We start from the raw sequence: 57,671 nt of genomic DNA on the forward strand, positions 1-57,671 counted from the left end.
ACACGACTTTCTTCGGTTATTATTACTATTAGATGTCTAATTGTTTTGCTTCAGGCATAAATACATTATCGTCCATAGGTTCCATACGCCCCATACCCCCCCTCCCCCCCCCATATACCCCCATACCTTGACCCCACACCCCCTGCGATGCTCGCAGCTTAACAGCCCGCGTTAGCGGAATGAATTCTGATGACAAAATGCACACATTTATGTTATCCTCCGCCTAATGAAGATCTACAATTGGAATGCAGAGAAAAACGAGCAACTGATCAGCGAAAGGGGAATATCCTTCGAGGAAGTGGTTTTTTATATTGAAAACGGCGGACTGCTTGATGAAATTGCACATCCCAATAGCCAGGACTACTCTCATCAACGAATTTTTATTGTGGCGATCGAGAATTACGTCTATCTGGTCCCATATGTCGAGAATGAAGAAGAAATATTTCTCAAGACCATTATTCCAAGTAAAAAATTTACAAAGATTTATATCGGAGATAATATATGAAGAATGTAAAACTGAGTAAAGAAGAGAAGCAACTCCTTAAGGCTGTCGAGGCTGGTGAGTTTGAGTCTGTTCTCACGAAGAAGCGTAGAAGCGAACTCGTCAATGCGGCAAAAGACACTGTTCGTAAAGACAAGAGAATAAACATCAGAATTTCTAACCGTGATTTAAAAGCTATTCAGTTAAAAGCAACCGAAGAAGGCATTCCTTGTCAAACTCTGGTATCCAGTATCATCCACAAGTACATATCGGGTTCTTTGAAGGATATATCCGCTAACAAACGCATGCAGCGTACCGGCTAATCGCCAGCCGCTGATGCGAAACGTTATGCGACAAGGTCAGAATGACGGTTATCGACCCAAAGCGGACATTTAAATTTAGGTGTAAATCGGGGAAGGACCAAGCTAACCTGTTCCCAAACTCCTGTTTGCGAACGTAATGGCACAGGAAACTACATTCGCGGGTTCAGCGATCTCGTGGGTATAAGCGCACAGAACGGGTTTGATACTACTACTCATCCGGGAAGTAAAACCACTTGGAACAGTCTTGGCCGTCAGGAAAGAGATGATGTCCAGCGGGAATTTGACCCGGCAAGTGGACGGCATAATCTAAAGTACAGGTTCAGGGCGCCATAAAAATACTGATAATAATGTAGCGGCAGCACAACTAACTCCGGATCACTTTGCCGGGGTTCGACACGGGTACACTCCATGTTTTTTGTAACCCTTTACATCTGCCAGTAACGAAAATGAAAGCAATATACGAAAGAAAATGCAGATACATTGGCTTGCCTGATGATAAAGATGATTTTAATTTTACTGAAAGGTTTATTGCCTTAAAAACAGAACCAGAAAAACAGATTGCGGAGGAAATCACACTTAATGCTTTGATAAAAAACAACTTATCCCAAATAAAACTACCGGAAGGAAAGTAAACTTAAATATTGATAAGTTTACTTTTTCAAGCTAAAGTAAACTAATTTGAAAATAAATTTACTTTCCTAATGTGATAATGAAAAAGACAGAGGTAAGCGGCAAGACCCGCTATCGCCTTTTCCTCTTTGAGCCATATTTGAATTTATTTAAGTATGGGATAAAACTCAGGGGACACCATACTTAATTATTGACACAATCTCAATGCCTTTTTTTTGTCTGGTACGCCCCACCCTTGCTATTTCGGGGATGCCGTACTTAATTATAGACGCAGTAATTAAGTACGGTGTCCCCTGAATTCTGTTCGCGCGCTCTTTTTTTCTCTCTTGTGCAAGATTCAGGTATTAAATTCAACGGGTTTTGCTCCATGATGGATAGTAAGAACCTCAACTTCCTCAGCAACTATACGATAAATAATTCTGTAGTTACCTAATATAATTTCCCTAATATCTTCACGATTTATTTCGGGAACAACTCTGCCTGATTTTGGAAAGAGTTCAAGACGATCTGTTGCCTCAAATGCTCTAATTGCAAACAACTTTGCATATTGAATAGAGTCACGCGCAATAAAGAGACAAATAGAGTCCAAATCATCTAAAGCTTGATCTGTCCATGTTACTTTAACCATTTTTCCATTCTCTTTTTTGCTTCCTCATGAGAAATTTTTTGCCCTGAATCAGCTTGTTTAATGCCTCTATCTACTTTATAAATGAGATACAATTTTTCCATAGCGTCTTCAATAGAAGCATCTTGTGGAAGATCTTGAATTGCTTTAAGTACTTGTTCTTTTGGAATCATAATTGTTCCTCCTAAATTGTTGTTTATAATAGCATATTACATAATGATCAAGTTCAGCCGACCGCTTTCCCAAAATCTCCAGAAATGAAATACGGTCATCATTATCAGTAAGAATATTCCTTAGCTCATTTCCACGTGATAAGATGTGATAGTATGCCCCTTCAAATTTCTATGCGCCATGGTTTTGTCATGACAAACGAGGTAGCAAAATCGCCTTCTCTTGCCGACAATATAATCACTAATCAAGGTGTGACCTGAAACCCAATGTCATTAAGTTAAGCAACCGGCAACAAAAGTCCCCTTTAAAAAATGGGGATAAAGGGAGTTGTTTTTAATCAAATAACCTTAACTTAATGACATTGGTTTGCAACCTGTACCCGCAGAAATTCCTCAAGCTTACGTGACCATAAAGCGCTGTTACCCACTGGTTTTAAAGGTAATAGTCGCTAACCAAGTTTTGTTTTTCCATATCAAATCTTTTCTATTTTAATATCATCCACCTTAATTCAAAATACAGTTCTGGAAATTCATAATCCTCATCTGAATTATTCCAGCATTCCCGGATGTATATAACTGCTTTGTCTGATTCTGAGTATGCCAAAGATACAGTAAAATAATGTGATGCGTTATTATACGTAGATGTAATAGGCAATTGTCTTTCATAACTACCATAATCACCACCAATATCTGCAAATCCCATAACGCCTTTAATTTCAGACTCTATGTTACCAATTATAAATATTTGTGAGTCAAAACTACCTGCACCAATCTCAATAGACTCAAACTCAACATCTACAATACCTTTATCATTAATTTTAACCCTATCGGCAAAAAGAGTTGTTGTGCTAACAAAAAGTACTGTTAAACAAATAAATATTTTATACATTTTTCATTCTCCTTCTTTGGCAATTAAGGTGACATCATATTAAATTTTAATTAAATGAATTAAGCAAGGTACTATCATAGAAATTTAAAAAAATGTTGTTCAACCAATTTTATGCCAACCTCTATTTATAACGTATTAATTTACATTTAATTTTTAAATTCCATGCATAAGAATCTCTGTCTATTACATCATTATTAACAATGGTGCGATAGAAAACAATTTCCCCTTTTTTTGTATTCGCAAATGCCACGTCCCAATATTCAATAATATTATCTGCCTTATCATCGGGTTCTAAATAAACAATTGCAGTGGTAGGAAGATTAAATATCCAGCTTCCAGATTCAACAGTTGCCAATATTTGATGTGGAATTTTGTTTCCAAGTGTTTCAATATCATAACGTTCTGTTATGCCCTCACCAGCCTTAACGAGGACGCTTTCCAATTCTAAATCTTCTGTAATTCTATCAAACACATCAATATCATCTGCAAAAACAATAGTTATAGGAATTGCAACTATTACCATCAATATTAAAAATATCATTATTTTTTTCATATCAATCCCTCCTCTTATTTTTAGGTAATTAGGGGACACTTCCCATATCACTTGCTTGATCTTGTTGGAAAAATAAGGGAAGTGTCCCTATATTCCCAAAGGTATTGGCGTAAAATTTAACCTTTTCATCCATCTGCCCTTCATTGGCAATAAACGGTATTTGGAGTTTTCCGATCTTTTGGTTAACCGTCTTGTTTGATGGTTTACCTGTGCCTTCTTGCGCAAATAACGGAAAAGCAAAACCAAATAACAATGAAAGCACTATCGAAAAGATAAAAATATGGTTACTTTTTTTCATAAGTATTGTCCTTATTAAATATGTAAAGGGTTATAGGGTAAAATAGTGCGTGCATTATAGACAACGCAATTCCATTGTCAATATTTAAAAAAGGCCAACCACGCATGGGGCAGGGAATGTGGGGCCATCCATTACATAAGAGGTATGGGGTCAAATCTTTATCAATTACATATTTGTCAATGGTAAAGATTCGACCCCTTCTGTAGGCCTTTTAGCTTAAATTGTCGTCGTTACCACAACGGCTAAGCTCATCTGCCGCTATGGAGCACCAGCGGAATAGCGGTCGGGTGGTGCAACTTGTTAGATGTTGTCTATTCTCTTTTTCAATAAATCCGGTCTTCTCTTACCGTGAAGCACCGCAAGAACTATTATCTTTTCTTCTTCAACAAAATAGATGATTTTGTACGGAAACCTTTTGATGATGTGCTTTCTTGCCACTTTGTATTCTAGCGGATGAATTTCTGGATTTCTCACGATGAAGTTAAGTCCTGCATTAACTTGCAGGAGGAAGTCGTGTCCTAAACCTACCCTCCTATCCTCATACCAAGAAAAGGCTTCCTTCAAGTCATCTTCAGCTTCGGGTCTGATAATAACCCTGTATTTCATTGCTTACTCACAATTCTTTTATAGACATCCTCCCACGGAGAGCCCAAATCAGGATTTCTATGGTAAGCCTCCAACCGTGCATCTATGATTCTTTTTTCTTCCGCGGTTAATTCTATTTCTTCCGGTTCTTTTGCTATAGTATCCCAGATGTCCTCTACAAGTTGAATTCTTTCAGGTATTGATAATGCAAGGGTATCTGTTGCTGTTATTTGTTTCATAGTTTTTATCTCCTGTTTTATCTTAATTTACATCTAAGTATTTCAGCTTGTGATGATTCCAATATTGAATCTCGAAGAAAAGAACTTGCCTCTAATATTTCTATGCCAATTAATTCACCGCTTTCATTCAACTCAGCCGTAATATTTGGGCTTAACTCAATGCTATCTGCGTCTTTTTTCCTCAGAGATAACTATATGCAGAATATCTTCATCTTTAAAATATGCCATCTTTGTTTTATCCATTACACTCTTGTCTAAATTAAATTTTCAAAAAGCCAGTAACCTTATTGGATGCCAATGATTTAATTATACCGTATAACAATGATTATACAGACTGTATAAACCGGCCTAAAACCTGTCAACGTGACCTCGGACACTGTGACAGCCTTTGTTCAAGACATGGGTGTAGATCACCGTTGTGCTGACGTCTTTGTGGCCAAGAAGTTCATGTATGGTGCGAATATCATAACCGGCCTCAAGCAAGTGCGTAGCAAAGGAGTAACTGAAGAATTGTCTCGTGGGTATGATGCTACCCTTGCCAAGATCTCCGACTTCACGACCTGTCACGTGGCGATATAGGAACAGCAAGGCTGAAAGCGCTTGGTTTTGCGTGGAGGCGTTCACCTTTTCCTTCACGGCGAGATGGGTGAGAAAGGCGTTGATTTCCGGCTCAGCCATTTCCGCAGGATGACAAACCTTATGGAAAAAGATGAACCGCCTGACCCAATGACAATAAGTCTGCTCCGTGCGTCTGCTGTAATGACGAGAGCGAAAAGATTCACGAAGACAGCCCGGTAGTTTCGGCTTATGACCCGACTTCGAGGCGTCTGCTGGATGCTCGTTTGCACTCCCAGAATTTTTTATTATGGAGCGAGCTTGTTGCACAGGATTCTCTCCTCTGCTGACAAAGTCGAAGATTAAATGATAGAAAAAGGGTTTTTCCTTAAGAGTGAGTGGTAGTTAAACAAAAAACGAAGAAAATTGCAATTATTTTTATTATTAAGGTTTAGGTTCCGCTCTAATAAAAATTTGTCAGATACTTCGCGAATTATTTTTACTCTCTGTTCGGGTGTTAACCTCTTTTTTTCATTAGAAATTTAGCACAAAAAAGAATCTGAGTATTTAGAAAAAGGGCCAATATTTAAACCTTTACATGATATTAATTTCTTTATGAAAGCAATAATAGACGGAGGCACCAGATGTTGGCCTAATGGAGCAGACATTACATTGCACCTGAAACAGTGTATGAAAAAGTTTTGCTGACAAATCGCTTAAGCTACCCCCTTAATTATTGGGTGTTCAGTATGAAAAAATAATATCATGGAGAAGCAGTTAAATTTAAGGGGTGAACGTTAGGTTTGTTTAAGTTTAAGCACGTGGATGAAATCTTTGGTGGATGGCTTTAAGGTGTTGTTTGTTCACATGGGTGTATATTTGCGTAGTAGAGATGCTTACATGGCCCAGCATTTCCTGGACAGCCCGTAAGTCTGCCCCGTTTTCCAGCAAATGTGTTGCAAATGAATGCCTCAACTTGTGCGGAGAAATAGCTTCGGTAATTCCCGCTTTTAATGCACAGTTTTTTACAATAAGCCAGATGTTTTCTCTCCGTAATGGCCGTCCCGTCCTCGATAAGAATAAATAATGACTGTTCTGGCTGTCTTTGATTTGCGGCCTTACGGTCGTCAAATATTCCTGGATGGCGATGGACGCCTTTTTTCCAAGAGGTACGATTCGTTCCTTGGAACCTTTGCCCTTGCATTTTATATATCCATATTCCAGGTTTATTCCGTTCAGCGATATTGTGGCTACTTCAGATACCCTTGCACCGGTAGCGTAGAGTAGTTCTAGAATGGCCTTATTCCGGACGCCTAGTTTTGTTTTGACGTCCGCGGAGGAAAGGAGGTCTTCGATTTTGTGTATCGGCAATACATAAGGTAATTTTTTCCATAGTTTTGGACTGTCGAGGGATACAAGGGGATTTTTTTGCAGTTTTCCTTCGAGGATAAGAAATTTATAAAACATGCGAATTGAAACAATTGCACGGTTAACAGAGTTTACCGATTGTCCCCGTTGTTTTTCAGAAATAATGAAGCTTGTTATAACATTCGGACGGATAGTGTTGAAATCATGAATATTTTTACTTAATAAGAATTTTATGAAAAGCTGCAGGTCGCTTTGGTAGCCATGAATGGTGTTCATGGCTGAACCACATTCAACAAGAAGATAGTTTATAAAGGAATCAATAAGTTCATCCAAGGCAGTAAAAATCCTTCTGGAAAATACAGTATTTACAAAATTTACAAACGGCCTGATCTAAGGATGCCTACCGCCAATCCCATTCCCATGATAGCCGCAAATACAAATCCTAGTATACCCAGTGCCGGAAAGCCATACACGAAAGGCCCTTTATTGGCCATGATAATGAGGGAAGAGCCTATAATAAGGGCGGAAATAACTAAACTGAATGAAACCCGGTTGCTTGATTTGTCCATTTCAGCGATAAATCTTGAAAGGCCTTGATGTTCAAATTCTATTTTTAATGTCCCCTTTTTAATCTTCCTTAAGATTTCAAAGGCGTCTTTTGGAATATACTTTAAAATTTCGATCAACTCATTGGAATACATCTCTATATCTTTAAATATGCGCCTTGGGTCATAGCGTTCATGCACAAGTTTTTCTACGAATGGTTTTGTATGAAGTATGGAGTTGAATTCAGGGTCTAATTGTCTGGCAACTCCGTCTATGGTGGCAAATGTTTTAAAGAGAAGATGAAACTGGGGGGGGATTTTTAGTTTGTGCCGTGTCATTAAATCGAGAGCCTGGTGTAACATTGCAGGGACTTCTATTTGTTTTAACGGGATATCGTAATGGCGTTCTAAAAATTCGTTGATATCATTTTTTAGATCGCGGGTGGGATTTTCTTCATCAATTGCCCCTAACAGTTCTAAAGCCTTGATAATGCCGGGTATATTTTTTTTAGATACTGCTATGAGCAGAATAATGATTGCATTGCGGGCATCTTCATCAAGCCTGCCCACAATCCCGAAATCGATAAAGGCGGAAACATTATTGGGGAGAACAAAAATATTGCCAGGATGGGGGTCTGCATGAAAGAAACCGTCAATGAATATTTGCTGAAGCACGGCATTTGCCCCATTTACCGCAACGGCTTTTTTTTCTTCAATAGTGTGCGGCTGAAGCAGGTATTCATTCAGCCGTATCCCCTGTATTTCTTCAGTAGTCATCACCATTGGCTTTGTGTAATCCCAATATACTTTCGGGATATGCACGGTTTTATTGTCCTTAAAATTCTTCCGGAATTTATCCATATTGTGCGCTTCGTATGTAAAATCTATTTCTTTTCTGATAACCTTTGAAAATTCCTCGACAATGGTGATTGGGTTTAGAACCCTTATATCTTGCATATACCGGTCTGCGAGCTGGGCAAACGTGTTAAGGATATCCATATCTGTGGTAATTATTTTGTTGAGGTTTGGCCTTTGTACTTTTATTACCACATTTTCACCTGTGTGAAGCCGCGCTTTATGTGCCTGTCCCAAAGATGCAGCAGCGAATGGCACGGGGTCAAATGAAGAAAATAACTCTTCGGGGAATTTCCCAAAAGAGTCTTTTATCTGTTTTTTGACGTCTTCATAAGGAAATGGCGGTACCCGGTCCTGCAATTTGCTCAGTTCTTCGCAAAGATCCAAGGGGATTAAATCCGGCCTGACACTTAAGATTTGTCCAAATTTTATAAAAGTAGGGCCAAGTTCTTCCAGCACCTTTCTAAGGCGAACAGCGCGGGGTTCCTGTGTTTCCGCAAAATATCTGAAAAAACGGTTTTTGATAACGCCCTTGCCGAAGGCATAGTTTTCCAGATGGAGCCGTTGAATAACAAAGCCGAACCCGTGCTTGCCCAGAATCCTCATGATTTTGTTCAGGCGGTGAATATCTCTGATTTTTTGACGAATTTTTCTGATTGGCATGAAGTTATACTCAAAAGGTTGACAGTTTGTGATTTTTCAAATTGAGACAAAGCAATTATTCCGTAATGGGTGGCACTGAAAAGCCTTGTTTGTCAGTGGTTTTGTAATATTTGCTCAATGCTTTGTAATTGCAAAAACAGGGGCGAAGCATTTGCTACAGATTGTCATAAATGCGTTCATAGCTAAACTGATAAATGCTTCGCCCCTGCCGTCGTTGCATATCCACATTTCAAAATGGATGCTTCATAGACAACGGAGTGAGAGTTCAACACGGACAAACAGGGTTTGTCCGTGCCACCCTAGTCTACAGTCTGCAATTTGCAATTTGCCGACTGCCGATTGTAGACTGCCGACTGCTACTCATAGAATAGAAAATTCCAAGTCCCTTACTTCTTTTCCTTGATTTCTAATTCTTTCAAAATAGTTTCAAGTTTTTTTTGCATTTCCTGCAGTTCTTGCCGTGTCGGTATGTCAAGCTTGTGGAGTATTTTTTCTACCAATTCTTCCGTCCGCGTTTCAATCTCTTCTTTGCTGGGAAGGATTTTCTTCAGTGTTTCTTTTACTTGCGCGAGGGTTTCATCCTTTTGGATTTCGCCTTTTCTCACCATTTCTTCTATGAGTTCGTTTGCATTTTCTTTTGTTACAAGCATTGCGCCAAAACCAAGGTTTACGGCTTTTTTCATAATTTCTGACAGCATAGTAATCTCCCTTCCCTGTAATTTATTCTAACAAAACGAGACCATATATATTCACTTCGTCGGTTTTACTCGTGAGTGTTTCTATTTTAAGATTAAGGTTTCTTACCGTCTGATATACATCAATGCCGCATGCTTCCATTGACGGCCTGGCTTCCTCCGTGCGAATGCATGTTGAAACAGCATCGCATTGTTCGCATAATTGGCATGGGCCTGCTCCTAGTCCAAAAGCTTTGTAAAATCCCAGGGAGAAAGCCTTTTCTTCGATTTTTGTTATCATATATCTCATTTGCCAGCTTAGGTGGCCATGCAAGAGCAATGCATTGCTGTATTCTTTCAGAATCTCTTTCATTTCATCGTAAGCTGGGGAATGCGGGGGGCACGTTAGTTTTTTATTGTATTCGCTGCAGCCGTATTTACATTTTAATTGTACCCATCGTGCAATGCTTATCACTTCGGGGTGTATAAAAAAGGCTTGTTCACAGCCGAGGGACAAGGCTTCTTTTATTAAAACATTGTGCCGTTCGTCACTATGTTGCCGGTGGGCAATGGCGGTAAATGTTGTGTTACTATGCATAGGAACTCCTGAAAAATAGTTCTTGCGAAGCGTGATGGTTGTTGTTATATACAAACAACAAGACTGATTTTACTATAAACCGTCACTGTTTTGTAATCAAATATTTTTTCACTTAAAATACGTAACACTTTAGTTTTTTGAAAAAGTAGGGGCGAAGCATTTGCCCGTTTGGATGTGAACGCATTTAGGACAATGCGATTGTTGGAATTTTTCAAAAAACTAAAGTGTTACTAAAATACATGTCCATTCATTTTTGCCGGCCGGAATAATTGAAAAGTTATCATATACAAAAAAATGCAGGAAAAAAGTAAACGCCCTACAATAAAACAATTGCCTCTCAACGAACGCCCCCGTGAAAGGCTAATCCAGGGCAGTGAAGAACATTTAACCGATGCGGAGCTTTTAGGTATCATCATCCGCGATGGAACGCAGGAATATAGCGCCGTTGATTTAGCGAAGAAACTACTTTCTGATTATGGTGATTTTCGGGCATTAAGTGCTATTTCAATAGGTGAACTATGCAAGGTGAAAGGCATAGGCCCTGCCCGTGCAGCGCAAATCAAGGCTTCGCTTGCCATTGCGAGACGATTTTCTACCATTCCGGTAAAAACGGCGCAACAATTTAAAAAAAGCAGCGATATTTTCCATCATTTTCACGAGAGGTTGAGGGAAAAGAAGCAGGAATATTTTCTTATTACATTATTAGACAATAAAAACCGGATTATAAAAGAATTGACTATTTCCATTGGTAGTTTAACACTCAGTATTGTGCATCCGCGGGAGGTATTTAACCCTGCTATCAGAGAATCTGCCGCATCTGTAGTTTTTGTGCATAACCACCCTTCCGGCGACCCTGAACCAAGCAAGGAAGATATACAAATAACACAGAGGCTTCAGGAAGTGGGCAATATTGTAGGCATAAAAGTCCTGGATCATATTATTGTAGGGAATGGATGTTATGTAAGTTTGAGGGATAAAGGGGTTGTGTCATAAGACTTCTTTAGTCGGCAATCTACAATCTAAAATCGGCAGTCGGCAGTTGACGAGAGACGAATGACGAGGGACGAGAGACGAATGACGAAAGACGAGAGACCAATGACCAATTAGAGATGAGAAAGAAGAGGGAATGATAGATATTGTTTTTTATATAAGCTTATTTATAAATTTTTGTCTGATCTGCGAATACATGCGGTCGTCCTTAATTATCCAGGAATTGCAAAAAGAGCTGGAAAAAGAAAAGGAACTTGGAAAAATGCTTGAAAGAAAACTTGAAAAGGCGAGAGCAAGAGAATGCGAGCGGGAAAAAGAAAAAAAGGATGAAGATAGCATGTCGAAAATAAATATGAGACCTGTGTTTAGAGATTAAGTAACAATTTTTGCCTGCTCGAAATACAGGTAGAATTACAACCCACTTAAAAGTTATTTCCTTGCACTTTCTGTCAAAATATTTAATTGTGAAATATGATAATTGGGTAACATTTTAGTTTTTTGAAAAACTAAACTAATTCGACAATTGTGAAAAATGAATAATTACAGAAAAACAAAAATAGTATGCACCATTGGGCCGGCGAGTAATTCTTCGGCCATGATTGAACAGTTAATATGCGCCGGGATGAATGTGGCGCGTCTTAATTTTTCTCATGGCGAACTGTCACAACACAAAGAGTGTATTGCCCATATTCGCGCCATTTCGGAAAAATTAATGCAACCCGTTGCCGTGCTCCAGGATTTGTCAGGGCCAAAGGTAAGAATTGGAATGCTTTCCGGCGACGCGGTTACCTTGAAGACAAACGATACCTTTACCCTTACCACCAGGAATATCGAAGGGAATGAGCGTGTTGTATCAATCAATTATTCAGATTTACCCATGAATGTATTTATAGGCGATACTCTTCTGTTAAGTGACGGCGAAATAGAAGTAGAAGTCATACAAAAGGATGATAGAAATGTTCATTGCAAGGTAATTGTGGGAGGGGTACTGACCTCCCGAAAGGGAATTAATATTCCTGCACGAAGTTTACCGATATCCCCATTAACGGAAAAGGACAAAAAGGACCTGGAATTTGGAATAGAGCAAGGGGTTGATTACGTAGCGATGTCTTTTGTAAAAACCGCTGAGGATATAATGGAATTGCGGGACCTTATGCAGAAGAAAGGCAAAACGATCCCAATTATCGCGAAAATTGAAAAGCACGAGGCTGTAGATAATATAGAAAAAATTGTGAATACCGCGGATGCAATTATGGTTGCACGGGGAGATCTTGGGGTTGAAATACCACTGGAGAGGGTCCCTTCCGTTCAGAAAATGATTATCCGGCTTGCAAACAGATACGGTAAACCGGTGATTACCGCAACGCAAATGCTGGCTTCAATGGTAAATAACTATCGCCCCACACGGGCAGAGGTTACCGATGTCGCAAATGCGATTCTTGACGGAAGCGATGCGGTAATGCTCTCAGAAGAGTCGGCAATAGGGCGCTATCCTGCCGATGCGGTGCTCATGCTAACGAAGATTGCGAAACAAATTGAGCCTGATTTAACGCAAAGCAATACATTTGAAAAATTTCGCATACCGGAAAACCGTACCACTATTACTGACGCCATAAGCATAGCAACGTGTCAGGTTGCAAATGAATTAAACATGAATACGATTATCACCTGTACCCAATCGGGAAGTACGGCTCGTTTTATTTCAAAGTATCGCCCGCGGCAGAAAATCCTTGCGGTAACTCCTTCGGTATGCACCTACAGAAGGCTTGCATTGGTGTGGGGTGTTATACCGATTCTTACCGAATCAATGGAAAATACCGATGATATGATGAAAAAAGGAATAGAAGCGGCAAAACAAGCAGGATACATCGTCGAAAATGAAACCATTGCGATTACCGGAGGCGTACCGGTAGGGATGCCCGGATCAACGAATTTGTTGAGGGTGTATTAAGATGAAGAAGTCGTTGACCCGTGAAGAAATGAGAGAACTTGACCGGAAAGCTATTGAGGAATATCAGATTCCCGGGATGCTCCTGATGGAAAATGCAGGCAGAAATGTGGCAGAGGAGGCGGTGAAAGAAACCGATGACCCGCAGAAGGAAAAAATAGCTATTGTATGCGGCAAGGGCAACAATGGGGGGGATGGTTTTGTTGCAGCAAGACACCTTTCTAATAAAGGCATTCCGGTTGAAGTATTTATTTTTGCAAAAACAACGGATATTCCAAAGGAAAGCGACGCCGGTATAAACCTGCGCATACTTCTGAATATGAAGATACCGGTAAAAGAATATATTGATCTTCAGGCGGTAAATGATGCCATTGGTAATCTGAAACACTTTACAATGCTCATTGATGCGCTCTTTGGCACAGGATTGTCCGGAGAGGTGCGTGAACCATTTACAACATTGATTAGTGGGATAAATACACTGAAGAAAAAAATCATATCAGTGGATATACCCTCCGGATTAGATTGTGATACCGGCAATGTATTGGGGGCTGCAATAAAGGCGGGAAAAACGGTAACTTTTGCAGCAGGCAAAAAAGGATTTTATCTGGGAGAAGGGCCAAATCATACCGGAGAGGTTGTCGTTACCGATATAAGCATTCCCGGGGAATTGCTTAGGCAAATGTGTAAATCATGAATTAATAAAAAGGAAACCACAGATTTCACAGACTTCGTCGTGAGCTCAGTCGAACGATTACACAGATTAAAAAAATCCCAAATCCCAAAATTCAAATCGTAAATCGTAATTCGTAAATCTCCAACGTATCTGTTTAAACCGGCAGAGTAGCAGTCATATTTTTTTAAAGGATTTATCATGTTGAAGTCAGCATACACGGAAGAACATATAAAATCGCTGGACTGGAAGGAACATATCCGTCTTCGTCCGGGGATGTATATTGGTAAGCTTGGCGATGGGACGTCCATGGATGACGGCATCTATGTGCTGGTGAAGGAAGTGGTTGATAACTCTATTGATGAACATGTGATGGGTTTCGGAAAGACAATAGAGATTAAAATCAGTGAACATCAGGTTACGGTGCGCGATTATGGACGCGGCATCCCGCTGGGTAAAGTATTCGACTGCGTGGCCAAAATTAACACCGGCGGTAAATATGATTCTGAGGCTTTTCAGAAATCAGTAGGGTTGAATGGCATTGGTACGAAAGCGGTGAATGCGTTATCAGGTTATTTCATGGTGCAATCTTTCCGTGACGGCAATGCGAAATCCGTTGAATTTTCCCGGGGCAATATGACGAAAGATTTCCCGGTTGAAAAGACCAGCCATCGAAACGGGACATTGATACAATTTACTCCTGATGAGACTATATTTAAAAATTACCGTTTTATTCCCGATTTTCTTGAGAATCAAATCTGGAATTATGCCTACCTAAATGCCGGGTTGACCATTGACTTTAATGGCAGGAAAATCCATTCCGAAAATGGCCTTTTTGATTTGCTGACCCGTAAAACAGACCCGGAGACCCTGCGGTATCCGATTATCCATTCCCGCGACAGGGATATTGAATTTGCTTTTACCCATGCCGATCAGTACGGCGAAGAGTACTATTCCTTTGTGAACGGACAGCACACAACCCAGGGGGGTACTCACCTTGCCGCTTTCCGTGAAGCAATAGTCAGGACGGTACGCGAGTTTTATAAAAAGGATTTCGACGCCGCTGACATCAGGGCTTCCATTGCCGGCGCTATTAGTGTGCGCATACAGGAGCCGGTGTTTGAGTCGCAGACGAAAACAAAACTAGGCTCGATTAATATCAGCCCGGACGGCATTTCCATTCGTGCATTTGTTAACGATTATGTAAAAAAAGAACTGGACGATTATCTGCACAAGCATAATGATGTTGCAGAAAAGCTCTTGAAGCGCATCCTGCAGTCTGAGCGGGAACGCAAAGAAATCGCCGGCATAAAAAAACTGGCAAATCAGAGGGCAAAGAAGGCAAATCTCCATAATAAAAAATTGCGCGATTGCCGCATACACTACAATAGTGAAAAGAATGAACAACGTTACGAAAGCGCTATCTTTATTACAGAAGGGGACTCGGCGAGCGGTTCAATCACGAAAGCGCGCAATGTGGAGACTCAGGCCATCTTCAGTTTGCGGGGCAAACCGCTTAACTGCTTTGGATTAACCAAAAAAGTGGTCTACGAAAACGAAGAATTTAATCTGCTCCAACACGCTTTGAATATTGAAGACGGCATTGAAAACCTGCGCTACAATAACGTGATTATTGCTACTGATGCAGATGTTGACGGTATGCACATCCGCCTGCTGTTGATGACGTTCTTTCTGCAGTTTTTCCCCGATTTAGTGAAGAACGGGCATGTGCATATACTTGAAACACCGCTGTTCCGTGTTCGCAATAAGAATGAGACAATGTATTGTTATAACGAACAGGAGAAACTGGAGGCGATTAATAAAATAGGTAAAAATCCGGAAATAACGCGTTTTAAAGGTTTAGGGGAAATATCGCCAAATGAATTTGGACAATTTATTGGCGAAAATATTCGTCTGCAGCCTTTAGTGCTTGGGCAAAAAGATTCAATTGTTCAGACGCTGAGCTACTATATGGGGAAAAATACCCCTGACCGGCAAACGTTTATTATCGAAAACCTGTCCGTTGAGAAGAATTTAGCTTAAGAGTATGGTTAAAAATAAAAATAATAATAAAATGCTCAAAAATCCCACTGAAGAAAATAACGTCATCCATGAGGCGCTTCATGTCTCGGAAATGTACAGCAACTGGTTTCTTGAATACGCATCCTATGTAATCCTGGAAAGGGCGGTTCCTGCGTTGCTTGACGGATTAAAGCCCGTTCAGCGCCGTATTTTGCATTCGATGAAACAGATGGACGACGGGCGCTTTAATAAAGCAGCCAATATTATCGGCCACACCATGCAGTATCATCCGCATGGAGACGCCGCGATTGGAGAAGCGCTGGTTAATCTGGGACAAAAAGACCTTCTGATTGAGACGCAGGGTAACTGGGGTGATATTTCGACAGGCGACTCCGCAGCCGCGCCTCGTTATATCGAAGCGCGTCTTTCAAAATTCGCCCTTGAAGTGGCGTTTAACAATCAAACCACCGAATGGCAGCTTTCCTATGACGGCAGAAAGAAAGAGCCGGTGCTTTTGTCAATGAAGTTTCCGTTGCTGCTGGCACAAGGCGCTGAAGGTATTGCCGTAGGTCTTGCTACAAGGATTATGCCCCACAATTTCATCGAATTGCTTGAAGCATCAATAGACACGCTGCGCGGGAAAGAAGTAAATCTCCTGCCGGACTTTCCTACTGGGGGGATGGCGGACTTCAGCAATTATAACGAAGGGTTGCGCGGCGGCAGAATCAACGTTCGGGCAAAAATAGAGATATTGGATAAGAAAGCATTGGTTATCCGCAGCATTCCTTACACGACTACTACGGCGAATGTTATGGATTCCATTGTAAAAGCAAGTGAAAACGGCAAGATAAAAATCAAAAGGGTGGTGGACAATACCGCAAAGGATGTGGAGATTGTTGTCGAACTCCCGCCAAATGTCTCTCCTGACGTCACTATTGACGCACTGTATGCCTTTACTGATTGTGAAATATCCATATCGCCCAACGCATGCGTCATCATAGATGAAAAACCAAGGTTTCTCGGTGTGAATGAAATCCTGAAAATATCTGCAAAACATACCGTAGGCCTTTTGAAACGCGAGCTGGAGATTAAACTTGGCGAATTGCGGGAAGCATGGCATTTTTCTTCGTTGGAGAAAATATTTATTGAGAAGCGCATTTACCGGGACATCGAAGAATGTGAAACATGGGAAGGGGTAATTGCCGCTATTGATAAAGGTTTGAAACCTTATAAAAAACATTTTCAACGCGAAATAAATGAGGAAGATATCGTACGTCTGACTGAAATAAAAATTAAACGCATTTCCCGCTTTGATTCCTTTAAAGCCGACGAGGCTATTAAGGCGCTGGAAGGCGAAATCAAACAGGTTGAATACGACTTAAAGCATCTTACCAATTACGCCATTGCCTGGTTTGAAAATTTGATTAAAAAATACGGAAAAGGCTGGGAAAGAAAAACACAAATCCGTAACTTTGAAACTATTCAGGTTGCACAGGTTGCCCAGGCCAATCAAAAACTGTATATGAACAGGATGGATGGTTTTATAGGCTATGGCCTCAAAAAAGAAGAGTACATTGGCGATTGTTCTGATATTGACGACGTAATTGTTTTCCTGTCGGACTGTACCTTTCTGGTTACACGGGTATCTGAAAAGGCATTTGTAGGGAAAGATATTATACATGCCCAGGTATGGAAAAAAAACGACTCACGCATGATATACCACATGATATATCAGGATGGGAAAGACGGTCCTGCTTATGTGAAACGTTTTGCAGTTACTTCCATTACATACGATAAATCCTACGACCTGTCGCAGGGGAAAAAAGGCTCAAAGGTGCTTTATTTCAGCGCAAACCCAAACAGCGAATCAGAGGAAGTAACGGTTGCCCTCAGCACGAAAAGCGCTGCCCGCAAACTGACATTTGACTATGACTTCGCCGGACTTGCCGTAAAGGGACGTGCTTCTATCGGGAACAGGCTTACAAAATATCCGGTTCGCAAGATACTTCATAAAAAAGCCGGAACTTCTACCCTCGGCGGGATTGATATCTGGTACGACGAGACGGTTGGAAGGCTTAATGGTGAAAACCGGGGGAAATATTTGGGCAAATTTGAAGGGGAAGACAGGATACTGGTGATATACAAGGATGGCGCATTGGAGTTGACGACCTTTGAACTGACAAATCATTATGATAATGAAAAGATCGACATGCTTGAAAAATATAACCCTGAAACCATTATTACAGCGGTGTATTTTGACGGAGAATTGAAAAATTACTACATAAAACGTTTTAAAATAGAATCCGATGTTGTTGGCCGTGTCTTTTCATTCATTGGGGAAAGTGAAGGCAGTTTTCCGGCAGTTGTCACAACTGATGCAGACCCTAAAGCAGAGATACAGTGCTGTTTTGGACGTAAAAAAGAAAAACGAAGTGAAGTTGCGTCTCTGAATAACCTTGTGGATGTCAAAGGATGGAAGGCACGGGGTAACCGGTTGAGCAGTTATGAGGTAATCGGTGTTAAGATAGTAGAGAACGGAAGGCCTGAACCGGATACTGACGCAAAAGAAGACTACCATCAATTGAAGCTGTTTGATGATAGAGAGCAGCGGTAATGGTGAAATCCGGTAATGGTGAAATCCGAAATCCGAAGAAAATTCTAATTACAAAGCATAAAATTCAAAACAAATCCAAAACTTCCTTGTCTGTGTGTGACCACGTACAGGCAGGCAACAATACGAAGCACAAAATATGTAGTGCGACGAGGTTCATCGCACTACATTGTTGGAATCTTCCAAAATACTAAATTGTTACGTTCGTTTAGAATTTCAAGTAATTTTGTCATTAGAAGTTTTTTCGGATTTTGCATTTAGTATTTCGTGCTTGTTTTGTTCTGGTTCAAAGTCTGTCGGCAACATAGCGGCTGGAATTTCTTTGTTTGATTTTAATCCCAGATTTTTGAGTTTTAATGCTTGTCCAACCAAATGGCCGCTTCCACTATTTAGTTGCGCAATTGCTGTGTTATATGATTGCCGGGATTTATTAAGATGTTTTCCGACATCTTCGAGAGTTGAAACAAATGTAACAAATTTTTCATAGAGTAAATCCCCTCTTCTTACTATTTCCATTGCGTTTTTACTTTGCATCTCTCTTTTCCATAAGTCAGCCATTAACTTTAAGCAGGCAATTAAATTTGTTGGACTAATGAGTAGTATCCTTTTTTCATAAGCGTATGCCCAAAGGTCTTGATCCTTTTGAATGGATATTAAATATGCAGGCTCAATAGGAACAAACATCATTGTAAAGTCTAATGACCCCTCAAGGGCATCATATTTTTTTCCGTGCAGGTCGTCTATGTGTCCATAAATTGATTTCAAATGCTCTGCCAAATGAATTGTTTGTTCGTCTGGCGTCTCTGCTGATGAAAACCTGTCATAAGAGACTAATGATACTTTTGAATCTATAATTATTACTCTGTTGTCGGGAAGTTTCACCAAAACATCGGGCCTTAAGCTGTTTCCACATTCGTCTTTTATTGTCTGTTGCAAAAAGTATTCTCTGTCTTTTACCAATCCTGATTTTTGCAAGATACTTTCAAGAATCATTTCTCCCCAGTTACCCTGCTTTTTCGCCTGACCCTTAAGTGCCGTCGCAAGATTATTAGCCTCACTACTTACTTTGTTTGTTTGTTCCACTAATTCTTTGACTTTCTCTTCAAGTGAAAATCTTTGCTTAGACTCCTTGTCATACGTTTCTTCAACTTTCTTTTTGAAGTTGTCGATGTTTTCGCCAAGCGGCTTTAAAAGAGCTTCAATGTTTGTTTTATTTGTTTCGGTAAATTTACCGGTTTTTTCTTCCAGAATTTGATTTGCTATTTTTTCAAATTGCAAATGAGAGGTTTCCTGCATTTTGGTTATCTCTTCTTTCTGAGTCGATAGTTTTTCCGTTAGTGCAGAATTTTTGGCAGTCAGTGTGCTGTTCTCTGCGGTTATTTTCGTTATTTTGTCTGATAGTTGGGCTAATGCGTCTGCTTGTTTTTGATTGAGTTCTTTCTGAGATTTCAAATTTTCTTTCAATGAATTATTAGTTGCATTTCCTTCGGCGATTTTCTGCTTTAATGAATTGATTTCGTTTTGCAGAGATGTGTTTAAGGTCGCTTGCTCTACCATTACCTTTGAAAGTTCAGCAATTTTTAATTCATTGTTTTTAACGGTTGTTTCCAATGAAGAGGATTTGGATTGAAGTCCTGTAAGCTCTATTGCTGCTGATTCATACTTCGTATTCAATTTTGAATATTCCAGTTGTTGCACTAAAAGCCTGTCCTCTGAAACCTTCCATTGTGTATTTGTTTCATGGAATTTCGCATTTAATGTTTCATAGTCTGTTTTAGAAACAGTTTTTGCCTTGTTTAGCAAATAGAAAATGATGTAGGAAACAAAAAGCCCTGCTATTAGTCCGGTTGAAATTGATATTATATCCATATTGTCTGTTTATTTTTGGTGTTTCGTTTAATACAATGACTGTCAAAGTTTCGCGGGCATAGCTTTTCACACTCACTACGGCTTAAGAAGATATGTCCCGAGTGAAAAATATGCGGTCAACGAAATGACGTCGGAAATTGCCAATACAAGCGGGCACGAGGCATGGGTTGGATTAATACCCATTTTCTTAAAGAGTATCGGTAAAATACATCCAAAAAAAGAAGCGGTAACAATGGTAAATAAGATCGTTAGAGACAGGACTATAGAGAATACCTGTTCATGTAGCCATAAAAAAGACACCAGGTACATGATTCCGCCGCACAGAGCGCCTATTTTCAAACCGATGAGTATTTCGTAAAGAACAATACCTTTCATTTTTATAGTTCTTCCAAATGAAGAAAGAGTAACCGCAACTGCCTGAGTGCCCATGCTTTCTGCAAGACCTAAAATTATCGTTATAAAGAATGCGGTAAAAATAAACTTGTCTAAGGTGATACTGAACAGGTTTGTAATCAGTGCACAAGTAATTCCGCTCATAATGTTGAAAAGTAAATAGGGGAATCGTAAAAAGGCGCTTTTGAAAACAGAAGGTTTTCGAAATTCTTCAAGTTTTATACCGATTATATTGAGCAGGTCATCCCGTGCCTGTTCCACATCCTCTTCAATAGCTATTGTGTCTGCTATTAAATCGTTAACCCGTGTAACGCCGATGAGTTTTCCTTGTTCGTCAACAACAGGAAAGGCCAGGAATTTATACATTAAAAAATATTCAAGCGCTGTATCTAAAGAACTTTGCAGGAATAGTTTGATGGGGTTGCGTACCATAATATCGGAAATCTTTGCTCTTTTGGGAGAAGTGATTAGTTTTCTTAAAGGTATTATGCCCGTCAATTTCCCTTCACTATTAGTGGCATAGCAATAAAAAATATTACCAGAGAGCTTACTGTCACGGATAAATTCAAAAGCAGTTTCAATTGTACTATCTTCCGAAACAGCAAGCATTTCAGTACTATATTTAATTTTGGTACTATAGTCAGGGTCGGAATTTCTTAATTTTTTATTGCGAAACAACATGATTGCACTATTCTTTTCTTTAATTAAGAATGACTCCCCCGTGGGGAGGTAAATTTGCTAAAAGACAGTTATGGTTGAGATTTTGGTTAGCTGTATACTAAAAAAATTAGATGGATAATGTCAACATACTACTTGGTTAAGTAGAGACGCACGGCCGTGCGTCTCTACAATTTTGTACAATATGATTAAAACGATTTGACGATTTAACGAATCACCCTTCATAAATTTAACATAGAGGTATTTTCAGATGAAAAAGATACTTGTTACCGGAGCGGCGGGGTTTATTGGTTATTATGTTTCAAAAAAATTATTAGCATCAGGATTTGAAGTAACGGGTATTGACAACATAAATGATTATTACGATACCACATTGAAACATGATAGGGTTAAACAGCTTATAAATGACAAACAATTTTCTTTTCATACGCTGGATATAATTGATAAAGACGCCCTCTTATTAATTTTTAAAAAAGAAAAGTTTGATGGTGTGATCAATCTTGCCGCACAACCTGGGGTAAGATATTCTCTCATTAATCCACACGCATATATTGATAGCAATATAGTCGGATTCATCAATATACTGGAGGGTTGCAGGCAGAATAACGTACAACATCTTGTTTACGCATCTTCCAGCTCTGTTTACGGAAAGAACACAAAAATCCCCTTTTCCGAACATCACAACGTAGACCATCCCGCTTCTTTATATGCGGCAACCAAAAAGGCCAATGAACTTATGGCGCATACCTATTCCGGCATATACAATATCCCCTGCACGGGTCTGCGTTTTTTCACAGTGTACGGACCTTGGGGAAGACCGGATATGGCGTACTTTCTCTTTACAAAGGCAATTATTGAAGGGAAACCGATCAATATATTTAATCATGGAGAAATGAAGCGTGATTTTACCTATATTGATGATATTGTTGAAGGAGTGGTAAAGGTTATGATGAGGATACCTTGTAAAAATCCTGATTGGGACGGAGAGAATCCCGACCCCGCTACCAGCAATGCTCCTTACAGGGTGTACAATATAGGCAATAATAAACCGGTGGAACTCCTGAGGTTTGTTGCGATATTAGAGGAGTATTTGGGGAAAAAAGCGGTGAAAAAAATGCTCCCCATGCAACCGGGAGATGTTCCCGTTACGTACGCAAATGTTGATGAACTGATAAAAGACGTTGGTTTTAAACCCGCAACACCAATTGAAACGGGTTTGAAAAAATTTACCGACTGGTATAAATGGTATTTCAATGTGAGATAAAGTTATTCTTCGGCTTGCATAGCCAGAACCAAAGAAGCAAGAAATAAAAAATACGAAATTCGAAGTACGAAATCCGAAACAAATTCCAAAATCCTCTCCCTTACCTCCTCCAAAGGGGGAGAATGTCCCCCGCTGGCGGGGGTGCAGGGGGTGGATTTCTTCTCGTTACCAAGCCGGAACTTGGGAACTAGAGTTTTTAAGCAAGCACGAAATGCGAGATACAAAAGATGCGCTTGTTATCAATAATTTAATGCGCGGGAAATAAGCGCTTTAGCAATTCAATTTTTTTTGTGATAAATTCATAATTTATTAAGTACCAGTTTAGCAATAACTTAAACCCTGTGAACGGTTACTATTGTTTATACGATAATGGTCTTCCATCTGCCTCTTTTATAGAGAATGAAGATAGCAATGGCGCGGCATATCCAGTCGATTGCCGCTCCCAGCCATACGCCTCCCAATCCCCATCCAAATTTGATTCCAAACAGGTAGGCCAAGGGAAGGTGCAGGCACAGTGTACCGGCAATGGTTATGAGCATCGGGCTTAACGTGTCTCCCGCCCCGCGTAGCCCACCGGAAAAAACCATATAGATTGCCAGCGCTGGCTGTTCAATGGCGGCAATCATGATGCACACGACTGCCAAAGAGAGTACATCGGGAGCGGGGTTAAACATTTTTGCCATTTGTGACGGGAAAACAATGAAAACAATGGCAAAGAAACACATAAAACAAACAGAAAAGAGGCAACTGCGTTTCATGCTTTTCAGAGCGAGAGGCACGTTATTCGTGCCGAGACTCTGTCCCACCAATGTGGCGGTGGATACCGCAAGGGCGAATCCAGGCATAAACGACATTGATTCGATGCGTATGGCTACCTGATGTGCGGCCAGCGGAACGGTGCCGAGTATGGCGACAATTTTCGTGAAGAACAAAAACCCTATTTGTGTGAGAAGGGCGTCAATGGTGGCGGGAAATGAAATGCGCATAATCCTCTTGATAGAGGCAACGTGTAGGTTTTTTATAGTGTCGTATTGAAGGTGCACGACGCATTTTCCACTGAAAAGCCTTGACAACAGCAAACCCGCTCCGATTGCAAATGAAATTGCGGTTGCCCATCCCACGCCTGCCACACCAAGCATGGGAAATGGCCCTATTCCAAAAATAAGCAACCAGTTGAATAAGATATTAAAACAGTTAACGATGAAAGTTACTTTCATTGGCGTTTTGGTGTCCCCCGCGCCACGAAGTATGCCGCTGCTTACAAAAATAATGAGGCGAAAAACTAAAAAACCGGAGACAATTTGAAAATACCTCTCTCCAATATCCGCCACTTTTGGCTCCGCACTCATCAGGATAAAAATCGTCCTTGCGAAATATATCAGAAACGGCGGGATGAGTACTCCCATAAAGAGTGCAATGAGGAGCGCCTGGGATGCCACAAGTTGCGCATGGCCTTTTTCCTTTGCGCCAATGTGTCTTGCCACGATGCTTGAAGCGCCATAGCTCAAAGAGGAGGTGACCAGGGAGATGAAAAAGAATAAGGAGCCAGCCAGACCTGCAGCGGCAATGGCGTCTGTTCCGAGCCTGCCTACCATTATAGTGTCAGAAATAAAAACGCTCATATGGAGCAAGTTTTCAATGGCGACTGGTATGCAGAGTCTTAAGATATTCTTATTCAGGTTTTTTTCTGTTAGTTCAAGCAGTGGCATAGTGATTGATAAGTGTGTGTATAGGAATTTTCAATATATTTATACGGGCTGCAGGGGTCATAATGCTTGCATTTGCAAATAGATAATTAAGGTAATCCCCGTATGTCATTGTGAGGCAGAACTGCTAAGCAGCCTAAATTCATTCATTTCTGGTTCAATTGTGTACGAGTGAAACGAAACGTTTTGTATTGTTCACGGCTTTTGACCGTGTGCAGGATAGGTGAACCAACTGCATAAACATCCGTTTCAATTCTCCGTATCAATAGTGTTATAAAGTACAAATTACAAATTACAAATAACAATTTCCAAATAACAAATAATATCGGGATTCCAGTTGCTGAAATTCCAAGTTTTGTTATTCTTGTTTCACAAGTACTGTTTTCCATTAAAATGGGGAGTGAATATCGCGAAATAGTGTAAAATCTCCATTTTGTCAAGGCTTGTGGAGATTGGGAACGAGATTGAATGCGTGACAATGCGCTGTAACCTGGCCGCAATTGCCCTGCGGTTTATTACCCGCCGATAGTGTGCTGCGTTATGCGTTACCGTTTTTTATCAGCCTAAAAATAAGAGGTAAGCGATAATGGCCTGGATATATCTGATTGTTGCGGGTTTATTTGAGATAGGTTGGCCGCTGGGCTTAAAGCTTTCACAGACAACAGAGCACAAAGTTATGTGTGTTATATTTGCTGTTACGTCTATGGGTTTCAGCGGCGCATTCTTGTGGTTGGCGCAAAAGACAATACCTATGGGTACGGCATATGCTATTTGGACCGGAATTGGCGCTGTTGGCGCATTTATTATTGGCATACTTATGTTCAAAGACCCGACAAATATTTTGAGGATAGTATCGGTACTGCTGATAGTGGCAGGAATAATTGCATTAAAACTGTCTTATTCGTAGTGATTTCCGGGTTGTTCCTTCTCCCTTATCCCTCTTTTCGGAGATTGACTGCATAAACCCGGGGGCAGGCTACAGACCTAAAACCCGCGTGAGAACCATCAGTGGTATGTAATGATGGGTAAATCGGAGTGTAACCATCAGATTAGAACGTATTCCTTCGCTGCTTTTGTTTAGGCGGTCTGTGGGACATTATTTCCCTGATGGGTTTTGTTTGCGGGTGTGATTTCGTTTTCCCGAAGGGGAAAAGTCTTTTTAGCAAATCCGGTTTTTTCAATGCAAAAAGTTTCTTCCTTAACCAATCCTGATTTTCTTTCTTATACCAGAAAAAGAAACGATGTTGTTCCTTTTTTTCACGGATTGACCTGGGTACGTAATATTCTTTAAGCGTATAGGGATGGTAACCGGAGTAGTACATGACGGTTGCAACGGTCATTGGTGTGGGAGTAAAATCCTGCACCTGTTCCAGATGGAATCCGAGTTCCCTGGTTTCTGCGGCGAGGGATGCCATGTCGTCTTCCGTGCATCCCGGGTGGCTGGAGATGAGGTAGGGGACAAGCTGTTGATTGAGTCCGTGTTGTTTATCAATACGGTCAAATATTCTTTTAAATTCCTTAAAATGTTCAAATGACGGTTTTCTCATCAATTTAAGGATTGCCGGGGAAGTATGTTCAGGGGCAACTTTTAACCTCCCGGAAACATGCCGGGTTAAAAGTTGTTCCAAATAGTCGTAAATGGATGTATCGGCTTTTTTATTATAGCTTTTTGTCAATAAATCGTGCCGGATACCGCTGCCTACAAATGCCTTTTTCACCTTTGGATGTGCATCGGCTTTGCGGTAAATTTCGGTTATCTGAGAATGGTTTGTATTGAGATTGTCGCAAACAGCGGGATAAATGCATGAAGGGCGGACGCATTTATCACATATTTCCTGTATTCGGCCTTTCATTTTATACATGTTGGCGGATGGGCCGCCAAGGTCTGAAATATAGCCTTTGAAATCAGGCATGTTGGTTACCTGTTCCACTTCTTTCATAATAGAAGACTGTGAACGGCTGGCAATGAATTTTCCCTGATGCGCAGAGATGGTGCAAAAACTGCATCCGCCAAAACAGCCGCGATGCGTGTTGATTGAAAATTTAATCATTTCATACGCGGGAATAGCGCCGAGCGTCTTATATTTCGGATGGGGGAGTCTTGTGTAAGGGAGTTCGAAAGAAGCGTCAATCTCCTCTTCGGTCATTGTTGGAAATGGCGGATTGATAATCAGCGTTTTTTCTCCAATAGTTTGAATAATACGGTCGGCAAAGACCTTGTTTGATTCCTGTTCTATTTGTTTAAAATTTGCAGCGAATGCCTTTTTATCTTCCAAACATTTCTGGTGGGAATGTATATAAATGTCGTTCCAGTGCTTGTTTTTTGGCGTGCCGTTGCCTTGATTCCGGAGATAAGCCGTTTGTTTCACCATAGTCAGTTGGTGAAGGGGTACCCCTTTTTTTAAAAGTTTAAGGATTTCTCTCACGGGCATTTCTCCCATTCCATACACCAGCAAATCGGCTCCGCTTGTTTCAAGAAGAGAAGGCATCAGTTTGTCCGACCAGTAATCATAGTGCGTCACCCTTCGCAAGGAAGCTTCAATACCGCCAATGATGACGGGGACATCAGGGTAGAGAGATTTCAATATTTTTGTATACGTGACGGCGGCATAGTTGGGGCGCAACCCTGTTTTTCCGCCAGGGCTGTAAGCATCGTCGGAACGGAGCCTTTTGTTGGCAGTGTAATGGTTTACCATAGAATCCATACAACCAGAGGTTACCCCGAAAAAATATACCGGTGCGCCAAGTATTTTGAAATCATGCAGACCGTCACGCCAATTTGGTTGAGGAATAATTGCAACCCTGTATCCTTCTTTCTCGATAATCCTGCCTATCACCGCAGCGCCAAAGGCTGGATGGTCAACGTATGCATCGCCTGATATAAGAATGACGTCCAGTTGACCCCATCCCCGCATTTCCACTTCTTTCCTGGTAACAGGAAGCCATTTTGTTATTTCATTTTGTTTATTCATAACAGCAGGCATGTGAGAAGTTAAACAGTTACGCTCATCGAGGAGCAATTCTTTTCTGTTAATATAACAATATCTATGGTGGTAAAAGTATAATACCTTTTTATAGAAAAATACAGAGCGTTCCCAAACCATGAGCCGCGAATCTACACAAGTTATATTTTGAGATACCACTTGACAATATTTGTTGATTTCTATAGCATTTGAAAGCATATCAGCCTGCAATCTACAATCGGCAATCGGCAATCTACAGTCAGCAAATTGAGGATTGAGGATTGTTTCGTGTTTGTTTGGTTCTGGCTATGTCGACTTAAATATTGAAAAAGTAGGGATGTGAATCCCTTTGGTTTCAAAAATGTATTATTTAGAAGGAGTTATGATGAGGAACGTTTTTTTTGTTGTATTTGCAACCTTTATGTTTTCACTTTTATGGTTGCAAAGTCCGGTAGTTAATAAATTGGATGCTAAGACTTACGAAGAATTGGAGAAGGAGGAACATCAAAAATTATCGCCGGAGGAGAAACGCGCCAGGCAAAAAGCAAAAATTGAAAAGAAAAAGGCAGAAAATAAAGTAAAGGCGAAAGAAAAAAAGATTGAACAGGAAGTCAAAAAAGCAGAGGTAAGAAAGAGACGTGATGAACCTATAGAGGTTGTAGAAGAAAAAAAGGCAAAAATAAAAGAAGATGTTGAAACGAAGAGAGCTGAAGTGAAAGAAGAAATAGAAACAAAAAAGAAGGATATTAAAGAGAAGATAGAAACAAAAAGAGCTGAGGTGAAGGAAAAAGTAGAAGGGAAAATGGACGAAGAAGGCGAAGAAGACGATGATAACGAAGATGTTGACGAAGACGAAGATGAAGATGATGAAGAAGATGATGATGAAGATGAAGATGAAGACGAGGATGAATAATAAATCGGATTATGAAATAGCAGAAAAATAAATTGTTTCTGAGTTTCTTTAAGGCGGATTATAAAGAGGGGGTGACATTATTATTGATTAATGTTGCCCCTTTTTTTTTTGGAAGATACTATAATTAATAAAAAAGAAACCACAATCGTAATGCGATCACCCCTTGGTCTCTCCCAAAAGGGAGGGAAGGATTCGTACATCGTAAATTCCAAATCGTAAAATGTTTTTTAGACAAAATAAGGCGCAAATTATGAAATCAAGGATGCAATGGATTTTATCGGGTAGTGTTTTGTTAATAGCACTCATAGGTGCTGCGTTATTTGCAGGCGTGTCATATAAATCTGTTTTACGCGAATTAAAGCATCAAATAGTGCAGGATAATAAAACCATAGCAAATACGATTATAAAATCTTTTGCCAGGTATATGTTGTCTGAATTGCCCAGGCCAAGGCAGATCCACTTGATACAGAATATTTGCAATGAAGTTATAATCCCGAATAAAGGGTTTGTTTGTGCTGTGGATGGCGAAGGAAGGGTTATCGCAATGCCAGGTCTTGAACTGAAAAGTAATCTCAATGTAAATGAGGGTTATTTTACAAGATTAAATAGTCTTGAAAAATACCGGTACCAGGATTTTGCCGATAATAATATCTTTGAAGGGGTCTTCCATAAAGGAGACGCTGTTACTATTGTTGCAATGTCTCTTGTTGATAATACGGATATTCGTCTTTTTGTTCATCAGCACTTACCTGTGTTAAAAACAAAATTGAAAAGCTTTGTCTATCCTCATGTAATTATTGGCGTTATGGTATCGGTTATATCGGGATTGATAACGTATATGTTGGCAGGTTTCATTATTAGAAGATATGAACGTGATTTGGAAATGGCAAATATCGATTTAGATCAGATTGATAAACATCTATCGAAGGCAAATAATGAACGCAGGCTTTATTTTGAAGGGCTATGTAAGTCAACGCAGGGAATAATAATAACTGATACGGTGGGAAAGATGGTATTTGTTAATCCGGCGATTGAAAAGGTATACGGGTTTTCGCAGGATGAAATGATAGGAAAAAATGTCAATATTATTAATCCTGATCGTTTAGTTTATAGTGATTTGGGTATTTCAGAAAAAGGGTATGAAGTGTTTTTTAAAGAACTATGGGATTCCCTTGCGAATCCCGAAATTGCGTTTTGGGAAGGAGAACTGCCAAACAGATCAAAAGAGGGTTCTCTTGTCTGGGTACATTTAATAATTAATGGTGTTTTTGATATAAAAGGCAACATTATCAACTATATTTGGTTTCCATTCGATGTAACGGACAGAACAAAAGATGAGGTGAATATCCGCATGGATGTTTACCGTGCCATAGCTGACATTGCTGAAATGAGGGACGACGAGTCGGAAAAGCATGTAATACGTGTGGGTATGTATTCACGGAGAATCGCAGAACATCTTGATATGCCGAAAAAATATTGTGAAGATATCGAACTGTTTTCTCCACTGCACGATATTGGGAAAATGGGGATTCCTGACACGATATTGCTCGATAAAAAAAATTTAACGAAAAAAAAGTATGAAATAATGAAAAATCACACACTTTTAGGGTATGAATTGTTAAGGGGAAAACCAATGATGGAAATGGCGGCGGGCATAGTTTATATGCATCATGAAAAATTCGATGGCACTGGATATCCGCAGGGATTAGCCGGAGAGGAGATTCCATTGCACGCAAAGATTGTCGCCCTTGCGGATGCATACGACGCCTTGCGATGCAGGCGTCCCTACAAACGGGCATGGACGCATGAAGAAGCGGTAAAAGAGATTGAAGCGTGTTCCGGCGCTCACTTTGATCCGGTTATCGTGAATGCATTTTTAGAGATTAGGCATATATTTGCTGAAATTGCAGAAGAGTATAAAGATGAGTATAGTTTGTAGTAATTACCCAATATCTTGCGGTAACAACCCCCTCAATCCCACTTTATTAAGGGGGAATTTTGGAAGGAATTCTTTATTTTCCACAGGATATTGGGTAATTATATTTTGTATTTATATGAGCGGAAAAAAATAACAACATGCGTTATTCCAGGTTGTTCAATGAGCGAAGAAAACAAACGGTGTGTTTTGGGAGATAAGGAGAGATTATGTTTCATATTTTTAGCATATTGAGTGGATTTGAAACTGCCATTGGAAAACTCTTACTGGCAGCTATTTTAGGAGGGATTATTGGATGGGAAAGAGAAACAAGGGGAAGGCCGGCAGGATTACGAACACACATCCTTGTCTGTGTTGGTGTGGCGTTAATGATGGTGGTTTCGGAAAATATGTTTGAAAAATATAAAATGTATACCGATGATTCGATCATTAGGATTGATCCTGCCAGGATAGCAGCTCAGGTAGTGACGGGCATTGGGTTCTTAGGGGCGGGAACAATTATGAGATTTAAGGCGTCGGTGAGGGGATTGACTACTGCGGCTTCCTTATGGGTGGTCGCCGGCATTGGATTGGCGATAGGGAGTAATTGTTTTCTCCCAGCCTTGTTTACAACTCTGATAGTGTTCTTCACATTATTCTTTGTGCCTTTTTTCGAAAAGAACGTAAGGCGGGATAAATATCAGACATTAAAATTGTGTATCGCGGGCACGCAATCGTGCCTGGAAGTGATTTTGGAAATATTGAGAAAAAATTCAATGGAAATGCAACATTATGGATTCGAAAGAGACCTGGTAAAAGATGAAATTTTGTATGATATTAGTGTGAGATTTAAGGATAGTATTTCGGTTTCAAAAGTGTCTGAGGAGTTTGTTCGATCTATCAAAGAAATCAGAAAACTTGGTTGGGAATAACTGCCTCTAAATTGTCTAAATAGCTATAAAATAAACATTTGACAATATATAGGCTATTTGATATATTCCCTTAGACCTAACGGCAAAGAGCATGGTTTCTTTGTAAGAAAACAAATCATTAAGATGATAAATAATCCATTGCATAAGTGTTTGACTCTTTTTATCAATGGGCAACGAGTTTTAGCGTAGGTATATAAGTGTAATCATTTCTCAAAGTAATTATATTTGTTTAATAGTTTACTGACAGCACTTTTATGGGAGAATCTGTAATGATAAAGAATCTAGTATGGCCATTTTACAGACCTATAATAATGGCAGTATTAGTTTCTCTTGGCATATGCGGGTGTTCCAAGGTGGATATGCCTGATGAAGTAATTAGTTCTTACCAAAAAGCGATTCGTATTAATCCCGGGCTGGCAGAGGCGCATTTTAATCTTGCAATTGCATATAATAGCCGGACAATGCTGGACGAAGCGATTTCCGCACTTGTAAAAGCGATTGAAATAAATCCTAAATATAAAGAAGCATATCTTCAGTTAGGGTTGCTTTATCTGGAAAAAGAAATGTGGGATAATGCGAAAGCCACCTTTAGTTCTTCACTGCAATTAGATACCGATAGTTTCCTGGCGCATGAGAAACTTGGTGATGTGTACCGTGTGCAGGGGGAATTTTCCGAGGCTGTTTCTGAATACAAAAGCGCCCTGAAAATAAATCCAAAAGCCGTTGAAACAATGTACAATCTTGGTGTTGTTTATGTAAAGAACGATCAAACTGAAGAAGCAATTCAAATTCTGTTAGATGCGGTTGGGATAAATCCTAATTATACCGATGCCCATTTTTTTCTGGGGCAAATATATCTGAATAACGGACTTCCTGATAACGCGTTGAATGCGTTTAGTAAAGTTACAGAGATAAATCCCAGGCACGCACTGGCACATTATCATCTTGGTTTGACATTTTATAAAAAGGGAAACGTTGATGGGGCTGTGGCTTCTTACAAAAAGTCGATAGAAATCGATGCTAAGAATCCACAGGTGCACTATAGCCTGGGAATTGTATATTCGGATGAAAAATTATTTGATAATGCTATTGAAGAATTTCGCACTGTTATAAAACTTGACCCCGATAACGCCGATGCTCATTACAGGCTGGGTTTGGCATACGCAAATAAACGAACACTAGTTAAAGCCGTTTCTTCCGTTCAAAAAGCGGCTTCAGCACATTATAATATAAAAAACCCTTATTCGGATAAGAGGGCGTTAGATGAAGCGATTACTTCATTACAGATGGCGATTGAAATAAATCCATACAATCCTGAAATATACTTTGACCTGGGGAATGCATATTCACAAGACAGGAGATTGGACGAGGCTGCCAGAGCGCTTGAAGAGACGATTCGTATTGATCCCAATTTTGCAAAAGCACATTATGGTTTAGCCCTTATATACGAACGAAAAGGGATGAAAGAAGAAGCGCAAAGGGAGTATTTGGAATATAAGAGATTGATAAAGAATTGTGTGGATTAATGGTAATAAGGGTATTTTGCACAAAAGAAACAAAATATAACTTATTAGAGAAAGAGGGTTTTAAACCCTCTTTTTTTTATATTTTCATGAGACTGATTCGGGTACAATTACAATCAATAGCATTCCCTTTGAAAATTTTGACAGTTTAATAGTGAGCCGGAATGTTTTGTATTTGATAATGCTTCATATTCGTGTTAGATTCACCCTATGAATAAAGTGTCTGTTTTAAATGCTCAAACTGATTATTTGTATAAATATCGATTTTTCCCTTTTGGCGAATATCTAAAACAAAAGTTTCCTTTCAAAGTGCATAAAATAGCGCTCCATGCGGGTTTTACCTGCCCCAATCGGGATGGGAGGTCCGGGGTGGGCGGATGTACGTATTGCGCAAATGAAAGTTTTAGTCCAAATGTAAGGAAACCTTCTTTATCGATAACGGAACAGATTAGAAAGGGGAAATCGTTTCAAAAACAAAGGTATGGCGCTGAAAAATTTATCGCCTACTTTCAATCGTTTACTAACACGTATGCTGATGTTCATACGCTAAAAGCATGCTATGAAGAGGCATTGTCAGACAGCGACGTCATTGGCCTTTCCATCGGTACCAGACCTGATTGCGTTAATGAGGACATTTTAAATCTTATTAATAGCTACACGGAAAAATATCATGTATGGATTGAATACGGGCTTCAATCCATACATGAAGAAACTTTGAAGCGCATTAACAGAGGGCACGATTATAAATCTTTTGTTGAAGCAATAAACCTTACAAAAAAAACTTGCATCAATATATGCGTTCATGTTATCTTGGGAATCCCCTTCGAGACTGGCGATGATATGATGAAGACCGCGGATGCGGTTGCGGATATGGGTATACAGGGGATCAAATTGCATCACCTGTATGTGGCAAAGAATACCGCATTGGCTGAAGAATATTTCAAAGGGAATGTGATAACCTTGGATATTCATGAGTATGTGCGGCTGGCTGCAGATTTTCTGGAACGTATACCTCCGGATGTTACGATACAAAGATTAGTAGGGGATACTCATGGCAACTTCCTTATATCTCCCATATGGAAAGCCGGTAAGGCGAGCATCACAACAATGATTACACAGGAGTTGGAAAAAAGAGGTGCATATCAGGGGAGTCTTTGTGACGCTTCAACAATGATAAACAGTAGTCAAAAGCCAAATTTAAACGAATCAAGATTACATACCATAGGGTTTTAAAGCGGGCGTAATTCAGTGGTAGAATACTAGCTTCCCAAGCTAGATATGTGGGTTCGATTCCCATCGCCCGCTCCATTTCACAAAATACCATCGTAGTTTACCTGAACATTTGTATAATTCCCGATTAAATGAGATACACGCACTGTTTTAAATGTGTGATAGCAGGGGACGGGTTTTGCACATGTCCTGATCCTGAATAACAAAAAACAAACGTAACACTTTAGTATTGAATTTTTGTTTTTTAAGAAATGGTGAAATATGGATGATACGTATTCAAAGGCGCCCTTGTCAGAAGTAATTATGGGGATTACTCTCAAACAACCTGTTTTAGGGAAAAACGGGTTAATATATGAAATAATCAATGCTTTTAAAAATGATTATCCAGTCATTCGGTACGGGAATCCATTGGAAGATCTTGAAATGGTTGATTACAGTTTAGAGCCTAAAATTGATTATAATTATACAGGGCCGGTATTGTACCGGCTTAGCACCCTTGATACAAATTGGCTGGTACAATTGCAATTTAACAAAATATTCTTCAATTGGATTAAAAAAGATGAAGAAAGAGAGAAGAATTACCCTGGCTTTACCAGTATTTACAAGAGATATGCACAATTGGCAGCGTTTGTCCAAAATAACCTGCATTCAGAATTTCCTGTTAAGTTCTGTGAATTAACATACCAGGATAGAATATTTTGGCAGGAACATATTGCGGATCTTTCTGAGATAAACAAGATTATGAAAATAATATTGCCATCAATAAACGACAATGGCAGGGTATATTCTCCTAATAATATTTTTAGTAAATACACACTGCCTGTAGAAAAAATAGGTGGATATGCCATAGTCTCGATAAATACCGCTACAACAAAGGAAAATAAACAGGTGATAAGCTTTCAATGTACACTGAGAGGCGCAGTAAAAGATATGTTAATAGATGATTGGTATGAGGTTGCGCGTGAAATGCAGAACAAACTATTTAACGATTCTTTTAATGAAAAGTTTTTGGAATCGTTGAAATGATATAAGTAATAGTCATGCCGGAATACAATCATTTGGGCGAGTCCAACAGCATAAAATATGAGGTTTAAGTTTCAAGCCCCCATCCGCAGATAATCTCATACAATAATTACGGTAAGATGATACGATGGAATGGAAAAGAATCTTTTTTGCCATTTTTATTCTTTCGGTAGCAGATGCTATTTTCTTCTCCGGTGTATGCTGTTTTGCGAATGACGAATGGCATCTGAACGGTGATAATCCCGGATTAAGCGAAGAAGAAGAGATAGAGCTTGGCAGGAAAGTAGATGAATATTTAAGCCGTGAATGTCATTTTGTTACAGATGCAGAACTGAATAAAAAAATAAATGATATTACTCAATCAATCGTTGCAGTTTCAGAGAGAAAAACCCTTCCATACTTTTGCAGTATAATACAATCCTATTCTATCAATGCTTTCTCTTCTTCTGGCGGGCATATCTATATTACAAACGGCTTATTACAATTAACAAAAACTGAAGATGAGTTGGCCTGTATTATAGGCCATGAAATTGCACATTCATCACTGAGGCATGCATCAAAATTTTACATGGAACTTAAGAATGTTTTCTCACTGCAAAATAATGCTAATTGGGATGAAGTTGCAGCGTTATCGTTAGAAAACCATCTCAGGGAGTTTGAGGTAGAGGCGGATACAAAAGGGGTGTTCTATGCCTGTAATGCAGGGTATGACCCTAATGGTCTGCCTGATTTTCTGGAAAGAAACCTTGATATTATTGTTGCTCATAATGGTTTGTCAGGCATTTTTGGCATGGGGTATTATGCAGAAGTTGAGATGCGGGTATGCAAGTTAAGAGAATTCATCGCAACCTTAAAAGGCGACTGGTAAAATGACAGAGGTAACATTATCAATAAATTTGTGTAATATGCGATTGTCGAATCCAACGGTGCTGGCTTCGGGGATACTGGGGACCACAAAGGCATTGTTAAAACGAGTGGCAGAAAGTGGAGCCGGTGCGGTAACGATTAAATCTGTAAGCAAGGAATCAAGGGAAGGTCACCATAATCCAACGGTTATTACCTACGAGGCGGGAATGTTAAATGCCGTAGGATATTCGAATCCTGGTGTTGAGGCCGCATGTATCGAATATTCGAACCTTAATGAAGTAGGCGTTCCTGTAATTGCCAGCATTATTGGAACCTGTACGGATGATTTCATTGCTGTTGCAGAGGGGCTGTCAGCATCCGGGTTTTCCGCTATTGAAATACCGCTTTCTTGTCCGCATACCCCTGGTTTTGGTCTTCTTTCAGGACAGGGAACTCCTAAGGCTACCTACGAAATAACCTCTGCGGTGAGACGAAAAACAAATGTGCCTATATTTGTGAAAATATCACCAAATGTGCCTGAAATTACCTCAATTGCAAAAGCAGCAGAGGATGCGGGGGCAAACGGCATTACTGCCGTTAATTCAATGGGTCCTGGAATGGTAATTAATATTGAATCAAAGAAACCTGTGTTAGGGTTTAGGGTCGGGGGCGTCACCGGTGATGCCTTGCGGCCAATTGCCGTGCGTTGTGTGTATGACGTTTACCAAGCGGTGAAAATTCCAATTATCGGAGTAGGGGGCATATCTACAGGAAGGCATGCGATAGAGATGATGATGGCAGGGGCTTCGGCTGTTGGCATTGGAACCGGCGTTTACACAAGAGGAATTAATGTTTTCAGCAAGGTGTGCGCTGAAATGAAGCAGTGGATGATTGAAAACGGGTATAACACTATTAATGATCTTGTAGGTATTGCCCATGATTGAACAGCCAAAAATGGTAAAAATATGTGATATCATAGATGAGACGCCAAACGTAAAAACGTTTTTCTTTGAGTATGCCGGACAGTATGAGCCGGGGCAGTTTATTATGGTTTGGATTCCGCTAAATGATGAGAAACCATTTACTATTTCCTATATTGATGGAAATGTTGCCGGGATAACTGTATTAAAAAGGGGCGAATTTACAAGAACCTTGCATACAAAAAAAAAGGGAGATCAGATAGGTATAAGGGGACCGTATGGCATGGGATATGGTTTTCCTGAAAACAATGCGGCTACGTGTATTGTAGGCGGTGGTATTGGAATGGCTTCTATTGCGTGTTTAGCGGATATGCAGAAAAATACGACAATCATTCAAGGGGCAAGGACTATGCCGGAATTGCTTTTTCAACATCGTTTCAAAGATATGAAATTGTGTACAGATGATGGTTCTTTTGGTTACAGAGGAACAACGGTTGATTTGTTGAGAGAATTAACAGGGCAACATAATTATCAAAAGATATATGCATGCGGTCCTGAAAAAATGTTGTACAAGATATTTGAATTTTGCAATGAACGCCATATTGATTGTGAAGTATCAATTGAAAGATATATTAAATGTGGGTTTGGCATTTGCGGCCAATGCGACTGTAGTGGGCAGCGCATATGTATTGACGGGCCTGTTTTTAACGCAAATGCATTAGGAAAGATGCCCGATTTTGGAAAAACTGCCATCACAAAATCGGGGAGAAGGGTTTCTTTGTGAATCAGAGAAAGGAATTTCAGGCAACAGGATGAATTTTGTTGACATAAGAAAATAAATATTGTAGTTTTACTAACTATTCGTTTTCAGACAAGTTGTTCTTACAGTGATATTTAACCTGAGCGCCCCCATCGTCTAGAGGCCCAGGATGCCAGGTTCTCAGCCTGGAGACAGGGGTTCAAATCCCCTTGGGGGTATATTAAGAAGTGAACCAACAAAGAGGTCTTTGATGATAAAGTTCAAAAGGCCTCTTTACAGTTACCTCTCCCGAATATTTCAAATCTACGATACGCGGCAAGCCTCTAACCCTCACGCCTAAAAATAGTAATCTTCAAAAGGTATTATTCATTTGGTTGATTTTATCATGTTATGAATATCAATAAAAAAAGGTTAATTATACTATTTTCAATAAATGTATTCATAATAGTCCATATTCTGCTGTGGTATAAATATGGATTTCAGAAGGTAGGAACCTTTAGCCTGAATGGTATTGTCACCCTTTTGGGTTTTGGTCTGCTGAATTCCGCCGCCGCTTTTTTTATTATTGTTGTATTTATAACAGTGTTTTTTGGAAGGGTATTCTGTGGATGGGGATGCCACTTTGCTTTTTTCCAGGAATTTGCTTTACGGGTGCTTAATAAGTGTGGAATAAATCCCTCAATTATCCATTCCAGAGCAAATATCATACAGTATGTATTTCTCCTGAAGACTATAACCGCCATTTTCGAATTCTGGTATATTTATGGCATGCCTCAGTTTCATATTAATATCAGTGATACGCAGGTTATGACGGCAGACCTCCCCCGAAGCCCTGCTATTATTGCATCCTTTCTCTTATTTGACGCCTTTCTCTTAATTTATCTTATGGGATCAAGGGCATTCTGCAGATACGTGTGTCCATGGGCTCCCCTTCTTGCACTATTTGAGAATATTAGTTTATGGCGAATAAGGAAAATCAGGGAATGTTCCGGATGTATGAATTGCACGAGAAATTGTATTATGGGAATAACGGTACACGAAGAGATTGCCAAACATAGCGCTGTTGTCAATGCAAATTGTATACGATGTCTTTCCTGTAAGGATGCATGTAAAAATGGGACGTTAGGGTACAAATCCGGCATGAGCGCCTTATCTTTGACCCGTAAGTTCAGATGGTTGATTCCTGACTCGGGCAGTTATAATATATACGTTGAGTTGATTCTTGTTTTTTGTGGAATAATCACGGCATTTTACACACAAAAATATCTTGGCAGTTTCCAAACGTTGCTTGGCGCTGTATGGGGATTATGTATTGCTGTGATGATAATAAAAATAGTTGAGAAGAAGCGTATAACAATAGCAGAAATTATTCCGCAAAAGAGAAGTTTTCTGGTATTGAGTTTGATGCTATTGTTAACGTTTGTGTGGTGTTGGGGGACGATAACACCTCATGAAACACTCCTGTTAATGCGGGGCAATAGATTTATGGATATAATGGAATATGACAAGGCGATTTTAACATACAGAGATGCAATGAATGAATATCCATCAAATAAACAAATACGTACTGCGCTTGCTTTGGCATATAAAAACAACAGCAACTACAAAGAAGCAATAAATGAGTATAAGGCGCTTATTGCGGAAGACCCTGAAAATGCCGTTTTGCGAAATAATATAGGTACTGTTTACTACCGGAAAGGAGAGTATGATGAAGCGATAAAAGAATATAAAAAGGCTATTCTGTTTGATGAGAATCTCACTGCTGCTTATGGAAATATTGGTTTAATATTTTTAGAGAAGGGAAATATTGAAGAGGCTGTTTCTTATTTGAAAAAAGTATTTGCGACAGAGGATGAAATGTATCAATATCTTTTAACTTATTATAGATCGAAAAAAGGTCAGATATAGGAGGAGAATTATGGCTGTTTATACGTGTGAAACGTGTGGTATGACGACAACGAACAAAGGGCATTTATGTAAACCTATCGAGATGCAAAGGGCGATAGCATGTTATTATTGCGGTACGTTAACCAGCGACCCGCGCCATGTGTGTGCGCCTAAACTTGTGACACTTAAATATGTATGTAATTCCTGCGGACGCATTGCCTCCAAACGGGATCAACTCTGTAACCCTGCGCCGTTAGCGAAAGAAAAGAAAAAAACAGGAACATCCTTGATAAAAAAAGCTGTAAAAGCAAAACCACAGCCAAAACCGAAAACAAAATCAAAGGCAACTGTAAAACCAACTGCAAAACCAAGTGCAAAAAAGAAGAAATAAATGTTACTATTTAGCGTAAACATTACCCGACTCCCAGCGGGTTCAGGTTTGCAACCGTTCGGCTGAATTCCAGATGAAGCCTGAACCCACGGATGTAGTTTCCCGCGCAATTAAGTTCCCTAACAGGAGTTTGGGAGCGAGCGCGAAAGTAACGTTAACCAAATAAGTTTTACTGAATAAGGAATTGCTGGTTTTAATCCTGACAGGGCCCGAAACCCTGTCAGGATACGGCATAGCTGAAAGTGATGGCTAATGCCGGGATATTTTACGGTATCTCCGCACTGAAGTGCGGAGTTAATGGATGTAAAACCTGTTCCTCAATAAATTTCCCCTTCTTCCTTCCACCAACTGCAACTATTACAACTTTTTGAGGAGTTACAAAACCCGTGTTCTTTTGAAGCGTCAAATGAATACAGACGTTCCGTTTCGCAGGAAAATGATTTTAAATAGAGGATTGTTAATTTTCAGACAACGTTTTACCGCTTCCGTATAAATGGTTTTTTGGTGGTGGTATTTAAGCGTGTATGATGGTGAGGGGATGTTTATGTTTATTTCTTCCTTCTTACTGAATGCATTTTCTTCATGGCAGGTGTTTGCAGGAACATAGTTATCCTCTGTCGATGAGGTGTAGTCTGTCTTATAATCGGCAATAATTGTTTGATTTTCAAATTCATAAATAATATCAATTGTACCCCTCATTATTTGCCCTTCCCAATGCAGAAGTATTGGTATTTCACGTCCAAGTATCCTTGCGTTCTTTAGTTCATTGTATGCCTTCGAATGAAAAAAAGCGGTAAGTATAGTAACAGCTTCTGTTTTTATAAGATGAATTATCGTGTGGTGAAGGCTTGCATTGGTGAAATGTATTGTAACTGAAGATGTTATCAAATCATAAAGTGCCTGCAGCGTTCCCTGAAAGTTCCACTTCTCTAAGATCTGATGGCATAAAGAACCAATTGCGGCGGCATATTCCTGCTGTATTTCCGAAGAATCAGTGTGTTTGTTGTGTGTTGGAGTTTCATAGTGCACGGGTGATATTTCTTCACTTAAAGCAGAAGGAGAAGTAAACAATGGTTTTTCTATTTCTGCAAGCATTGATTGTTTCCGGTCATTCCATATTCGGACAAATGAATTCCAGTTAATATCCCACATTTTTTCTGCGGTTTTTGAAACAAAGCGTCTCGCGCCGGTATAGTTGAAATTTTCAAGAAATATCTCGCTATTTCCAAAAACTATTTTCCTGACATGGCCGGAGGGTATTTTAGGTTCATTATTAAGCGATATGCCATACGCATCAGATAAGGATTTCATAATTAATCCAATATAAGATTTGTTGTTATCCTTTAATGTACCGGTGAGAATCAACCGTTCCTTCGCCCTTGTCATGGCGACGTACAAGACCCGTTTTTCTTCTTCCCACGCACGTTCATTTATTTTGTTTTCAAGAATGATGCTCTGCAGATTCCTTAGTTGCTGCTCCCCTTCGCCAAGTACTATTCCCGTGGTGGAGGTGTTCCAGTCAAATGCGGCGGAATCCAGGGTCTCATTTTCCTTTTTTACTTCACCGTGCAGATTGCCCAGAATTACCACAGGGAATTCCAACCCTTTTGATTTATGGATAGTAAGGATTTTTACCACATCGAGTGTCTCATCGGAAAGCGGGCTTTCTCCTTCTTCTCTTGCCTCATCGATGTGTTTTTTCATATTGTTTATAAAATGTTTAAGGGAAATCCCCTGCATTTGTTCCAGCTTGCAGGCTGTCCGGTGAAATTTCTTAAGGTTCGCAAGCCTTTGCTCTCCCTGCCATGCGCTTGCTGTTATGCCGGCAAAGCAGGGATCATTGATAATTTCTGAAATGAGGCGGGAGACGGGTATAATCCGAGAACGTACATGATATTTTCTGAGAAATGAGTAAAAGTCGCCTATGGTTGCGTCTATGCCAATGTTATCTGAAATTGTTTTGCGATAATCGAGAAGTTCATTCATTTTGAGGAGATATATTTCATTATCCGTCAAACCGGCGAAGGGCGAACGTAAAATACCCACCAGGGCGATGGCGTCATAAGGGTTTTCAATAGTACGTAAAAGATTCATGAAATCAATAACTTCCTGGGTGGTATAGAAATATTTTTCCCCTTCTGCAATAAACGGTATGTCATGTTCTTTAAATGATTCTACATAAGATCGTATCTGTGTAAATGAACGCAAAAGCAAGGCGACGTCTTTATATTTCAATTTGTAAGAGGTAGCAGCATCGGCGGACGTATCACCGCCATTGTCGTAAAAGACATTATTTTTTATCCATTTTGCTATCCAATCCGCTTCAGCCTCTCTTGCCGCTTCCGCAGTCAATTCTTCTCCATTTGTATCGGAAACACTAATAATTTCAATCCTTTGAAAGGGGTCTGACTGAATGCGTTTTGCATGAATAGGAATGTATTTGGGTTGTAACCCTTGTTGTTCGGTAATTATCTTTTCTCCGAAAAGGTCGTTCACTGCGTTTACAATACCGGAATGGCTTCTAAAATTTTCCAGCAGACTGAGAGGCGCTTCATTATTGCAAATTTGTTTGACAACGTGTTCGTATGCTTCGATGTCCGCCCTGCGAAAGGAGTAAATAGATTGTTTCGGGTCTCCAACGATAAAGAGTTTCCCAGGTTCAAGAGGAATACTGTGTATGGTGTCGCTGTGGTGGTTTGCCATTTCGGAAAGAAAGAGGATGATATCGTATTGGATGGGATCGGTGTCCTGAAATTCATCAACAAGGATCGCCGAAAAATTCTTTTTGAGCGATGTCCTTATAGAGCAATAAGCGTTGTTTTGCAGCAAATTTCTGGCAAGGGTAAGAAGCCCGTCAAATGAGATGTATCCCTGGGACAGATATGTTTGCCGAAAGGTTTTGCAAAACGGCAAAACAAGGTTTAGCGCCGTAGCAATGAAAGATTCATCAACACGTTGCAATTTTCTTAAGAAAATACGGCATTTTTTAACAATGTCCTGCGCAACAAGTACATCTGCTTCCTCCCAACCGCTCTTTGCCTTAGAGATTGTTTTCCCGAAGTCGTAATGTAAACTGCTTAAGTAATGAAAGCCTTGGGTTTTTAGTTCATTAAAAATAGTAAGAAATTCCTGTAGTTGTGATAAGAGTTTATTGTCCGGTTTCCCGCATTTTGGGAGAAGGGCATTGATACTGTCGCAATGAGGATTTAATAATACATCAAGAGCTGCGGGATCGCCGGTTTTCTGTGTCAGCGTATCCAGTGGGATCGTAAAATCTGATAAACGTTTTGCAAACGCCTTAATTGTTTCCAGCTCGGTTCTCGTTAGCACATTTTTCCATGTTGCGGTGTTTTTTGAGGTAAGCGACAATTCCACTTCCAGCCAATCAGTCCATTCTTTCTCAAAAAGATCTTCAAATACAGACCCTTCATCAACGGTGAAACCTGGCGCTACTCCCGATTCTATAGGAAACATGCGTAAAATATATGCGGCAAAACTGTGAATCGTACAAATCATAGCCTTGTCCATATCTGCCAGAGATTGTACTGCCCGGCGTTCAATCTCGCTGTATGTCGTGTGATAAGTGGTTTGTAAGTCGGAGATAAAATTATTGACTTGTGAGCTTTCTTCTGGTCTGCATATACCCTTCATTGCGGCCACGATTTTTTCCAGTTCCTCCATAAGACGGATTTTCATTTCACTTGCAGCCTTTTCTGTAAATGTTAATGCAATGATTTTCAGAATAGGACTTTCTTCGGATTGGAGTCTTTTATGCGCCAGGAGCAGGTGGAGTATTCTTTGCACGAGAATAGTTGTTTTTCCCGTTCCCGCGCCGGCGGTAAGCACAATATTTTTATGCTGTTCCGATACCGCTAACTCCCGTATTTTACGATCAATAGGTTCATACATTATCTGATTTTCCAGTGACAATTTAGTTTTTTGAAAGATAGGGTTGGGTTTGTTCTTTGCCTAACGAAAAGATTGGACTGCTTAAGCATTGAATTAAGTAGATTGAATATACTCAAATGATACAATATCACTTTATAGGATGCAATGCAGCACTCTATTTACTGTTTTATGCGGTGTTTTTAAAAGATTTTTTAAAAAGTAGGGGCGAAGCATTTGCCCGTTTGGGTATGAATGCATTTATGACAATTTATAGCAAATGCTTCGCCCCTACAATATGCGGCAAATACCGCGATTTAAAAAAAATTATTTTACTAAGGAGGAAGAGAGGGGATGTGAGTATTTTAAACGAGTGTTTTTTCCTGATTTTAAAGCTCCTGGGTATTGTTTTGTTAAAGGCCATTTATCGGATAGAATCGGTAAATAAGGATTACATACCCCGCACCGGCCCGCTCATCGTTGCGGCAAATCATTTCAGCTATATGGACCCAATTGTGCTTCAGGCAATGTTTCCGAGGCGTATTTCGTTTTTAATGACCGAGTTGTATTATGAAGGGAAGTTGAAATGGTTTTTCAAGCTGTTACATTGTATTTGTGTGCAGCAGAGCGGACCAAATACTTCTTCAATAAGAGAGGGGTTAGGTGTGCTTAAAAAAAAGGGTGTTTTAGGGATTTTTCCGGAAGGCGGCGTGAGTAAAGAAGGAATATTGCAACCGGGAAATCCGGGTATTGGTTTTTTTGTACTTAAAAGCGGCGCCCCGGTTGTGCCTGCGTTCATAGCAGGTACATATGAGGCATTGCCAAAAGGGGCAAAGATACCGAAAAAGACAAAAATTAAAATACACTTTGGATTGCCCGTTACTTTTGAGAGTGTGGGGATAGGGAAGGATGACAGGGAAAGAGTGGTTGAAATCACGAATGAAATTATGAGGCAGATTAAAAACTTGTCTGTTTAGAGATTATTTGGAGAAAAGGCATAAACAAAAAGGGGTATTTCATTTTAAATGAAATACCCCCTTTTTAAATTACTTGCAAGGTAAAGCGGCTATTCTTTAACTTTTACCTTTATTTTTTCCTTACTGCTGCCAGCTTTGACAGTGATCTTGGCTTTGCCTTTCGCAGTTCCGGTAGCGGTAAAGGAAGCCTTGCCTTCTTCGTCTGATATTAGTTTGCTCGGAGAGATAGAAACACGTCGTTTTCCGGATGAATTCAGTTTTACCGTAATACTTTCTCCTTCAACCAGACAACCATCTTCTCCAGTTAATGTTAATGTTACTTCTGTGTTTTTTCCGACTTTGAGCTTTAACTTTTTTGGGTCTGCTTCAATGTCGTCTGTTTCGCATTCCCCTGGGCCTTCAACTGCAGTCCCGCCGAGATTCAAATCAATCGTTTTTGGCGTCCTGCTGCTCCTGTTCGTCCCATCGCCCAATTGACCATCTCCATTTAATCCCCACACATATATGTTGCCTTTTGAGGTAATTGCCAGGCTATGAGATTCTCCTGCTGCAACATATACGATGTCCGACAAACCGGTAACGTCAAGAGGTGCAGAACTGCTTCTCGTTGAACCATCGCCAAGCTGTCCTTCATCGTTTAATCCCCATGATTTTACTTTGCCATTTCGTATTGCAAGGCTGTGGTCACTTCCACAGGCAACTGCGGAAATTTTTGTAAGGTTTGTAACTTCTACGGGTGTTGTGCTGTTGGTATTCGTGCCATCACCCAATTGTCCTTCATCGTTGAGACCCCATGCCCATACCCTTCCGTCAATGCCGAGCGCGAGACTGAATGAGGTTCCTGCGCAAACCGCATCAATATCAGTTAACCCTTGGACTTGTACAGGATTTAGGACAGGATTGTTTGCGCTCTTTTCGCCATTGCCAATTTGTCCTTCATCATTTATTCCCCATGCATAAACAAAGCCGTCTTCTGTTACGGCAAGACCATGAGCTTCTCCAGCGGAAATTCCTTTCATCACCGGTAGGCCGCTTATTTTGGTAGGAACGCTATTTTCATCGGTATTGCCATTACCGAGCTGCCCGTCACTGTTTGCCCCCCATGTTAAAACAGAACCGTCAGATGATAATGCCATACTGTATTCACCTCCGGCAGAAATGGCAATTATATCGGTAAGATTGGGTACGGAAACGGGAACATTACTGTTATTCTCCGTTGTTCCGCCGCCAAGCTCTCCGTCACCGTTATAACCCCACGCCCAAACTCTGCCGAGAGAGTCAAGCGCCAGGCTATGATCTCCGCCACAATCTACGGACGTGATGGTAGTAAGAGCATTTATTTGAACAGCTACAGGGGTTGTTTGGTTGTCGTTTGTGCCGTCGCCCAACTGCCCATCTTCATTATACCCCCATGCCCATAGTTTCCCTTCGGAGTCTAGCGCTAACGTATGAGACCATCCACCCGATATTTGCGGAGTTACAACACCTGGTGTAGGCTCCGGTTGAGGCTGGGTGCCAGTAGGTTGAGGCCTTGGAGAAAATCCCGGTTGCGGCTGAGTGCCGGTAGGCTGAGGCCTTGGAGAGAATCCCGGTTGCGGCTGAGTGCCGGTAGGCTGAGGCCTTGGAGAGAATCCCGGTTGCGGCTGGGTGCCGGTAGGCTGAGGCCTTGGAGAGAATCCCGGTTGCGGCTGGGTGCCAGTAGGCTGAGGCCTCGGAGAAAATCCCGGTTGCGGCTGGGTGCCAGTAGGCTGAGGCCTTGGAGAGAACCCCGGTTGAGGTTGAGTGCCAGTAGGCTGTGGCAATTGACCATAAGCGATATGATCATTTATACAAAAAAATGTCATTGTAAAAAGTAAAACAGATACTAAAGGTAGCCCTAAAAAGCGTTTTTTTATCATCAAATTCCCCTTTTCCTTATGATAAATAAGCAATAAAACAAAACAAAATAGCGAGTAATCAGTGGTAAATCTCTACTTTCTCCTTTCTCCTTTCTTCTTGATAAAAGTGTTAGATGTATTGCTCTTTCTAAAAAATCCGTAACAATATGTGTCATACATCGCTATTATCGGAATTTTTCAAAAAAACTAAATCGTTATAAAAATTTACTATTCATATAATAGAAAACATATAGTATAAATCTCGGAAAATCTGTGCTAAGTTATCAAATAAAAGGACTTATGTCAAGTAATTTGAACCGGTAACGGTTTTGCCCTTATTGGCCATAAAAACGTTTTTGCGATTCTTTTTTATTATGAGCCCTCCATGAACTGCTGTCTGCGAAGGATGATGAAATCCGTCACTTTATTTTTAGCCGGTCATTAGGATTGTTTATTTTTTGCCAATAATTAACGAAGAGTTTGATTGCAGATCGGTTCGTGTGATTTTTTTACAACCAACTGTTTCCAGCCAGGAACGATATTCTGTCTCGCTGTAAGACGCCCCTTCCTGTGTACCGATGAGCATATTAAGGCTAAAAAGTGCGGCAAACTGAGGATGTGTTTTTGTTTCATCAAGAACAAATTCATGAATAATTAACGTGCCCTCATTTTGCAATGCCTTCCAGCATTTTTTGAGTACTGTTATATTATTCTCAGGGTTGTATATGTGTAATAGATTGGAAACGAGAATTGTGTCGTAACAATTAGTGCCAAAATCATCTTCAAGGCAGTTTCCTGCCAGTACTTTTATCCTTTCCTGTAACCCTGCGGCCCGAATAAAATCATGCGTTAATTTTGTCACGTGTTTCAGGTCAAAGATTACCGCATGCAATTCAGGATATTTCTTTACAAATTCGATGGAATATGTGCCCGGGCCGCCGGCAATATCAAGCATATTTCTAGGGTTCTTTAAAGGTATTGTGGCGCATATATCGTGTGATTTTACCGATGCAATATTGTGCATTGCGGTAATAAAGTCTTTTACATCATGCGGGTCTGCCTCTTCCGGCAAATCTTTTAACACGACCGCCTCTCCCGTTTTCACCGTTTGGGACAGCATAGTCCAGTTTTCAGCGATATTGTTAAAATGGTGAATGGCGTCACCCTGGTAAAAAGGCCTCCCTTTGATGAGATAGGAATTCGCTATTGGTGAATTTTGATAAAGCTTTTCCTGTTTCACAAGGAGATCGAGTGAAACAAGGGCGTCGAGCATCTTTTCCGTTGCAGTTGCATTTGCATTAATGATATGCGCGAGTTCTTCTGCGGTTAAGTGTTTATTGCCAATGGCGGTGAAGATATCTAATTCTATTGCGGTAAATAGTACCTGTGACTTCCAGTAGGCGGAGCTGAGTTGAAGTAAGTACTCAAATTGTAAATGATTTATTTCATTCATTAATCGTTCCTGTTTAAAATGGGGTAAATAATATTGATGAATTTATATTTGCTTGATTTCGTGTAAGGCATTTGCATGTAACAGTAATGATTGAATATTGTTTATTATTTCATTGTGTGTGGAATAAAAATATTCACCGTTGGGAACTATGGAGGCGTTTTCGAATTTGTGCAGGATATCTTCAAATGCGGTGATCAATGCATCGTTTAATTTTTTTAATAAGGGATAATCAAAGCGGGTATCCGAAACCATGTCGTTGCATTCAACAAAGGTTTGAGGCAAGAGGGCTAAAATATCTTTGCATATGTTTGTAATAATTACGGAAAATGCATCCGCCTGTGAATCCTTTATTTTATAAAAGATTTCATAGGGTGAAAATGAGTCATCAAGCTTTGTCTGCGATTGCATCATTGATTGATATGCAGGCGTCCCCTCGAAAACTGTTTGCCTGTGGTGGAGCAAATGAGCGGTGACCTCGGGTGAAGTCATAATGCCTGTTTCTTTCAGAAATTCAAAATTATTGCGTATGCTTTGTATGGTAGCATATGGTTCAAACATAATAAAACCAAAGGTTGGCTCTATGCCGTAATTTCTTAACAAACGAATAGCCTTTTTATTTTCCTCAGAAGTTGTGTGTTTTTTAAATCGTTTCAGAGAATTGTCATCGCCGCTTTCCAGACCAAGAAATACATTGGCAAGTCCTGCCAGTACCAGTTTTTCAATCGTTTTTTCTTCAATATCGTTGACGCGGCATTCAAAGCCGAATCGAATATTTAAACCGTTTGCAAGAATAAGATCCGCTAAAGCAGACGCCCGTTCACTTCCATATTTCCCGGGGCCAAAAAAGTTAGCGTCTGAAAAATAGAAGTTTTCAATAGCGTATTTGGTGTGTAATTTGAAGATTTCATCAAATATATTATTTGCGCTTCTGCCGCGCCATAGGCTCGTTTGTCCATAAAAGGGATTCAGGTAGCAAAAGGCACAATGCCCGTAACAACCACGGCTTCCTTGTATATACGTAACAATACCCTTTTTCCGACAGAGAGTAACATCCTGCCGGCAAGGGTAGGGTAGCTGGTCTAAATTATGGATAGGGGGCCTGGGCGTAAAAACGATCTTCCCCTCTTTATCCCTGAAAGCAAGTCCGGCAATATTCATTCCATCAGGGAATACACTTCTTCTTACCTCATTCCCCGGATTCGCAAGGGGGGGGCAAGAGAGGGGGTTTCTATCTTTTTTTAATAAGGTATTGCTTTCCGGTATTTTCGTTGAAATACGATTTCCCGATATAATACCTCTTGCGAGGTCAAGGGTTGTAAATTCAGGTTCGCCAACCGTAACAGAATCAACAAGTGGATAATCAGTGAGAATATTTTTATAAGCAAACGTGGGAAAATAACCGTAGAGATTGATGTGTAAGGCTTCATTTGCCGTTTTCAGTGTTGAGAGCATATCAAATATATTCTTTGTCCTTTCCCATAGATATACGGTATGGACACACAGAAGCTGTAATTGTTTGTTTGAGATGATATGCGTAATGGTTTCATCTATTGACCAGTCATAAAGATGTGCATTGGCAACTTCGACCGTAAGCTTGTTTTCCCGTAAAACAGAGGCGATATATCCTGTAAACAGGCATGCTGATAATGGGGCATTCACTACTTCCTCACATCGGCCTGAATTATTTAAACGTGGGTGTTCGAGCAAGACAATCGACAAGGCAATAGATCCTTTTGAAATTTGCAATAATTAACGGAACAACCCTGACAGGGTTAATATACCATACATAATTATTGAGCATGGCGTAAGAATAGTATGTCGCTGTAGTGATAATTATGACTAATAACAAAAAATCGCTGTGCTTTTGCCCTTCAGGTTCAAAACGCTGCATTGGCAGCGCTTTTCTTGCGGCTCTTGTTCAGGTCTTCTTCGTAGTATTTCATCACACCTTTAAGTGAACAAAGACTGCCGCACATTGTGCAGGTATCCTCGTCCATGGGAGGACGGCTATTGCGAATTTCCTGCGCACGTTCTTTGGTGAGGGCTGTTTCGTACTGAGTCTTCCAGTCGAGGTCTCTGCGTGCAATGCCCATTTTGAGGTCTAAGTTTTTCGCCTTGTCTTTTAGTTTTACCATATCACCTACGTGGGCGGCGATACGAGCGGCCATTACGCCTTCACGCACGTCATCCGGTCCGGGCAGGGCAAGGTGTTCAGGCGGTGTAACGTAGCAAATGAAGTCTGCGCCGTAACGTGAAGATAAGGCAGCGCCAATGGCAGATGAAATGTGGTCATATCCGGGGGCTATATCGGTAGTAATAGGGCCAAGCATGTAGAAAGGGGCGTTGTTGCTGAGCCGTTTTTGTATCAAAACGTTTGCCTCGATCTCATCGATGGGGATGTGGCCGGGTCCTTCAACGATAATTTGAACCCCTCTGCTTTGGGCATATTCTGCAATTTCGGAATTTATAATAAGTTCCTGTATCTGTGCGCGGTCAGTACTGTCATGAACTGCTCCAGCCCGTAAGCCATTTCCAAGACTGAGAATAACGTCGTGTTTTTTCATAATATCGATAAGACGGTCGATCTGTTCATAGAGTGGATTCTCTTTTTTATTATGATTCATCCATGCGGTAAGAAATGAACCGCCGCGGCTCACCAGTCCGCCATAACGGTAACCTTGCCTTTTTAATCGCTCCAGGGTAATCAAATTAATGCCGCAGTGGATAGCCATAAAACCAATACCCTCTTCCGCCTGCTGTTCTATAACATCGAAGAGGAAATCCGCTTCCATGTGTACTACAGAACCCGTTTTCTTATTTGTTTCTATTGCCGCCTGGTAAAGGGGTACGGTACCAACTGTAAGAGAAATGGAGTCCAACACCCGTTTTCTGATTTTGATTAAATCTCCGCCAGTTGAAAGTTCCATAAGTGTGTCGGCGCCGTATTTTTCAGCAGTTTGCGCCTTTTTCACTTCCATCTCGACGTCGATAATATCGGGGGAAGTGCCAATGCTGGCATTTACCTTTGTTTTTAGTCCTTTGCCGATGCCAATCACACGCGCCTTTCTATTAGGATTTCCATAAATAACGATTTGTCCTTTTGCAATGCCTTCTCGGATAAATTCCGGGGTGACGTCGTCATATACAGCAGCCTCTTTCATGGCTTCCGTTATAACGCCATCGCGTGCAAGTTCTAACTGAGTTTTCATCTATTTTTACTCCAAATTAATTAAGCCTTTAAAAACTTTCTCAAACTAAAAACTACCGTTTTCTAGTATTTATTTCACCATTGCTCACCTGGATTCCAACATAAAAAACAAGGAGTTGGCGGATAGTAGTACAGAGCGCTATTTCCCGAATAAACTCATGGATTGCAAAACTGAACCCGTTGGAAATATCTCATTGATTTTACCGCGATTATGATGCGTTTGCCCTGGCCTGATGTACTTCCCCGAAATTCATCAAATCCATCATGTCATCTCTGATTGCCATTGCAAAAATGTTTTTCTTTGTGAGGTATGCAATTACTTCATACGGGCGACATGATAATTTCGCCACAAAAAGCAACAAAAATGCGGCAAACAACGGCGTTTCATATTATAATGCTTTTGTCTACATTATCACTAAAAATTTTTAATACGGTTTCTTTATGATAATTTTCAGCATCAAGCCGTTTATCAAAGGGTATGGCGCCAAGTACCGGCACATTTGTAAACCTTTTGATCTCTTTCACCGTATAGTTTTTCAGGCATTCATTGGTATCCGCATGGTCGTTAAAGATTATTCCTTTCATGTTTACGCCATGTTCACGAGCATATGACAGGGTGAGAAGGGTATGATTTATTGTTCCGAGTGAGAGCCGGCTGACGATTATCAGGGGGAGTTTAAATTCGCGGGCTAAATCAATGATAAAATAGTGTTCATTTACAGGGACAAGCAAACCGCCTACACCTTCGACAATCATAAAATCGTGTCGTTTACAGAGTATATCAAAGGCATGTCTGATTTTTTCCAGGTCTATTGCGGTATTATTTAATTGAGCCGCAATTGTGGGCGCAAGGGGTTGTTCAAAACATATGGGGTTGATGAGTTCATAGTCGTCATCAATTTCCGCTGCTGACATAAGAAATAGCGCGTCGTCCGATACCAACCTATTGTTATGGTATTTGCCTCCTGTAGCAATAGGCTTCATAACGCCCACATTGCAACCGCTGTTTTTCAAAAGAGCGGCCAGCCCTCCCGCAACAATGCTCTTGCCGACACCTGTATCTGTTCCTGTCACAAAGCATCCTGCAGTCACAACCATTTCTCCTTAATTAATAACAATTCTTTTTTACACTTTTTCCGTAACAGTCCGTATAGACTCGTAAATAACGCCAAGTAATCTGTCCAATTCATCAATGGTAATAATCAACGGCGGCATGATGACAATGATATGGCCTAACGGACGTATTAATACTCCCTGTTTCTTTGCCTCAAGGCAGATTTGTACTCCTATGCGTTCAATCCAGGAATAAGGTTCTTTTGTTTTCGTATCTTTTACTAATTCAATTGCGGCGATTAAACCACACTGCCGTATTTCACCGACATGTTTTAATACCTTGAAAGGAGATAACTTCTCTTTCAGGTGCTGTATTTTCGGCTGTAAATTTTCCAGAATGTTTTCTTTTTCGAAGAGGTGTATACTTGCCAGGGACGCCGCGCATCCGAGGGGATGCCCTGTATAGGTATGGCCATGAAAGAAGGTTTTCAAGTGGGTATATTCTCCTAAAAAGGCGTCATATATTTCCTGCGTTGCAAGCGTAGCCGCCAGAGGCATATATCCGCCATTAATCCCTTTTGACAGAGGCATAAGGTCGGGGACGACACATTCATGTTGGCAGGCAAACATTTTTCCGGTTCGTCCAAATCCCGTCATTACCTCATCCAGAATAAGCAGTATATCGTATTGCTTACATAGTTTGCTGACTCCTGCCAGATAGCCCTTTGGATGCATTAACATACCGCCTACACCCTGTACAAGGGGTTCCATAATCATTGCAGCGACATTATCCGCGTGTTCCTGTAAAATCTTTTCCAGTGTACCGAGACATTCCATGCTGCAATCTTCCGGAATTTTATTTAACGGACAGCGATAACAGTAAGGAGAAGGCGCAAAATGTGTTTTAAAATAAAGGGGACTAAATACTTTATGGTATAATTCAATCCCACCCACCGCCATGGTGCCGATAGTGTCTCCATGATATCCATACTGTAATGCAATGAATTGTGTTTTATCTCTTCTGCCTTTATGCTGCCAATATTGAAAGGCCATTTTCAGGGCAACTTCATTTGCGGTGGAGCCATTGTCAGAGTAAAACACTTTGTTTAAACCGTTTGGTACGATTTCGATAAGTTTTTTACCAAGTTCTGAAGCGGGGATATTGGTAGGGCCTAAAAAGGTGCTGTGCGCGATTTTGTCAAGCTGTGCCTTTATGGCGTCATCGATTTCTTTCTTGCGATGGCCGTGAAGATTGCACCACATAGAGGAAACCCCATCAATGTATTCGTTGCCATCAATATCTTTCAGGTAAATTCCCTTTCCTTCCGCAATAACAAGAGGGGTTTCCTTCACGTACTCCTGCATTTGGGTAAAAGGATGCCAGAGGTAGGTCTTGTCCCATGTCTGCAATTGTTCCTTACGAATCTCTTCAAACATTATTCCACGTATCTCCTTCTTGCCATATTTCAAAATCGTCTATTTACTAAAAAGTTGTAATACTTTAGTTTTTTGAAAAATTCCAATAATCGCAGTGTAGGGGCGAAGCATTTGCTGTAAATTTTCATAAATGCGTTCATATCCAAACGGGCAAATGCTTCGCCCCTACTTTTTCAAAAAACTAAAGTGTTACAAAAAGTTGGATTTGCACACTAAACTTCAAGTATAGTAAAGCATAATAAGGTAATAGAAAATAAAAATTGAAAAATATATTTTACGGTAAATAGTAACAATTGATGTTTGTGCAGTGTATCCATGCGTTAACTATAAGTTTTAAGTGGACAAAAAGGTCCGTTTTGTAAACGCCCTATACATTAATAGTGGAGTATTGATATGAAAAAAGAAGATATTTTAAAGAATATACTAAAATCGCCAGACCTGCCAACATTACCCTCCGTAGCCTCAGAAATTATTACCCTTACATCAAAAGAGGAAACGTCTGTAAAAGAAATAGCAGACATGTTATCAAAAGACGTTTCGCTTTCTGCGAAAGTATTAAAGATCGCTAATTCTGCCTATTATGGTTTTGCGTATAAAATAAGCACCATACAACAGGCAATATCATGTATCGGAATCAATGCTATAAGGAGCCTGGTTCTTTCCTTTTCGTTTCTCTCGATTAAAGGAGGCAATAAGGCGGAATTATTCATGTATGAAGATTTTTTGGCGAAATCTCTTGCTACCGCAGTTGTTGCCAGGTTGATTAAGAATAAAATTGATAATAATGATCTTGAGGAGATATTTATTGCGGGACTTTTAAAAGATATTGGCAAATTAATTATAGCGAGCACACATCCAAAATTATACGATCAGGTTGCTAAAGAGGCACAAAATAGTGAAAAAAACATTACTGAGATTGAGCAGCAAATTATCGGTATAGATCACGCACAAATAGGCTATGAGATTACAAAAAGCTGGGGCTTCCCGGATATATTATCAGTTCCCATTCGATATCACCATTTTCCGGAAAAGAACAAAGGAGATGATAAAAAGACGCAACTTTACACAAATGTTATTTATTTTTCAGGGTTGGTATCCAACATTTTATACTCAAATGAGCCGAATAAATATTATGACACGTTTATTAAGGGAATGAAGGTTAATTTGGGTTTTAGCAAGGCATTAATTGACGATATATTGGATAAAGTTGACCTGGAGGTGGTGCATAATGCAAACTATTTTGGGTTTCATATTAAGAAGCCAAAATCTATTGAGGAGATATTGATTGAAGCAAATACAATTCTCAGTGGAATAAATCTGACGTATGATCAAATGAATAAAGAACTTATCAATGCAAAAATACAAATGCAGAAAGCGGCCAGGGAACTCGAGATAAAAAATAAGTGGCTTGAAAGTCTTGCCAATATAGACGGGTTAACGGAAGTATATAATCATCGGTATTTACAAATATTTCTTGAAAGGGAACTTAACAGAACAAAAAGGAAAAAGGGCGTTTTTTGTTTAATCATGCTCGATGTGGATAATTTTAAAAAATTTAACGATACCTATGGCCACCAGGCAGGTGATTTTATTTTAAAGGAATTGTGCGATTTATTGAAAAAGGGAATCAGAACTTATGACATACTCGCCCGCTACGGGGGAGAAGAATTTGCAATAGTCTTGCCTGAATCGGACCTGGAAGGCGCCTTGATTGTTGCAGAGAGACTGCGGCAGAAGGTTGCAGAGCATGTCTTTGCCGATAATAAAGAAAAATATAAAGTAACAATAAGCATTGGTGTGACGGAAACGAAGCCATCAATAGATAACTTAAACAGGAGCGATCTTATTGAACGTGCAGATAAGGCGTTATTAGAATCGAAGAAAAATGGCAAAAACAGGATCAGCGCCTGTTTGGATAAGAAAAAATGAGTCAGTTTCTTATATCAGTCGGGAATATCAGGGGAATATTCATGTCAAGAGGTGTTGCTCAGGGAGAGGTATTTTATGCCAACAAAGACTATCAATTCTCAGAGTATCAAAAAAAACCTCCGAAAAGTTTCAGTTAGAGATATTTGCCTTTGTCCTCATGGGAAATCATTATCATCTTTTTTTACGCACAATAGAGGCAAATCTTTTCTGCGCAATGCAATGGCTGTGGTAGAGACAGGTTTCAAACCTGTCTCTACGGGAGCATTCCCGATTTTTTTTAAGTTTTCGTAACTCCTATGCATAAACATTACACGATTCCAGGCGGGTGCCTGTCTGCCGACAGGCAGGCAGGCAGGTTTGCAACCCAATGTCATTAAGTTAAGCAACATGCCAGAAAAGTTCCCCTTAAAAAAGGGGGGATAAAGGGTAGCCAGACCGTCCTGGTCTGCGCGGGGTTTATGAAGCCGCAAAAATCCCCTTAAATAAAGAGGGTTGTTTTTAATCAAATATCCTTAACTTAATGACATTGGTTTGCAACCTGAACCTATGAGTTTATGCGTATATGCGTAATGGGGTCATGTACTCATGTACTGCGGTAAAAACCCTGTTTGGTATCTGGGATTTATTTGTCATTTGTTCTGTTCATAGAAGGCTGGATAGAAAGTATAAAACGTTTGGTTCAGGCTTCGTCGTGAGCTCAGCCGAACGGTTACAAACTTGAACCCGCACCGGGGAAAACCCAATGGGACATTGCAGGTTAACCCTGTCAGGGTTAAAAAATAGTATAGGGGTAAAATATATGGAAACACAATATGAGAAGTTAAAGAAAATATTACGGCAGATGTTCCAGATGGATCAGGCCGACCTTGATTTTGGCATCTACCGCATTATGAATCAAAAACGTGACGAGATAGAACGCTTCCTTGATAAAGAGCTGCTGCCACAGGTAAAACAGGAATTCTCAAAATACAAAGATGCCAACGCAGAGGAAAGGCAAAGGGAATTGGAGAAACTTATAAAAACGCTGAAAGACGCAGATGTTGACCCCGACACAAATCCAAAGGTTTTGATGATAAGAGAAGAGATGGCTGCCTACGGAGACGAGGAGTCATTGGCAAACGAGGTCTTTTCCCATTTAACCACGTTTTTCAGGCGCTACTATGATGGCGGCGACTTTTTAAGCCTCCGGCGTTATAAAAAGGATACCTATGCCATTCCCTATGAAGGCGAAGAGGTAAAACTTCACTGGGCAAATGCCGATCAATACTATATAAAGTCCTCTGAATATCTGCGCGATTATGCCTTTAAGCTCCCCGGTCAAAAGCGGGTGCATTTCAAGCTGGTTGATGCAATTGAGGAAAAAGACAATATCAAACAGGAACAGGGAAAAGAGAGGCGGTTTCGTCTCTCCGATAGTGAACCGATAAGGATAGAGGGGGATAATCTGTATATTCAGTTTACCTATCTACCCGACAATACAAAGCAGGCTGATCTCAATAAAAATACGTTGGAATATATAGGTAAGATGCACAACAAATCCAACGATCTCATCAACTTTGATAAAATGTTTGAACTGATGCCAACGGCAAAAAACCCACGCCGGACACTCCTTGAAAAACACTTAAACAACTATACCGCCCGGTTTAATTTCGACTTTTTCATCCATAAAGACCTCGGAGGTTTCCTGCGGCGTGAACTTGATTTCTACATCAAAAACGAGGTGCTTTTTATTGACGACCTTGATGAAAAAGACGAGAGACAGGTCTTTCAGTCCATTGGGAAAATTAAGGTCTTAAAGCGTATTGCACACAAGATTATCACATTTCTTGCGCAGATTGAAGAGTATCAGAAGAAGTTATGGCTCAAAAAGAAGTTTGTGGTTGAGTGCGGATATTGCGTAACCTTAGACCGTGTGCCTGAAGAGTTATATGAAGAAATAGTAAAAAACGATGCCCAGAGAGAAGAATGGGTAAGACTGTTTGCCATAGATGAGATTAAAAAGGATTTAACAAACCCTGGCTATAAAAAACCGCTTACCGTGAAATTTTTAAAGGCAAATCCTTACCTGATTATCGATACCAAATATTTCAACGATGCGTTTAAAGAAAAACTGTTGGCAAGCTTTGATAATATTGATGAGGCATGTGACGGGGCGATTATTAATTCGGAGAATTTTCAGGCCATTAAATTATTAGAGGAAAAATACAGAGATAAAATAAAGTGTATTCATATAGACCCTCCATACAACACGCAAACCAGCGGTTTCTTTTACAAGAACGAATATAAGCATTCCAGTTGGCTTGCAATGATGGAGAATCGAATTAAATCTGGAATTGTGCTGATGTCT

General features: G+C 40.2%; 51 protein-coding genes and 2 tRNA genes (1 of these 53 running past the window's edge). 28 read left to right on the forward strand and 25 right to left on the reverse strand.

Annotated features, from left to right (window positions below):
- Positions 1-226: 226 nt before the first annotated feature.
- The 4 genes from ABJL82_RS04950 (at position 227) to ABJL82_RS04965 (ending at position 1,436) form a co-directional block, all read left to right on the forward strand.
- On the forward strand, positions 227-505 hold the full coding sequence (locus ABJL82_RS04950; RefSeq protein ID WP_347273616.1) for a BrnT family toxin: 279 nt from the start codon (positions 227-229) through the stop codon (positions 503-505).
- The gene (locus tag ABJL82_RS04955) at positions 502-804 is read left to right on the forward strand and encodes a hypothetical protein (protein WP_347273617.1); all 303 of its coding nucleotides are present in this window, start codon (positions 502-504) and stop codon (positions 802-804) included. The genes ABJL82_RS04950 and ABJL82_RS04955 overlap by 4 nt, the downstream gene beginning before the upstream one ends.
- A gap of 174 nt (positions 805-978) precedes the next feature.
- Positions 979-1,137 (forward strand): hypothetical protein, encoded by a 159-nt coding sequence (locus ABJL82_RS04960; RefSeq protein WP_347273618.1) that lies wholly within the window; start codon positions 979-981, stop codon positions 1,135-1,137.
- A gap of 113 nt (positions 1,138-1,250) precedes the next feature.
- A complete protein-coding gene (locus tag ABJL82_RS04965; RefSeq protein WP_347273619.1) occupies positions 1,251-1,436 on the forward strand; it encodes a hypothetical protein in 186 nt (61 codons plus the stop codon).
- 335 nt (positions 1,437-1,771) lie between these two features.
- Here ABJL82_RS04965 and ABJL82_RS04970 read toward each other — a convergent pair whose 3' ends face one another.
- The 13 genes from ABJL82_RS04970 to ABJL82_RS05030 form a co-directional block, all read right to left on the reverse strand.
- Positions 1,772-2,062 (reverse strand): type II toxin-antitoxin system RelE/ParE family toxin, encoded by a 291-nt coding sequence (locus tag ABJL82_RS04970; RefSeq protein WP_347273620.1) that lies wholly within the window; start codon positions 2,060-2,062, stop codon positions 1,772-1,774.
- On the reverse strand, positions 2,050-2,232 hold the full coding sequence (locus ABJL82_RS04975) for a hypothetical protein (RefSeq protein WP_099326740.1): 183 nt from the start codon (positions 2,230-2,232) through the stop codon (positions 2,050-2,052). The genes ABJL82_RS04970 and ABJL82_RS04975 overlap by 13 nt, the downstream gene beginning before the upstream one ends.
- A 481-nt stretch (positions 2,233-2,713) precedes the next feature.
- Positions 2,714-3,118: a hypothetical protein gene (locus tag ABJL82_RS04980; RefSeq protein ID WP_347273621.1), complete on the reverse strand. Its 405-nt coding sequence runs from the start codon at positions 3,116-3,118 to the stop codon at positions 2,714-2,716.
- Positions 3,119-3,239: 121 nt separating this feature from the next.
- On the reverse strand, positions 3,240-3,671 hold the full coding sequence (locus ABJL82_RS04985; RefSeq protein WP_347273622.1) for a hypothetical protein: 432 nt from the start codon (positions 3,669-3,671) through the stop codon (positions 3,240-3,242).
- 28 nt (positions 3,672-3,699) lie between these two features.
- Positions 3,700-3,969: a hypothetical protein gene (locus ABJL82_RS04990; protein WP_347273623.1), complete on the reverse strand. Its 270-nt coding sequence runs from the start codon at positions 3,967-3,969 to the stop codon at positions 3,700-3,702.
- Positions 3,970-4,269: 300 nt separating this feature from the next.
- Positions 4,270-4,575: a type II toxin-antitoxin system RelE/ParE family toxin gene (locus tag ABJL82_RS04995; protein ID WP_347273624.1), complete on the reverse strand. Its 306-nt coding sequence runs from the start codon at positions 4,573-4,575 to the stop codon at positions 4,270-4,272.
- Entirely contained in the window at positions 4,572-4,793 is a 222-nt protein-coding gene (locus tag ABJL82_RS05000) for an addiction module protein (RefSeq protein WP_347273625.1), read from the reverse strand. The genes ABJL82_RS04995 and ABJL82_RS05000 overlap by 4 nt, the downstream gene beginning before the upstream one ends.
- Positions 4,794-4,810: 17 nt before the next feature.
- Positions 4,811-4,978 carry a DUF2283 domain-containing protein gene (locus ABJL82_RS05005; protein WP_347273725.1) on the reverse strand — a complete coding sequence of 56 codons (168 nt, stop codon included), beginning with the start codon at positions 4,976-4,978 and terminating at the stop codon, positions 4,811-4,813.
- A 163-nt stretch (positions 4,979-5,141) separates the two neighbouring features.
- Positions 5,142-5,657, reverse strand: a complete 516-nt coding sequence (locus ABJL82_RS05010) for a phage integrase N-terminal SAM-like domain-containing protein (protein WP_347273726.1) — start codon at positions 5,655-5,657, stop codon at positions 5,142-5,144.
- Positions 5,658-6,161: 504 nt separating this feature from the next.
- Positions 6,162-7,049 carry a site-specific tyrosine recombinase XerD gene (xerD, locus tag ABJL82_RS05015; protein WP_347273626.1) on the reverse strand — a complete coding sequence of 296 codons (888 nt, stop codon included), beginning with the start codon at positions 7,047-7,049 and terminating at the stop codon, positions 6,162-6,164.
- Between the two features lie 41 nt (positions 7,050-7,090).
- Positions 7,091-8,779 (reverse strand): AarF/ABC1/UbiB kinase family protein, encoded by a 1,689-nt coding sequence (locus ABJL82_RS05020; RefSeq protein ID WP_347273627.1) that lies wholly within the window; start codon positions 8,777-8,779, stop codon positions 7,091-7,093.
- Between the two features lie 386 nt (positions 8,780-9,165).
- The gene (locus ABJL82_RS05025; RefSeq protein ID WP_347273628.1) at positions 9,166-9,477 is read right to left on the reverse strand and encodes a hypothetical protein; all 312 of its coding nucleotides are present in this window, start codon (positions 9,475-9,477) and stop codon (positions 9,166-9,168) included.
- 22 nt (positions 9,478-9,499) lie between these two features.
- Positions 9,500-10,051 carry a DUF2284 domain-containing protein gene (locus ABJL82_RS05030; protein WP_347273629.1) on the reverse strand — a complete coding sequence of 184 codons (552 nt, stop codon included), beginning with the start codon at positions 10,049-10,051 and terminating at the stop codon, positions 9,500-9,502.
- A 294-nt stretch (positions 10,052-10,345) separates the two neighbouring features.
- Between ABJL82_RS05030 and radC the strand changes: the two genes are divergently transcribed.
- From radC to ABJL82_RS05060, 6 genes are all read left to right on the forward strand, one after another.
- Complete coding sequence (gene radC, locus ABJL82_RS05035) at positions 10,346-11,044, forward strand: DNA repair protein RadC (RefSeq protein WP_347273630.1); 699 nt, start codon at positions 10,346-10,348, stop codon at positions 11,042-11,044.
- A 133-nt stretch (positions 11,045-11,177) separates the two neighbouring features.
- The gene (locus ABJL82_RS05040) at positions 11,178-11,417 is read left to right on the forward strand and encodes a hypothetical protein (protein WP_347273631.1); all 240 of its coding nucleotides are present in this window, start codon (positions 11,178-11,180) and stop codon (positions 11,415-11,417) included.
- Between the two features lie 156 nt (positions 11,418-11,573).
- Positions 11,574-12,992, forward strand: a complete 1,419-nt coding sequence (pyk, locus tag ABJL82_RS05045) for a pyruvate kinase (protein WP_347273632.1) — start codon at positions 11,574-11,576, stop codon at positions 12,990-12,992.
- A 1-nt stretch (position 12,993) separates the two neighbouring features.
- A complete protein-coding gene (locus ABJL82_RS05050; RefSeq protein WP_347273633.1) occupies positions 12,994-13,683 on the forward strand; it encodes an NAD(P)H-hydrate epimerase in 690 nt (229 codons plus the stop codon).
- Between the two features lie 177 nt (positions 13,684-13,860).
- On the forward strand, positions 13,861-15,702 hold the full coding sequence (locus tag ABJL82_RS05055; protein ID WP_347273634.1) for a DNA topoisomerase IV subunit B: 1,842 nt from the start codon (positions 13,861-13,863) through the stop codon (positions 15,700-15,702).
- Between the two features lie 4 nt (positions 15,703-15,706).
- Positions 15,707-18,295, forward strand: a complete 2,589-nt coding sequence (locus ABJL82_RS05060) for a DNA gyrase/topoisomerase IV subunit A (protein WP_347273635.1) — start codon at positions 15,707-15,709, stop codon at positions 18,293-18,295.
- A 213-nt stretch (positions 18,296-18,508) separates the two neighbouring features.
- Here ABJL82_RS05060 and rmuC read toward each other — a convergent pair whose 3' ends face one another.
- Positions 18,509-20,161 carry a DNA recombination protein RmuC gene (gene rmuC, locus ABJL82_RS05065; RefSeq protein WP_347273636.1) on the reverse strand — a complete coding sequence of 551 codons (1,653 nt, stop codon included), beginning with the start codon at positions 20,159-20,161 and terminating at the stop codon, positions 18,509-18,511.
- Between the two features lie 75 nt (positions 20,162-20,236).
- On the reverse strand, positions 20,237-21,235 hold the full coding sequence (locus tag ABJL82_RS05070) for a magnesium transporter (protein ID WP_347273637.1): 999 nt from the start codon (positions 21,233-21,235) through the stop codon (positions 20,237-20,239).
- A 247-nt stretch (positions 21,236-21,482) separates the two neighbouring features.
- Here ABJL82_RS05070 and ABJL82_RS05075 point away from each other — a divergent pair, with 247 nt between their 5' ends.
- On the forward strand, positions 21,483-22,496 hold the full coding sequence (locus ABJL82_RS05075; protein ID WP_347273638.1) for an NAD-dependent epimerase: 1,014 nt from the start codon (positions 21,483-21,485) through the stop codon (positions 22,494-22,496).
- A gap of 359 nt (positions 22,497-22,855) precedes the next feature.
- Here the strand turns inward: ABJL82_RS05075 and ABJL82_RS05080 are convergent, their stop codons facing one another.
- Positions 22,856-24,205 carry an MATE family efflux transporter gene (locus ABJL82_RS05080; RefSeq protein WP_347273639.1) on the reverse strand — a complete coding sequence of 450 codons (1,350 nt, stop codon included), beginning with the start codon at positions 24,203-24,205 and terminating at the stop codon, positions 22,856-22,858.
- A gap of 583 nt (positions 24,206-24,788) precedes the next feature.
- Here ABJL82_RS05080 and ABJL82_RS05085 point away from each other — a divergent pair.
- On the forward strand, positions 24,789-25,109 hold the full coding sequence (locus ABJL82_RS05085; protein WP_347273640.1) for a multidrug efflux SMR transporter: 321 nt from the start codon (positions 24,789-24,791) through the stop codon (positions 25,107-25,109).
- A gap of 142 nt (positions 25,110-25,251) precedes the next feature.
- Here ABJL82_RS05085 and ABJL82_RS05090 read toward each other — a convergent pair whose 3' ends face one another.
- Positions 25,252-27,174: a YgiQ family radical SAM protein gene (locus ABJL82_RS05090; RefSeq protein ID WP_347273641.1), complete on the reverse strand. Its 1,923-nt coding sequence runs from the start codon at positions 27,172-27,174 to the stop codon at positions 25,252-25,254.
- Between the two features lie 373 nt (positions 27,175-27,547).
- On the opposite strand from ABJL82_RS05090, the gene ABJL82_RS05095 reads away from it, so the two are divergent.
- The 13 genes from ABJL82_RS05095 (at position 27,548) to ABJL82_RS05155 (ending at position 39,505) form a co-directional block, all read left to right on the forward strand.
- Positions 27,548-28,078: a hypothetical protein gene (locus tag ABJL82_RS05095; RefSeq protein WP_347273642.1), complete on the forward strand. Its 531-nt coding sequence runs from the start codon at positions 27,548-27,550 to the stop codon at positions 28,076-28,078.
- 250 nt (positions 28,079-28,328) lie between these two features.
- Positions 28,329-30,017, forward strand: coding sequence for an HD domain-containing phosphohydrolase (locus ABJL82_RS05100; protein WP_347273643.1), 1,689 nt, complete (start codon positions 28,329-28,331; stop codon positions 30,015-30,017).
- A gap of 206 nt (positions 30,018-30,223) precedes the next feature.
- Complete coding sequence (locus tag ABJL82_RS05105; protein ID WP_347273644.1) at positions 30,224-30,925, forward strand: MgtC/SapB family protein; 702 nt, start codon at positions 30,224-30,226, stop codon at positions 30,923-30,925.
- 269 nt (positions 30,926-31,194) lie between these two features.
- On the forward strand, positions 31,195-32,451 hold the full coding sequence (locus tag ABJL82_RS05110) for a tetratricopeptide repeat protein (protein ID WP_347273645.1): 1,257 nt from the start codon (positions 31,195-31,197) through the stop codon (positions 32,449-32,451).
- A 207-nt stretch (positions 32,452-32,658) separates the two neighbouring features.
- Positions 32,659-33,681, forward strand: coding sequence for a TIGR01212 family radical SAM protein (locus ABJL82_RS05115; protein ID WP_347273646.1), 1,023 nt, complete (start codon positions 32,659-32,661; stop codon positions 33,679-33,681).
- 1 nt (position 33,682) lies between these two features.
- Positions 33,683-33,756: transfer RNA gene (locus ABJL82_RS05120), tRNA-Gly, on the forward strand.
- Positions 33,757-33,939: 183 nt separating this feature from the next.
- Complete coding sequence (locus tag ABJL82_RS05125; RefSeq protein ID WP_347273647.1) at positions 33,940-34,704, forward strand: TIGR04255 family protein; 765 nt, start codon at positions 33,940-33,942, stop codon at positions 34,702-34,704.
- Positions 34,705-34,828: 124 nt separating this feature from the next.
- On the forward strand, positions 34,829-35,569 hold the full coding sequence (locus tag ABJL82_RS05130; protein ID WP_347273648.1) for a M48 family metalloprotease: 741 nt from the start codon (positions 34,829-34,831) through the stop codon (positions 35,567-35,569).
- 1 nt (position 35,570) lies between these two features.
- A complete protein-coding gene (locus ABJL82_RS05135) occupies positions 35,571-36,491 on the forward strand; it encodes a dihydroorotate dehydrogenase (RefSeq protein WP_347273649.1) in 921 nt (306 codons plus the stop codon).
- The gene (locus ABJL82_RS05140) at positions 36,484-37,251 is read left to right on the forward strand and encodes a dihydroorotate dehydrogenase electron transfer subunit (protein ID WP_347273650.1); all 768 of its coding nucleotides are present in this window, start codon (positions 36,484-36,486) and stop codon (positions 37,249-37,251) included. The genes ABJL82_RS05135 and ABJL82_RS05140 overlap by 8 nt, the downstream gene beginning before the upstream one ends.
- A 121-nt stretch (positions 37,252-37,372) precedes the next feature.
- Positions 37,373-37,445: transfer RNA gene (locus ABJL82_RS05145), tRNA-Glu, on the forward strand.
- Positions 37,446-37,617: 172 nt separating this feature from the next.
- Positions 37,618-39,135 carry a tetratricopeptide repeat protein gene (locus ABJL82_RS05150; protein WP_347273651.1) on the forward strand — a complete coding sequence of 506 codons (1,518 nt, stop codon included), beginning with the start codon at positions 37,618-37,620 and terminating at the stop codon, positions 39,133-39,135.
- Between the two features lie 10 nt (positions 39,136-39,145).
- A complete protein-coding gene (locus ABJL82_RS05155; protein ID WP_347273652.1) occupies positions 39,146-39,505 on the forward strand; it encodes a hypothetical protein in 360 nt (119 codons plus the stop codon).
- Positions 39,506-39,907: 402 nt separating this feature from the next.
- Here ABJL82_RS05155 and ABJL82_RS05160 read toward each other — a convergent pair whose 3' ends face one another.
- Entirely contained in the window at positions 39,908-43,414 is a 3,507-nt protein-coding gene (locus ABJL82_RS05160; RefSeq protein WP_347273653.1) for a UvrD-helicase domain-containing protein, read from the reverse strand.
- Positions 43,415-43,746: 332 nt separating this feature from the next.
- Here ABJL82_RS05160 and ABJL82_RS05165 point away from each other — a divergent pair, with 332 nt between their 5' ends.
- Positions 43,747-44,367 carry a lysophospholipid acyltransferase family protein gene (locus tag ABJL82_RS05165; protein WP_347273654.1) on the forward strand — a complete coding sequence of 207 codons (621 nt, stop codon included), beginning with the start codon at positions 43,747-43,749 and terminating at the stop codon, positions 44,365-44,367.
- 89 nt (positions 44,368-44,456) lie between these two features.
- Here ABJL82_RS05165 and ABJL82_RS05170 read toward each other — a convergent pair whose 3' ends face one another.
- The 6 genes from ABJL82_RS05170 to bioA form a co-directional block, all read right to left on the reverse strand.
- A complete protein-coding gene (locus ABJL82_RS05170; RefSeq protein ID WP_347273655.1) occupies positions 44,457-46,265 on the reverse strand; it encodes a cell wall anchor protein in 1,809 nt (602 codons plus the stop codon).
- 430 nt (positions 46,266-46,695) lie between these two features.
- Positions 46,696-47,697 carry a methyltransferase gene (locus ABJL82_RS05175; RefSeq protein ID WP_347273656.1) on the reverse strand — a complete coding sequence of 334 codons (1,002 nt, stop codon included), beginning with the start codon at positions 47,695-47,697 and terminating at the stop codon, positions 46,696-46,698.
- A 42-nt stretch (positions 47,698-47,739) separates the two neighbouring features.
- On the reverse strand, positions 47,740-49,416 hold the full coding sequence (locus ABJL82_RS05180) for a B12-binding domain-containing radical SAM protein (protein ID WP_347273657.1): 1,677 nt from the start codon (positions 49,414-49,416) through the stop codon (positions 47,740-47,742).
- A gap of 158 nt (positions 49,417-49,574) precedes the next feature.
- Positions 49,575-50,906, reverse strand: coding sequence for a phosphomethylpyrimidine synthase ThiC (gene thiC / locus ABJL82_RS05185; protein WP_347273658.1), 1,332 nt, complete (start codon positions 50,904-50,906; stop codon positions 49,575-49,577).
- Between the two features lie 383 nt (positions 50,907-51,289).
- The gene (bioD, locus tag ABJL82_RS05190) at positions 51,290-51,997 is read right to left on the reverse strand and encodes a dethiobiotin synthase (RefSeq protein ID WP_347273659.1); all 708 of its coding nucleotides are present in this window, start codon (positions 51,995-51,997) and stop codon (positions 51,290-51,292) included.
- Between the two features lie 33 nt (positions 51,998-52,030).
- Positions 52,031-53,395, reverse strand: coding sequence for an adenosylmethionine--8-amino-7-oxononanoate transaminase (gene bioA, locus ABJL82_RS05195; protein WP_347273660.1), 1,365 nt, complete (start codon positions 53,393-53,395; stop codon positions 52,031-52,033).
- 393 nt (positions 53,396-53,788) lie between these two features.
- On the opposite strand from bioA, the gene ABJL82_RS05200 reads away from it, so the two are divergent.
- Positions 53,789-55,324, forward strand: coding sequence for a GGDEF domain-containing protein (locus ABJL82_RS05200; RefSeq protein WP_347273661.1), 1,536 nt, complete (start codon positions 53,789-53,791; stop codon positions 55,322-55,324).
- A gap of 155 nt (positions 55,325-55,479) precedes the next feature.
- Here the strand turns inward: ABJL82_RS05200 and ABJL82_RS05205 are convergent, their stop codons facing one another.
- Entirely contained in the window at positions 55,480-55,713 is a 234-nt protein-coding gene (locus ABJL82_RS05205) for a hypothetical protein (RefSeq protein ID WP_347273662.1), read from the reverse strand.
- A gap of 410 nt (positions 55,714-56,123) precedes the next feature.
- On the opposite strand from ABJL82_RS05205, the gene ABJL82_RS05210 reads away from it, so the two are divergent.
- A protein-coding gene (locus ABJL82_RS05210) for a DNA methyltransferase (protein ID WP_347273663.1) crosses the window boundary here: on the forward strand, positions 56,124-57,671 show its 5' portion. The gene runs 1,497 nt beyond the window's last position; only the first 1,548 of its 3,045 coding nucleotides appear in the window; it begins with the start codon at positions 56,124-56,126; the stop codon falls past the right edge of the window.

It is taken from the genome of Candidatus Kuenenia sp., from assembly GCF_039794105.1.
Lineage (GTDB): Bacteria > Planctomycetota > Brocadiia > Brocadiales > Brocadiaceae > Kuenenia.

What these genes read in the sequence shown, in the direction of transcription:
- ABJL82_RS04950 (WP_347273616.1), top strand. Translation starts at nt 227, where the DNA reads ATGAAGATCTACAATTGGAATGCAGAGAAAAACGAGCAACTGATCAGC.
- ABJL82_RS04955 (WP_347273617.1), top strand. Translation starts at nt 502, where the DNA reads ATGAAGAATGTAAAACTGAGTAAAGAAGAGAAGCAACTCCTTAAGGCT.
- ABJL82_RS04965 (WP_347273619.1), top strand. Translation starts at nt 1,251, where the DNA reads ATGAAAGCAATATACGAAAGAAAATGCAGATACATTGGCTTGCCTGAT.
- ABJL82_RS04970 (WP_347273620.1), bottom strand. Translation starts at nt 2,062, where the DNA reads ATGGTTAAAGTAACATGGACAGATCAAGCTTTAGATGATTTGGACTCT.
- ABJL82_RS04975 (WP_099326740.1), bottom strand. Translation starts at nt 2,232, where the DNA reads ATGATTCCAAAAGAACAAGTACTTAAAGCAATTCAAGATCTTCCACAA.
- ABJL82_RS04980 (WP_347273621.1), bottom strand. Translation starts at nt 3,118, where the DNA reads ATGTATAAAATATTTATTTGTTTAACAGTACTTTTTGTTAGCACAACA.
- ABJL82_RS04985 (WP_347273622.1), bottom strand. Translation starts at nt 3,671, where the DNA reads ATGAAAAAAATAATGATATTTTTAATATTGATGGTAATAGTTGCAATT.
- ABJL82_RS04990 (WP_347273623.1), bottom strand. Translation starts at nt 3,969, where the DNA reads ATGAAAAAAAGTAACCATATTTTTATCTTTTCGATAGTGCTTTCATTG.
- ABJL82_RS04995 (WP_347273624.1), bottom strand. Translation starts at nt 4,575, where the DNA reads ATGAAATACAGGGTTATTATCAGACCCGAAGCTGAAGATGACTTGAAG.
- ABJL82_RS05000 (WP_347273625.1), bottom strand. Translation starts at nt 4,793, where the DNA reads ATGAAACAAATAACAGCAACAGATACCCTTGCATTATCAATACCTGAA.
- ABJL82_RS05020 (WP_347273627.1), bottom strand. Translation starts at nt 8,779, where the DNA reads ATGCCAATCAGAAAAATTCGTCAAAAAATCAGAGATATTCACCGCCTG.
- ABJL82_RS05025 (WP_347273628.1), bottom strand. Translation starts at nt 9,477, where the DNA reads ATGCTGTCAGAAATTATGAAAAAAGCCGTAAACCTTGGTTTTGGCGCA.
- ABJL82_RS05030 (WP_347273629.1), bottom strand. Translation starts at nt 10,051, where the DNA reads ATGCATAGTAACACAACATTTACCGCCATTGCCCACCGGCAACATAGT.
- radC (WP_347273630.1), top strand. Translation starts at nt 10,346, where the DNA reads ATGCAGGAAAAAAGTAAACGCCCTACAATAAAACAATTGCCTCTCAAC.
- ABJL82_RS05040 (WP_347273631.1), top strand. Translation starts at nt 11,178, where the DNA reads ATGATAGATATTGTTTTTTATATAAGCTTATTTATAAATTTTTGTCTG.
- pyk (WP_347273632.1), top strand. Translation starts at nt 11,574, where the DNA reads ATGAATAATTACAGAAAAACAAAAATAGTATGCACCATTGGGCCGGCG.
- ABJL82_RS05050 (WP_347273633.1), top strand. Translation starts at nt 12,994, where the DNA reads ATGAAGAAGTCGTTGACCCGTGAAGAAATGAGAGAACTTGACCGGAAA.
- ABJL82_RS05055 (WP_347273634.1), top strand. Translation starts at nt 13,861, where the DNA reads ATGTTGAAGTCAGCATACACGGAAGAACATATAAAATCGCTGGACTGG.
- ABJL82_RS05060 (WP_347273635.1), top strand. Translation starts at nt 15,707, where the DNA reads ATGGTTAAAAATAAAAATAATAATAAAATGCTCAAAAATCCCACTGAA.
- rmuC (WP_347273636.1), bottom strand. Translation starts at nt 20,161, where the DNA reads ATGGATATAATATCAATTTCAACCGGACTAATAGCAGGGCTTTTTGTT.
- ABJL82_RS05070 (WP_347273637.1), bottom strand. Translation starts at nt 21,235, where the DNA reads ATGTTGTTTCGCAATAAAAAATTAAGAAATTCCGACCCTGACTATAGT.
- ABJL82_RS05075 (WP_347273638.1), top strand. Translation starts at nt 21,483, where the DNA reads ATGAAAAAGATACTTGTTACCGGAGCGGCGGGGTTTATTGGTTATTAT.
- ABJL82_RS05080 (WP_347273639.1), bottom strand. Translation starts at nt 24,205, where the DNA reads ATGCCACTGCTTGAACTAACAGAAAAAAACCTGAATAAGAATATCTTA.
- ABJL82_RS05085 (WP_347273640.1), top strand. Translation starts at nt 24,789, where the DNA reads ATGGCCTGGATATATCTGATTGTTGCGGGTTTATTTGAGATAGGTTGG.
- ABJL82_RS05090 (WP_347273641.1), bottom strand. Translation starts at nt 27,174, where the DNA reads ATGAATAAACAAAATGAAATAACAAAATGGCTTCCTGTTACCAGGAAA.
- ABJL82_RS05095 (WP_347273642.1), top strand. Translation starts at nt 27,548, where the DNA reads ATGATGAGGAACGTTTTTTTTGTTGTATTTGCAACCTTTATGTTTTCA.
- ABJL82_RS05100 (WP_347273643.1), top strand. Translation starts at nt 28,329, where the DNA reads ATGAAATCAAGGATGCAATGGATTTTATCGGGTAGTGTTTTGTTAATA.
- ABJL82_RS05105 (WP_347273644.1), top strand. Translation starts at nt 30,224, where the DNA reads ATGTTTCATATTTTTAGCATATTGAGTGGATTTGAAACTGCCATTGGA.
- ABJL82_RS05110 (WP_347273645.1), top strand. Translation starts at nt 31,195, where the DNA reads ATGATAAAGAATCTAGTATGGCCATTTTACAGACCTATAATAATGGCA.
- ABJL82_RS05115 (WP_347273646.1), top strand. Translation starts at nt 32,659, where the DNA reads ATGAATAAAGTGTCTGTTTTAAATGCTCAAACTGATTATTTGTATAAA.
- ABJL82_RS05125 (WP_347273647.1), top strand. Translation starts at nt 33,940, where the DNA reads ATGGATGATACGTATTCAAAGGCGCCCTTGTCAGAAGTAATTATGGGG.
- ABJL82_RS05130 (WP_347273648.1), top strand. Translation starts at nt 34,829, where the DNA reads ATGGAATGGAAAAGAATCTTTTTTGCCATTTTTATTCTTTCGGTAGCA.
- ABJL82_RS05135 (WP_347273649.1), top strand. Translation starts at nt 35,571, where the DNA reads ATGACAGAGGTAACATTATCAATAAATTTGTGTAATATGCGATTGTCG.
- ABJL82_RS05140 (WP_347273650.1), top strand. Translation starts at nt 36,484, where the DNA reads ATGATTGAACAGCCAAAAATGGTAAAAATATGTGATATCATAGATGAG.
- ABJL82_RS05150 (WP_347273651.1), top strand. Translation starts at nt 37,618, where the DNA reads ATGAATATCAATAAAAAAAGGTTAATTATACTATTTTCAATAAATGTA.
- ABJL82_RS05155 (WP_347273652.1), top strand. Translation starts at nt 39,146, where the DNA reads ATGGCTGTTTATACGTGTGAAACGTGTGGTATGACGACAACGAACAAA.
- ABJL82_RS05160 (WP_347273653.1), bottom strand. Translation starts at nt 43,414, where the DNA reads ATGTATGAACCTATTGATCGTAAAATACGGGAGTTAGCGGTATCGGAA.
- ABJL82_RS05170 (WP_347273655.1), bottom strand. Translation starts at nt 46,265, where the DNA reads ATGATAAAAAAACGCTTTTTAGGGCTACCTTTAGTATCTGTTTTACTT.
- ABJL82_RS05175 (WP_347273656.1), bottom strand. Translation starts at nt 47,697, where the DNA reads ATGAATGAAATAAATCATTTACAATTTGAGTACTTACTTCAACTCAGC.
- thiC (WP_347273658.1), bottom strand. Translation starts at nt 50,906, where the DNA reads ATGAAAACTCAGTTAGAACTTGCACGCGATGGCGTTATAACGGAAGCC.
- bioA (WP_347273660.1), bottom strand. Translation starts at nt 53,395, where the DNA reads ATGTTTGAAGAGATTCGTAAGGAACAATTGCAGACATGGGACAAGACC.
- ABJL82_RS05200 (WP_347273661.1), top strand. Translation starts at nt 53,789, where the DNA reads ATGAAAAAAGAAGATATTTTAAAGAATATACTAAAATCGCCAGACCTG.
- ABJL82_RS05205 (WP_347273662.1), bottom strand. Translation starts at nt 55,713, where the DNA reads ATGTTGCTTAACTTAATGACATTGGGTTGCAAACCTGCCTGCCTGCCT.